Genomic DNA, 57,671 nt, shown 5'->3' with positions numbered 1-57,671 from the left:
CTGCGCGACCTGGTCGGCGATGCGTGGAAATCTGCGCGCGCGCCACAGGGCGGCGCGGTAGCGGTGTTGTCGCGCGTGGGCGACGGCACTGGGCAGCTGTCCCGGCCGGACGTGGCGCTGTCGGTAGTGCCGGGTGCTGGCGCACGCAAGGCAGTGCAGTGCGTGGCGGCAGCCTGCGTGGGCAAGGCGATCAGTGGCGTCCAGTGGCGCCCCGGGAGCACGGAGGTGCTCTTCACCATCACCGATCCCGCCTTGGGGCTGGCGCAATCCATCCACCGCTGGGACCCCGCCAGCGGGCAGGTGCAACTGGTGGTGCAGGGCGGCGGGTTGATCAATGGCGGGCGCGATCCATCCGCGCCCTGCGGCGCATCGGCTACGGCACTGGTCTGTGTGACGGCCGAAGCCGATCGCCCGCCACGTCTGGAACGCATCGCGCTGGACGGCGGCACGCGCGGCCTCCTGTTCGACCCCAATGCGGCGTTGGCGGTGGACATGGCAAACGTGACGCCCGCGCGTCTGTTGCAGTGGACCGATACTCGCGGTCGGCACTACAGCGGGCAGTTCTTTGCGGCACGCAGCCAAGGCGACGGCCAGGTGCCCTTATTCGTTACCTACTACAGTTGCCCAGGCTTCGTCCGCGGTGGCGTGGGCGATGAGTGGCCGCTGGCCGCGTTGGCGCAGGTAGGCATCGCAGCGCTGTGCATCAATCAGTTGCCCGGCTACACCATGGATGCGGTGGAACGGCACGGCGAAGGGCTGGCGGGGGTGGAAAGCGCGGTGGCCTTGCTGTCGTCGCAGGCCGGCATCGATCGCACGCGGGTGGGCATGGGCGGCCTGAGCTTCGGCGGTGCGGTGACCTTGTGGACGGCGACCGAATCGAACCTGCTGGCCGCCGCTTCGGTGGCCAACCCGGTGGTGTCGCCGTCGTACTACTTGTTCGGCAGCATGAAGGGCGAGCCTTTCCTCAAGGGGCTGCGCGAGATGTGGGGGTTGGGTGCACCGGAGCAGACACCCGAGCGGTGGAAGGCACTGTCGCCGGCGTTCAAGCTGGAGCGGATTCGCGCGCCCATCCTGTTCCAGCATTCCGAGCAGGAGTATCTGTATGCGCTGGATTACCTGATTCCCCTGCTGCGTGCGCAACGCGCCGAGTTGTACGTGTTTGCAAACGAGCCGCACCAGAAGTTCCAGCCCCGGCACAAGTTGGCCGTGTATGCGCGCAACGTCGACTGGTTCCGCTTCTGGCTGCAGGATTACCAGGACGCTGCACCGGAAAAGGCTGCGCAGTACGCGCGCTGGCGCGCAATCAAGGCGGCACTGCCGGCGCGTGGCAACTAGCGTGCGTGGTGCGGCTGACGCGTGGCACGTTGGCATGCCGGCGGCACGCACCTACGCAGCGCAGGCAATGTCAGCCCTGATGACGGACCCAGTTCTCGACCGCACACAGGTCGAAGATGCGCATGACGCTGTGGTCGCTGTCGGCCGATGTGCGGTCGAAATGGTGGCGCAGGGCATCGGCGTCCAGCAGCCCCTGGTCTGCAAGCCGGCCCTGCAGCAGATAATCGCGGATCTGCTGCCTGCCCCGACGATAGACCGCGCCGGAGTAGTTCATGAAGGTGCCTTTGCTGCGGCGATGCAGGATCTGCGCAGGCAGCACATCCGCAAACGCATCGCGTGCGACAGCGCGATTGCGGCCGCCAGCGATCCACATCCAGCTCGGCACTGTCAGGCAGGCCTCCACCACCGGTTGCGACAGCAGCGGCATGCGCAGGTGCCACGACGCACTGCGTGCCAGCCCATCGCGGAACACCTGGGTGCCGGCCAGATCAAAGATACGTTCGCGGTCACCGGGCAGGCTGTCGGGTGGGGCATCGAACCAGGGATGTGATTGCAGTGGAACCGCAGCCTGCGTGCCTGGCAGGAACGATCGCTCCGGCGTGCGTGGCGGTCCGGCCTTGGCGAGGAGTTTCTTGATCGTTAGCCTGCCTGCTTTCCAGAGCGTGCACTGGTGCAGTTCGGCAAGCGCATGGACTGCGCTGACGCCGGCGCGCAGGCCGCCTGCACGGAAGGCATCTGCGGCGGGCGCGGCGGTTCTGGTGTTGCAGAACACGGTGTCGCCACCGCCGCCGGAAAAGAAACTGGTGATGGCCAGCTGCGTGCCGATCGCTTCCTTCAGCGCATTGGAGGCATGCTGCAGAAACCAGGTGCTGGGCGCGACCGCGTGTGCCGGCGGTGCGAAATCGACCGGTGCAGCGTCGAGTCCCAGGGTGCGCACGATCAGCTCGGTGCCCAACAGGTCGCTCATCTGCCGGGCATAGTGCCGCTCGTCGGCGCCAGGCACCGGCGTGACCAAGTTGCAACATGCCACGCGCGCGGTGGTGTCTTTCAGGCATGCGGCGAGGATGGAGGAGTCCAGCCCGCCAGAGAGTTCCAGCAGCACGGATGCATCGGTCCGCGCCCAACAGGTGACGCTGGAGGCCACCGCCTGACGCACCTGCGCCTGTGCGCCGAGTGGATCGCGGCGGCGCCGGGATGCTGCGACGAAATCCCAGGGGTTCCAGACGTGTTCGACACCGCTGCGGTTGGGCTGCAGACACAGCTGGCTGCCCGGCAGCAATTCGCGTACGCCAACAAGCCCGGTGCGCTCGGTCTTGAGGTGCGGGTAGTGCAGATGGTGGGCAATGGCGTCCCAGTCGATCTCACGCGTGTACACACCGGCATGCGTGGCGATCGAGATGTCTGAGGTGATGAAGCCATGCTGTAGCGCATAAACGCATGCCACCCCGCCGGAAGGCTCGCGCATGACGGTGATGGCGCTCGGATCCTCGTGCGGCGCATGCAACAGCAGGTACTCGCCCCAGTGCGTCTCGATCAGGTGCCGCGTCCGCTGTGCTGCGGACAACGCATGCAGCGATGTGCCGTCGACCAAGGGGGCGTTGTCGCGCTGTGAAAAGACATGGCCGATCAGTGCGCCACCACCAGTCAGGTCGAGCACGGGCGTGTCGTCTGATGCATACAGGTCGATGTGCCCAGCGCGTTGGCGTAGCTGTAACCCGATCTGTCGCAACGACGCATCGACAGCGGTGCGGTCGCCATCGCGGTGTGCCTGCGCATGGTTGAACAAGGCGATGTAGCGGTACATCACACCACCCGGATGGGGGTATGTGCGTGGACGTTGCCGACCGTGTCGTTCAGGACCAGATCGCCTGTCTGGACCCAGCAATGGGCCGAAAACGGATCGAGTGCGACGCCGAAGACAACCCGGGCGTCGAGCTGGCGCCGACGCAGGAATCTTGCCAGTGCGACTGAATCGAGCAGGCAGCGCATCTCGACCGGCACCCACACGCGTGCGCGCCGGAAGACGGATGCCGCATCGGTGAGCCGTTGCTCGAGTTCGGCGAGCGAGCGTTGCTGCATCCCTCGACCCTGTGCTGCAGCGGAGAGGCTGCCAAGGACCCTGCCAAGCGGGTTGCGCTTCAATGCCAGGCGTGTGGACAGCACAAGTGCCAGCACCTCGAGTTTTTCAAGCAGCTGTGGTCGTCGTGCCGGCATCGGCATTTCCATCGCGCTACGCGCAACAGGTATGACGGAAGGCTGCGGGCCGGCGGTCACTTGCGACCGTTCCACCAGCAGTCCCCGTTCGACAAGGTCGTTGATCTCCAGGTCCGACACCGGGTCTTGCGCCAGGTAGGTGAGCAGGGAGTGCTCCAGTGCCTCGGGAAGACGGAAGTAGCGGTCGTTACCGACATCCATGAACACCAGGCGCTCGCCAATGCGGCAGAACGCTAGGTCGTCGCGCAATGTGTAGCGTTGCATGGCGCTGTCCTTGAGAGAGAAGGGGCGCACCGTTGCAGTGCGCCCCGTGGCCTGAGAAGTTGCTCACCGGCATGTACGGCCGAGTGGCGACTGCCGCGCGTTGGCCGTGCCTAGTCCTGGCTGATGCCCAGCGTGGTGATGCCGCCCATTTCTTCGCCTGCCAATGGCCCGCCCTCTGTGTCCAGGCTTGCGATGCCAAGCACGATGAGATCCTGGCCAGACGTCGTGGTATAAGCGTCGTTGTTGCTGGTATCCATGGTCGCTACTCCTGGTGGGAGAGGCGTGCGCTCAGGCACGCCTCGGGTTCACTCTTCGGAAATGCCCGGCACATTGAAGCCGCCGATTTCTTCGCCAGCGAGCGGGCCGCCCTTGGTGTCGGTGCTGGCAACGCCAAGCACCGTGATCTCGCTGGATGCATCGGTGTGGGTGGTGTCATTGATGTTCATCGCTGTCTCCTGGTTGTGTCATGGGATCCATGACACCAACACGTTAGGAAACGGGACTGTTGATTTTCAAATGATTAAGTCGTAACACCGCAATAATTAAATTCACTGTGTGACCGCCATCGAAGATGGCCGTGGAAACTTTGCCGGTGGCGTCGCATCGCGCCGCTCATGCCACATCAGGTGCACGTTGCCGGCAGTGCGCAGGCGCAGCATGCAGATCTTGCGAGGCCGTGCTCTGGCGACGGTCAGCCGCCAAGCCGTCAAGCCTGACGGCTGCGCTCATGCATGGCGGCCACGATGCGCGGCACGGCCTGGATGCGGCGCACGTGATAGGCATGCATCGCCGTTTGCAGCGCCGCAAGGTCGTGCCGCTGCCAGTGCAACGTGAGCTCTGCCAGTTCTTCTTCGAGAGCGTCGAGCAGGCCATGTTTGGCACGTCGCAACGGGGCCAATCGGTCATTGGTCTGCCTGACGGCTTGATGCAGCGACCAATGCGCAGTGGCGTGGGCAATGGCGTCGAAGAGCTTCCAGGTCTCCTTAATCACATCTGCAGGGGCTGTGGTGGGCTCCTGCTCGCCGGGGGCATGCGGCATCGATGCAACGCCGATTTCGCAGGCCATCTGCAACAGGCGATCCATCCAGTCATAGAGATCCCGCAGCGCGACCTCAGTGAGCAGCGGTACCTGCAAGCCATAGCGTGCGTGATCGATGAGCAGGCCTTCGCCGACCAGGCGATACAGCGCAAAGCGCACCGGCGTGGGGCTGACCTTGAACTCTTTCGCCAGTGTTCCCGGGTCGATGCGTTGACCGGGCGGATACCGGCCGGATTGTAGTGCGCGCCTGACCTGTGTGTAGGCGACAGCACGTTTGGAGTGGGACCCGGGCATGGCGAACTCCTTGTCTGACCTCGACTCTTCCCCTGGATGGATCGTACATGCAATGACTGTGGCGGGTGGCTGCTGCAGTAGCCTTTTCAGTCCCAGGCTGGGCACAGCGCGACGCGTGTTAGGCAGTTCCGAGCCAATCGCCTGTCCCGACAGTAATAGTTTTAATAACGTAGAAAAGAGAGAAAGCCGAGGGCCACCTGGTATGCCCGGGCGGCCCTCGTGCGTTGTACGTTATCTGTCCCTGCTATTGCGGGGCACCACCGCTGTGCCAAGCGCGGTGGCTTGTCTAGCGAAACGACTCACGCAGCCGCTTGCCCGCATACTCCTGCGCGGCCTTCGCCTTGGCAACGACTGCCGCACAACCGAAGAACTCGTGCGTCACGCCGGTGTAGACCTCGCGCTCGACCGGTACGTTGGCCTCCTTGAGGGCGTCCTCCAGCTTGGCGCCGTCGCTGCGCAGCGGGTCGATGGTGGCGTTGATGAGCGTCACCGGTGCCAGGCCGCGCAGGTTGGCGTTGACCAGGTCCAGGCGCGTGTCCTGCTTGTCGGCATCGCTGCGGATCAGGTGGCCGACAAACCATTCGATCATGGCTTTGTTCAAGGGTTTGGCGATGGCGTTTTCGATGTAGGACTCTGTGTGCAGGCTGCCGGTTTGCCCGACCGGGTAGACCGCCAGGATGTGCGTGGGTGCCTGCAGGCCCTTGTCACGCGCGGCCACGGCGGTGGCGATGGCCAGGTTGCCGCCTGCGCTTTCGCCTGCAAGGGCAACGCGCTGCGGATTGCCGCCGATGCTTGCCGCGTTGGCCAGCACCCATTCGTACGCGGCGAGTGCGTCGTCCCAGGCGGCGGGGAATGTGTGTTCGGGCGCTTGGCGATAGTCGACCGAGACGACGATGGCGCCGGTTTCCTTGGCCAGCCCGCGTGCGCCGCCGTCGTAAACCTGTGCGTCGGCAATCACCCAGCCGCCGCCATGGAAGTAGACGATCACCGGCAGTTGCGTGCCGCCGCTAGGGGTATAGATCAGTGCCGGAAGATTGCCTGCTGGCGTCTCCAGTGTGTGAGCCGTGCGTTTGACGCCGGGCACCAGGACTTCCGGGTCGGTGGTCTTGCCCTGGTCCTGCAATACCTTGTTGACCGCATCGGCAATGGTGGGCTGCTGCCGTGCTTCCTGTGGCGTCAATTTTTCGATGGCCTTGGGTTCCAGCGCATCGTGCGCCAGTGCTACCTGGTGCATGTCGTCATCGGCGCGAAGGGTGCCGATGATGTTTGCGAGGGTGTCGATGATGGGATTGGGTTTGCCGTTGTCGGTCATCTGCGCGTCTTCTGAGGAGTGGTGCCACGCTAGCGCCGATCTGATCAATGGTGTGGCAAGGGAACACGACCGTTGTGCACGTGATTGCAACAATTGAGCTCGCCTGGCCGCACGGCGACGCCGGAGCAGCTGGAGCAGGGGCAACGGGCCGCCCTCCACCAAGCGGGTGCGTTGGCCGGGACATTGATTGACCAGGGTGGATCGTCGCTGCTGGCGCTGTGCGATTGCGCCGCGAACCGTCTGCTGCGAGCGCAGCGCGGCAACGCCAGCCGCGTACGTTGACGGATGAGTGACCGTTTCATGCAGCCCAGGGCACGGGAAGCCTTGCAGGCGTGCGCTGGCGCAGTCGCCCTATCGCCGGATAGGCAACCAGCCGACGGCGTCTGGAATCAGCTGCCCGGACGCCGGGCGCCGGACGGCATCGCAGCGTGGCAATGTGCCGAGACGCGCCGACCTAGTGCAGGTGCGTGAAAACCCAGCAGGCGCCACTCAGCAGCGTGACGTAGCCAGTGACAAGTGCCGCATGGATGGCACGTTGATGCGTTCTGATCAGCTGCATGCTTCCCCTCGCACACAAACAGTTGCTGTTGGAATGTCGGCTCTGGATGTGCTCCGCATCCCACGAGATGAGCGGCCCATGGCCTCGTGTCCGACAGCGTGATGTTGGTGTGAAGGTGGGCGCCAATCCAATAGAAAATTTCTATGCCTCGATTCCGGGACGAACCCGCCGGCTCACGGCGTCTCGACTCGCCATTTCCGATCATTGCGCGCATGAATAGTGGTAACCAGATCACAGCGCGAACGGTGACTGTCGCGCCCGACGAAACAGGGCGCGCCGGCAGCAAGATCACCGTCGAGTTGTCTGCCCATCCCGACCCGCGGTGGCAGGCGTGCTTCCAGTTCGTGGTGCAAGGCCGCGACGGGTTCTTCATGGAAGCCAGGCCGGTGTTCGACCGCGGCAGCTTCGAGGGGATGGTGCCGCCCGCGCACGTGGATGGGTTTCGTCAGGAACTCAATGACGTCATCGCAGCGGCCAATGTGCTTGCACGTGCGCAGGCCAACAAGGACGCGCCGCCTCGACGCCGCTGAGCCTGGCGGGTGCAGGGGGATGTGCGAGGGCAAGCGGTCAGCTGCGATGATGCGCCCCCCACTGCGTCACCGCTGGCCTAGCGCCGCGGAGACCCGATCCAACCGCTCACTCAGTGCCTCACGACCGGCATCGAGCGCGGCGTTGCCGACCCGCTGCTGCCACGCGGCGGTCGCCGATGCCATCTCGGCAGGCAAGCCCAGGGCGGACACGGTGGCGGCAACCTCATGCATCTCTGCCGCGCGGCGGACGCCGTGCACCATCATGCGCTCAAGGTTGTAGCTGGCCTGCTCGCCCCAGGTGCGTTGTGGTGAAGACGCATTGAGCGATGCGATGACCTGGTCTTCGACACCTGCACGCCGGGCGGCGATGAAGCATTCGGCGCACAGCGCCTCGATACCCTTGACCATCACCGAGCGCAGCATCTTGATGGACGAGGCCTGGCCCACGAGCTCGCCAGCGATCTCGGGCCGCATGCCCAGCGCCTGCAGCACGGTCAGCGCGGCAGGCGCATGCGGGCCGCTCACCAGCAGCGGCACGTGGTGCCGTTGCGGCAGCACCGGGGCCATGACCGCAACGTCGACATAGCGGCCGCCAGCCGCTTCGATCACGGCGGCTGCCGCCTGTTTGGTGCCGGGTGCACACGAGTTGCAGTCCAGCCAGAGCGCTGCCTTGCGCAGGGCAGGCGCTGCTGCGTGTGCTGCCGCTTGCGCACGGTCGGCAGTGACCAGGCTGAAGACGATATCGGCCTGTTCCACTGCGGCTGCGGCGCTTTCGCAGCCCACCACGGCATGGTCGAGGTAGCGCGCATGCATGGCAGGTAGCGTCTCGGGGTGGTCGCTCTTGATGTCGTAGGCCGTGATCCGGCGCTGGCCATCGAGTGCCCAACCCTCATGGAATGCGCATGCGGCTTCGCCGAAGCCGATGAAGGCGAGTGCGCCGTGCGGTGCTGACATGCAGGAGCTCCTGTGCCGCGGGTGGTCGATCAGGCGGGTGTGGGGTGTCTGATGCAACGCTAAGAGGTGCCGTCAAGCCGGACTGTCTTGGGTTGGATGGAGTGGCCCGCTCATGCGTTGCCTCGTTGATGCAACTTCAAACGCACCCAGGGCTCGGCGACGCGTTGCAGGTCTCCACCCTGACCTCATGCGTCTTGTCCGTTCGGGCCGGCGATGCGAGGGAAGACAGTTCAGCATGCATGCCGAACCGGCACGGGGCCGGAGCGCGAACCGACGCGTGCTTCCGCGAATCAATTGACCGCCACGTGAGGCCTGCGCACGCACTGACCGGTGCGCGTGTGCGGAGCCGGCATCGCATCGCGATGCGGTGTGCCGGTGCGGCCTGATCCATCACCAATCCGTCGGCGCGTAATCCTTGAGGAACTGGCCCCACACGTGCTCGCCGGTATTGAAGCCGTGGATGATCGGGTCGACGATGCGGGCGGCGCCGTCGACGATGTCCAGCGGTGGGTGGAAGCGCTCCTGCTGGACCTTGAGCGCGGCAATGTCGGCCGGATCTTCGTCGGTGACCCAGCCGGTGTCGACGCTGTTCATGTGGATGCCGTCGTTTTGATAATCGGCCGCCGAGGTGCGCGTCATCATGTTCAACGCGGCCTTGGCCATGTTGGTGTGCGGGTGGCGCGTGGTCTTGAAGTTGCGATAGAACTGGCCTTCCATCGCCGAGACGTTGACGATGTGCTTGTCGCGTTCGGGCGTGCGCAGCATCAGTGGCTTCAGGCGCGCGTTGATGATGAACGGCGCGATGGCGTTGACCAGTTGCGTTTCCAGCAGCTCCACCGAGGGCACTTCGGCCATCAGCAGGCGCCAGGAGTTGCGCCCGCGCAGGTCCACCTGCTGCAGGTCCTGGTCCAGCCGGCCTTCGGGGAACAGGTGTTCCTGACCCACCAGCTCGTCGTCCAGCAGCGCGATCTGCGAAAGCTCTGCAGCGCGAGTGAGGCCGTCTGCATCGTCGAGGCCGCGCCCATGCACGGCCGGCAGCGCGGTGGCCGATGCGTCGCGCAGCAATTCGGGCGTGCGCAGGCCTTCGTAATGGCCAACGAGTTGTTGCACCGTCTCCGGCAGGTCATGCAGGGCGGCGGTTTCATTGGCCATCATGTGCGCATAGAACTGCGGTGGGCGGCGCACGGTCTGGCAGGCGTTGTTGATGATGAAATCCAGCCGCTCGCGGGTGGCCAGCAACTGGCTGCAGAAGGCCTCCACGCTGGGCGTGTGGCGCAGGTCCAGGCCGAAGACCTGCAGGCGGTGACCCCACTGCGCAAAATCCGGTTCTTCCGCATAACGCGCGGCCGAATCGCGCGGAAAACGCGTGGTGACGATCAATTCCGCACCGGCACGCAGCAGCTTCAATCCGGCCTGATAACCGATCTTCACCCGCCCACCGGTGAGCAGCGCCACGCGCCCGCGCAGGTCGGCGGTTTCGGTGCGCTTGAAGAAATTGAGCTCGGCGCAGGCCGGGCACATCTGGTCGTAGAAGTGATGCAGCTGGGTGAACTTCTGCTTGCACACATAGCAGTGCCGCAGCTCCGGCGAGTGCAGCTGCTCCGGTGCCTCGGCGGCGTTCTCGCCGTTGTGCGCGTCGTGCAGGCCGGCGGCATGCGGCGGAAAGTAGTTCGGCGTGCTGAACACCGGCTTGCGCCGCAGTGCGCGGATGCCGCGTTGTTCCAGCAGCGCTTCGGCCTTGCGCACCTTTTCCTGATGCCGCTCGCGTTCGCGCTGCTTGAGCAGCTGCCGCCGCGCCTTGGGCTCGGGGTGATAGACCTTGGCGACCACCTGATGCAGGCGCACGCGATCGGCCTCGGGCAAGGTGTCGAGCACGCTGCGGTCGGCCTCGATGGCCTCCAGCAGATCCAGAGCCGCGCGCAGGCGGTCGGTCAGGGGCAGGTCGTCGTTGGCGGGCAGAGGCGGGGTGGTGGTGTTCAAGGCAGATCCGGAAAAGACGTTGGGCATCGGTCGCGTGCCAGGCACGCGTGAAGGAGGCCGCGGCAGGGTGCGGCGAGTGTGCACGCCGGGCGGCCCCAAGGCGCGATGACGCGTTATTTTCACCGATCCGGGCAGGTTGGCGCCAATGCCGCCGGCCGGGTGGCCAGCCACCTAGCTACGACGATGCGTGACCGGCAACCGAGCGGCTGCCCAGGCGCTGCTCGCGCCCGCTGCGGATGTGTGCAGGCCCGTCACCGCTGCCTTTGCCTAGCGGCAAGCGGTGCGGTGTGGATGGCTTAGCGCTCACGCACCCTCCAGTGCTGCCGGGCTAGGGTGGCCGCTCATGCTGTGGCGGGAGAACACGATGGGCCTGTTGGTCGATGGCAAGTGGCAAGACCAGTGGTACGACACCGACAAGAGCGATGGGCGATTCGAGCGTTCTCAATCGCAGTTTCGCAACTGGGTGACACGCGACGGGTCGGCCGGGCCGCATGGCGAAGGCGGGTTCAAGGCGGCCGCGGGCCGCTACCACCTGTATGTGTCGCTGGCCTGCCCCTGGGCGCATCGCACGCTGATCTTTCGTCGGCTGAAGGGGCTGGAACCACTGATCGATGTGTCAGTGGTGCACTGGCTGATGGGTGAGCAGGGCTGGACCTTCGATCCTGGTCCGGGTGTGGTGGCCGATCCGGTCAACCATGCCACGCGCTTGTACGAGGTGTATCTGAAGGCCGACCCGCGCTACTCCGGCCGCGTGACGGTGCCGGTGCTCTGGGACCGTGAGCGCGGCACGGTGGTGAGCAATGAATCGGCCGACATCATCCGCATGTTCAATAGCGCCTTCGACGACGTGGGTGCCCGCGCGGGAGATTACTTCCCTGCGCACCTGCGTGAGCAGATCGACGCGGTCAACGCACGCGTGTACGACACCGTCAACAACGGCGTTTACAAGGCGGGCTTCGCGACCACCCAACACGCCTACGAAGAGGCCGTGACGCCACTGTTCGCCTCACTGGACTGGCTTGAGGCGCGCCTTGGGCAGCAGCGCTATCTATGCGGCGACACCCTGACCGAAGCGGACTGGCGCCTGTTCACCACCTTGGTGCGGTTCGATGCGGTGTATGTGGGGCACTTCAAATGCAATCTGAAAAGGATTGCCGATTACCCGCAGTTGTCCGGCTTCCTGCGCGAGCTGTACCAGATGCCGGGAATCGCCGAGACGGTGAACTTCCAGCATATCAAGGGCCACTATTACCAAAGCCACGGCATGATCAATCCGACCGGAATCGTGCCGATGGGGCCGCTGCTGGATCTGGATGCACCCCACGGGCGTGGCGGTTGAAGTGCAGGGCGTTTCAAGCAGCGCATGTCCCCGATTGCAGCTTGGCGATGGAATGGGCAGCAATGGTGGAACGCAGTGGCCGAGGCGCCTGAAGCACCCGCCTAACGCCAGGCGGGGTACTGCAGCACGGCCGTGCTGCGGCCACGATGCAGATGTTGAACCATGGTGCAGCACTGCATGCAGGCACGTCAGCGGGAATTAGCGCTTTGCGGCGTCCCGGATGATCAAGGTGGCCGCGCCCACCGAGATGGCGTCTTCGACAATGCCGGTGCTGGTCTGGCCGTAGCGTTCGATGGCACGCATGCGGGCGTTGAAGGTGAGATAGGCGGCGGCTACCGCGGTGGTTGCACCGAGCAGGGCGGCAATGCCACGTTGCTCGCGCGGCGCCAACGCAGTGCCGACGATGACGCCGGTGGCGATGCGGGCAATCATTCCAGGGAGCACGATGCGGTCGGGGGCGGTCTTCATCTTGTCGCCCGCCAGCTCACCGCCGGCCAGCGCCAGCATGCCGGCCGAGGCGACAGGGTTGGCAAGCAACGACGGGGCGCCATTGTCGGCAGGAAGCTTGCCGGTGCGGGCGGCGTTGGCCACTGCTGCCAGCGGCGTCATCGAGCGCATGCCGGCGACGGCGCTCATCAGGATGGAATGAATCAAAGCCATGTGCACCTCTGCCTGTGGTCGACGAGCGCAAACCAATGGCACTGCGATCGTCACGCTGTTGTGGATCGCCACACACTAGGGCCGGGCATGTGTGGGCGTTGGCAAGACGTTGTGCACGCCGCGCATCGGTTGCGCCCGTATGCCGCCGCTTGCTCTTTGCCACGCGCCGCCGGGTGGCGGCGTGGGCAACAGGGTGGTGCGTAGGTCATGCGGCGCGCAGCCTCTACAGCTGTCGGGGCACGGCGAACGGATCAATAACGCGTGCGAGATGCGGGCGCCACCTCATTGCCTGGCGAACTGACCGCAGCGTCATGCCAGCCACACGACCGTGTCGTAGTTCTTGTGGTAACGCGCCTGGTCGTACTCGCCGACATCCAGGTAAACCTGCGCGGGGAGATCAGTGTGGATGGTGGCGTAGGCAGCTTTACGCTGCGCCATGACATGCGCGCCGTACCAGTACGACGGGCTGCCAGGATGTAGCCGGAAAACATCTGCGGTGTGCTCAGCAGGATTTCGATTCCGAGCAGGCCGCCATACGAATGGCCCAGATACAGGCGCCGCTCTTCATCAGTGGGGTAGTGCTGCGCGGTGAAGGGCAACACCTGGTCACGCAGATACGCGACATACGCCGCGCTCTTGCCGTGCCCGGCGTCTGAGACCAGCGCGCCGCGCCGCTCACTGGCTGCGTCTCGAACGCCTGATCGCGCATCTCAGTTCAATTGCCCGACCACGGCGAGCGCTGGTGCGCGCGCCATATCGTTCGGGTTGCTGCCGGGTACGTCCTGCGGTACCTGCATGCCGCGGCTGCGGTAGAAATCGGTCCAGTACGGCGAGATCCTGCCGGTCTGCAGGTTCTTGAAGTTCATCGGCTGCAGCGCAAACACATGGTGTGCCCGGAACGCGCGCTCGATGAAGTCCGAGCAGTAATAGCTGTCTTCGTTCGGCACATAGGTGTCGTTGTAGGGTTTGCCGAGCATGCGACGCGCCTGGGCGACGGCGTCTGCAATGGCGGGGCGATGCTCCGGCGTGAGGCGATACACGATGATCTGCCGGTGCTTGGCGGTCGCCTCGTCGATGAACGTGCGCAGCGACTGCTGGCGCGAGCCTTGTTCGTCGGCGTGCAGGACGATCTGCGTGTTCCCTTCGTGCGCGACCAGTGCCACATGGTCGAAGCTGGGCGCGCCCGGTCTTGCGGTTGCATCGTCGATCGCACCACTCAGGCCGGTACGTGCGGCGGTAACGAACAGCAGGTCGCCCTCGTGGACGCGTAGGGCTGATGCCGTGACGGGCAGCAAGGCGAACAGGAGTGAGAGCAGCAGGGCGAAACGCATGGTGCGGGCCTGAGGACAACAAGACCTGCATTATTGCCTGGACGGGCAACTAGTGCGTTGCTGCAGCCAGACGCACTGCAGGAGTGGGCTCGGACGCTCGGTAGCGGTGCATTGGCACCCGCTGCGGTTACCACCTGTAAACTCGGTGGGCCAGCGGGCGTCGCCGCCGCCATCGCGTCGCGGCAATCCCTGTGTCCACTGGAGTGTTGCATGCGTTCTGCTGCTGCGTTGTCGCCGATGGGTCGGCTATTTGCGGTTGCCGCGTTCATTGAGGGCGTGACCTGGGCCGGCTTGTTGCTGGGCATGTGGCTCAAGTACGGCACACAGACCACCGAGGTGGTGGTGTGGCTGTTCGGTCGCCTGCACGGCGTGGCCTTCCTGTTCTACCTGGCGGTGAGCGTGCTGGCCGCGCTGCGGCTGCGCTGGCCGTGGTGGGCCTGGGTGCTGAGCCTGCTGGCCGCAGTGCCGCCGCTGGTGACGGTGCCAGTGGAGATGTGGTTCCGGCGTATCGGATTGCTGGGGCAACGACGGGTTGCCGCGCGCTGACGCGTCTGTCGCGCGCCCTTGGCGCCTCTGCGGGGCTTCGGGTGAGATACGGCTGCGATTGCTGGGTTTGTCGGCAGTGCGTCGCGGCCTGGGCCGCTTCTACGAAGGGCGGGGTGCAGCGTGCTTTCGGTAATGCTTGAAGACGCGCCACGCGGCACCGATGGCGGTGCCGCGTAGCGGGGTGGTCATTCCTTCGGCATCGGCTTCATCTGGTACTGCGCCGGTGGTGTGGCGCCGAGCAGGTACTGCACGAAGTAGTCCCAGCGACGGCGGGCGACGTACGGGGTCAGGTCGCCGTAGCCGTGCTTGGCGTTGGGCAGCATCAGCATGTCGAAGTCCTTGTTGGCCTTGATCAGCGCATCGGCCACCAGCAGGGTGAGGTAGGGCGGCACGTTGTCGTCCAGGGTGCCGTGTACCAGCATCAGCCGGCCCTTGAGTTTGCCGGCGTGGTTGGCGTTGGCCTGGTCGTCGTAGTTGGATGTGCCGTCGGCGTTGACGATGTGCTCGCCGTGATACTTCTCGGCCCAGTCGTCTTCGTAGCCGCGGTTGTCGTGGTTGCCGCTTTCCGACCAGGCCACCTTGAAGAAGTCCGGATAGCGCAGCATCGCCGCGGTGGACGCATTGCCGCCGCCGGAATGGCCCCAGATGCCGACGCGGTCCAGATCGATCCACGGGTAACGCTTGCCCAGTTCCTTCAAGCCGGCGACCTGGTCGGGCAGGGTGTTGTCGCCCATGTTGGCGTACCAGGTGTCGTGGAAGGTCTTGGAGCGCCACGGCGTGCCCATGCCGTCGATGGCGACCACGATGAAGCCGAGTTCGGCCAGCGATTGATTGTCGCCGTGGCCGGCCAGGAAGCTGCGGCCGCGCACCGAGCCGGTCTGCGGGCCGGGGTAGACGTAATCGATTACCGGGTATTTGCGCGTCGGGTCGAAGTGGCTGGGCTTGAACATCAGTCCGTACAGCGTGGTCTTGCCGTCGCGTGCCGTGACCGTGATCGGTTCCGGCGGCACCCAGCCGGCCGCCTTGAGGCGGGTGATGTCGGCAGTGGCCATCGTACTGACGGTGCGGCCGTCGCCGGCATCGCGCAGCAGGGTGACCGGTGGGGTGACGGAGGTGGAATAGGTGTCGACAAAACGTGCGCCATCCGGTGACAGCGCAATGCTGTGATCGGCTGCTTCGGGGGTGAGCAGTACCGGCTCGCCACCGTCCAGGCTCACTTTCCACAGCTGCTGGTAGTAGGGGTCCACGCCCGGGCTGCGGCCGACGCCGACAAACCAGGCAGTACGGCTCGCCGGGTCCACGCGCAACAGCTTGGTGACGTTGCCCTCGCCGCTGGTGATGGCGCGCTTGGGTTTGCCGGTGGCCAGATCGTAGAGATACAACTGGCCCCAATCGCTGCGCTCGGAAAACCATATCGCTTCATTGCTGGCTGGCAGATAGGCCCAATTGGCGGCAACCTGGCCGCTTTCGTAATAGGTCTTGGCGGTTTCCTCAAACGCGGTGCGCACGGCGCCGGTGCCGGCATCGGCGATACGCAGCCAGGTCTGCTTGTGAAAGCGCGAGGTGGAGGCGAACGCTAGCGTCTTGCTGTCCTGCGCCCACTTCACGTCATCCCACAGGCCCGGCGAGCAACTGACGTCGTCGCACAAGGTGGAGCGGTGCTGATCCGGCGGCAGCTTCAGACGCACCACGCTGCGCGTGGGCACGTCGATGATGACGCGCTCGATCATGGTCACGTCCTTGTCGCCGGCCAGCGGGTATTTCCAGGATTGCAGTTCCGGATGCCCGAGTTTGGTGCTGACCAGATACATGTCGCCGGTCTTGCGTTGGTCCTGCTGGAACGTGGCGATCTTTTGCGAATCCGGCGACCACGCCACGATGGCGTTGTCGCTGTGCTGCCAGCCGGCGTTGTCGGTGGCATAGCCGAAATTTTCCACGCCATCGCGGGTGAGCTGGGTTTCCTGGCCGCTGGCCAGGTCGCGCACCCACAGGTTCCAGTTGCGGATGAAGGCTTCGCTGCGTTTATCCGGCGACAGCACACCCGGTTCGGGTTTGTCCTTTGTGTAGAGCTTGCTGCAGCGCGCCCGCGCATCGCAGACCACGGCGGTATTGCGCACATTGAGGCGGTAACGACCATCGGCGGTGCGCTTGACCACCGGTGCGAAGGTATTGGCCTTGAGCGGCTTGTCGCCGGTCTTCAGCAGCGTGTTGAGCGTAGCGACCAGCGTGGCCTGTTTGAACAGCGGCGCGCTCTTGCCGGTGGCGGTGTCCAGTTGCAGCAGGCGGTTGCCCTTGGCGTCGTGATCGACATACACCACGTGCGTGGCGTCCAGCCAATCGATGCGCGTGAGGGCATGGTCGACCAGCGGCTGCGCGGCGTAGTAGATCAACTGCTCGGCACGCGCATAGTCGGCCTCGGTGACGGCAGGCGCCTGCGCGTTGGCGAGGACTGGCAGGGCGGCCAGGGCCACGGCGGCGAACAGGTGCCGCATCGGCAACGGGGTGGGCATGTAGGACTCTCCGGGACGAAAGGAGCGCGCAACGCGGTTGGCGCGACCGCACGATGCTACCCGCTGCCTGCCAGGCGTGCCTCTGCCGGAAGTCTTGCTTCTCATTGAGCGACATCGCATCGCCTGCGCGACGGATCAATGGGCGAAGTACCGAACAGGCAGTGCCGTGATTGCCTCCAGAAACTGCTGACGAGCGACTGCCGGAGCGCGCTGCCGGCATCTGCTGCGGTTCGCCGCAGATGTGCCTGCAGGCAATGCGGGTGTCTGTACAAGGCGCTGCGTCCGGCGGGTGGGTTGCGCTGCGCACCGGCGCAAGGGTGTGCAGGTGCTGCGGCTGATGCACCTGCGCGCTTACTTGCCCATGCAGCGCTTCCAGCGCTCATTCACCCGCTGCGCAAACCAGGCGGTGGTGAGTGTGCGGGTGATCTTGGGGCTGTCCAGGGTGATGCCGGGCAGCACGGCGCGCGGCAAGGGCGCGCCGGCGGTGCGGTCGGCAAGGGCGAACACCTCGCGGTACAGCGAGGTGTCTTCGAACTCCAGCGTGTTGCCGGCCTCCAGGGCGCGACGGATCTGGCGGTCGTTCATTGCCAGCTGGCTGGCGAGCGCGCGTGTGGCACGTTCGGTGCCGCCAGGCGCATCCAGGCTGGCGCCGGGTGTGAGCAGGTCGCCATCCAGTGTCAGCGAGATGCCGCTGGCCTTGCTCAGCGCGGCCTGGAAGGCGGCATTGCGGCTGGCGTACCACCCGGCGTTGAAATCGGCGAAACGGTACAACAGCCTGTCGTAGGTGGCCGGGTACCCAAGCAAATGCTGGGTGCCGAACCACAGCCCGCCACGGCGGCTGAAGACCTCGTGGCGGATCGAGTCGCCGGGCGGGTAGGGGTAGCGCTGCGCGTGTTGTTCGGCGAAGGCGATGCTCACCTGCATCGGCCCGGCGGTGTGCACGGGGTTGAGACCGTCGAACAGGCGCGCGCCCAGCGGCACGCTGCCGGTGAAGTCTTCGAAGACGCGGCTCAGCTCCTGCTCGGTGCGGGCGGCGGCGATACGCGTGGCGTAGCTGCGGCCGTCCGGCGAGGTGATGCGCAGCGCCGCATCGACCATGAAGGCGGGAATGTGGTGCGCGCCGGCGCGGCGATCGATTTCCGCGCGCGAGATCTTGCCCAGGTTGGACACGACGGGATTGGCCTGATAGGTGGACTCCTGCTCGGTGACCGCCAGCACCGCGCAGATGTGCTCGGCGCTGGCGTCCAGCGCCTGCGACGACAGCGCCACGTAGACATCGTTGGCCCAGCCGGCACGGTCGGGCAGGTTGGCTGGCAGGCGCCGTGCGATGTCGGCCTTGACCGCCTCCGGCGAGCGTTGCGGTGCGCGCGGCGCCTGGGTGGCGCAGGCCGACAGCAGGGCGATGGCCAGCAGCGTGAGCAGGCGGGGCAGGGGGCAGGTCACGGTGTCTCCAGGATCGATGGCGGAAATCGCCGTGGCGCAGTTTACGTGGCCTGGGTGTGGCGGTTTTCATGGCGCGCGAGGTGGCGCGTGGCGGCCGGCGGCATCGCCGATGTCGATCGTGTCAGCTGGCCGGCAGGACGCACCGCGTGAGCGTACGGCCTGCCGCACCGCACGGCAGCCAACGACAACGGCGATACACCCCCTCGGCTGCGTGCGGACGAGCCGGTGAGTGACCTCGATCTGCGCAGTGAACCTCGGGCACCGTGTCCAGCAGGCCACCCGGTGTGCCACGGCCGGCATGTGCACGCGGGCCGCGCCCAACCGATTCATGCAGCCCGATTCAAGACGTGCGCAACGCGGCCGATAACGGGCTCGACCCGCTGCGCGCTCACGTGACCTGCCGTGTCTGCCAGTCATCATTGCAGCCGCAAGACATCGAGCGCGCCGTGCAGGCGGCTCACCGGATTCCACCGCTGTCAGACCAAGGGAGTGCCCGAGATGCCGCAGCAAACAGCCAGCCCGGGCCGGGCCACGGGTCTTGCCACGTGTAGTGCCATGGGCGCGCTGCGCATGCGGTCTGGTCTGCAGCGACCGTGAGCACCGGTTGAGCAGGACCGCGACCGCCTGGCGAGGTGTGCTCACCGCGTGCATGGTGCTGTTGTTCAGTGCACCGGGCTGGGCGCAGCCGCAGCCGTGGAAGACCATCGAATCGGCCACGCTCGACGACCCGATGCAGGCCCTGCAGATCGCCCGGCAGGCGCTGCAGCGGGCGCGCGTCGATGGCGACAGCGATGCGCAGTTCTGGGCGCAGCTGGCGCAGGCCCGGGTGCTGATCTCCCTGGAAGACACCGACGCGCGACAGGCGGCGCTGGCGCAGGCGCGTGGCCTGCTGGACCAACTGCACGGCAACGCCGCGCAGGCGCGGCTGTGGCTGGAGATCGTGCAGGCGCTCAGCGACGTACGCGAAAATCCCAATCGCGGCATGGTGGCGCGGTTGAATGCATTGCGGCAGCAGGCGCGCGCGCTGGGGCGCAGCGATCTGGTGTGCGAAGTCGAAGCCGTGGACATGTGGAGCATGCTGGCTTCCGGCAGCAGCGACGAGGCCTGGAGCGCCGCGCAGACCAGCTACCAGTGCGCCGTGCGCGAACATCAGCTGGGTCTGGAAATGGACGGGCTGACCCAGCTCGGGTCGTTGGCCAGCCGCGTGGCCGGCCGGGTTGCCGACGACACCGACGCGCAGGATTACCTGCAGCGTGCCCTGGCGCGCCTGCAGGGCCAGCCGGCGCGCTTCCAGCGCAGCCTGATCGAATACGAATACGGTACCTCGCTGGCGCAACAGCAGCCGGCAGCGGCGTTGCTGCATTTCCGGCGCGCGCTGGCGCTCAGCCGCGAGCTGGGCGATCAGGCCGGCGTGGCGGCGGCGCTGACCAGCGCCAGCGAGGCATTGATCGACACCGGCGATGCCGCGGCGGCGCTGAGCATGGCGCGCGAGGCGCTGCCCGTGATGCAGTCCCAGGGCAATGTCGGCCGGGTCGCCGCGTGCCACACGGTGCTGCTGCGGGCATTGATCGCGCTGAAGTCCGCCAGCCTGGGCAGCGCAATCATCGCGGCCAGGGACGCGGACGACCCGAACCTGACCCTGAGCCGGCGTGCAGAGCTGGTCGAGGCCATCGCCCAGGCACTGGCGGCCGAAGGCCGGCATGCCGAGGCATACCAGGAGCTGCAGCGTGCCAACGCACTGCGCGCGCAGAGCCTGGAGCGCCAGCGCGACACGGTGATGCTGCGCCTGCAGGCGCGTTACGAAGATGCGCGCCGCGAGGCGGAAAACGCCGAGTTGCGCCGCCGCAGCGAAACCGCGCAGCTGGCATTGCAGGCGCGCGAAGCCGGCCAGCGCGCGCTGTGGATAGCGTTGTGCGCGGCCTGCCTGCTGTTGCTTGGGGCGCTGGTGGTGCTGGCCTTCGGGGCGCGGCATCGCCGGCAGCTGTCGCGCCTGGCCATGCGCGACGAACTCACCGGCCTGCCCAATCGCCGCGCCATCCGCGCCGAAGCGCAACAGCAGATCGAGCAGGCGTTGCGTGCGCACACCCCGTGCATGCTGGCCTTGATCGACCTGGACCACTTCAAGCTGATCAACGATGTGCATGGGCATGCCATCGGCGATGCGGTGCTCAAGGCGCTGGCCAGCGCGTCGACCCTGGCACTGCGTGCGCAGGACCGCCTGGGCAGGCTGGGTGGCGAAGAATTCCTGCTGGTGCTGCCGGGCTGCAGGCCGGATGAAATTCCGGCCGTGTTTGCGCGCTTGCGCAATGCGGTGGCCGCGATCGAGATCCCCGGCCTGCCGGCAGAGCAGCCGGTGCGCTTCTGCATGGGGGCGGTGAGCGTGGCCCCGGCCACCGGGCTGGATGTGCTGCTCGGTCAGGCCGATCTGGCGCTGTATGCCGCCAAGACGGCCGGGCGCGATCAATGGGCGGTGTGCTGAACCAGCAGCGCTCAGCCGGCAGCACGCTGCGACAACCGCAGGGCGCTGCGGCACAATCGCGAGCTGACGAGGGCATGTCGTTCCTCTGAATCAACCAGACCAAGCCTGAGACCGCGTGCGAACCGATAGCCGCCTTTCCCGCATGTTGCATGTGCTGCTGCACATGGCCAGACGCGAGCAACCGATGACCTCCGAGCAGATCGCCAGCATGCTGGCGACCAACGCGGTGGTGGTGCGCCGGACCATGGCCGGGCTGCGCAGTGCCGGCTACGTGCAATCGAGCAAGGGGCACCACGGAGGGTGGCAGATCGCCTGCGATCTGACGCAGGTGACGTTGCTGGACGTGCATCGCGCGGTCGGCGGGCCGCATTTGTTTGCAATCGGCGCCGATCATCCCAACCCGCAGTGCGGCGTGGAGCGTGTCGTCAATGCGGCGATTGCCGATGCGCTGGCCGACGCAGAAGCAGTGCTGCTTCGCCGTCTGGGAACGGTGACCCTGGCCGCGTTGGCCAGCGAGTTCGATGCGCTGTGCAGCGCCGGCACACCGCCTGCCGGCACGGGTGCAGGCAAGCGCCGGCAGGCGTCGCCGCAGTGAGCAAGGAGCGCCAAGCACATTGATCGCTCGGCCGGCAGGCGGGCGCAACCGGTGCTCGAGCCGGCGTGACACGCGTGTACCGCACTGCTGCTGCGCCGTCCCTACCCCGTGACGGCGGCGTGCTGAAGGGTCTTGCAGCTCCAAGGCGTTTTCCGGTTGCGTGACCGCAGTTTGTCTTGACATCTTTTCATGTAACATCGAAAAGTACATCAATTCATGCGGCGACCCGGAGCGACCATGCACCACGACGTACTCATCATTGGCGGCAGCTATGCGGGGCTGTCGGCCGCACTGCAGCTGGCACGCGCGCGGCGCACCGTTTTGCTGGTGGACAGCGGCCAGCGGCGCAATCGGTTCGCCACAACCTCTCACGGCTTTCTGGGCCGCGATGGCGCATCGCCTGCGCAGATTGCCGATGAAGCCCGCACGCAGGTGCTGGCCTATCCCAGCGTGCAGTGGGCCGGTGGCGAGGTGGTGCAGCTGCGCGGCGAGGCCGATGCATTCGAGGCCACGCTTGCCGACGGCAGCGTCCACGTCGCGCGTCGGCTGATTCTGGCAATGGGCATGGTCGACCGCCTGCCTGCGCTTGCGGGCCTGGCCGAGCGTTGGGGCAGGCAGGTGTTTGTCTGCCCGTACTGCCATGGTTACGAGCTGCAGCAAGGCCGCATCGGTGTGGTGGCCACATCGGCGTTTGCCGTGCACCAGGCCAGCATGCTGCCGGATTGGGGCGCCACCCGCTTGTTCTTGAACGACACCTTGGTGCTGGACGAGGCGCAACACGCGCAACTTCAGGCACGCGGCGTTGCGCTGGTGACGGGTGCGGTTGCAGGGCTGCAAGGCGAGGGCGACGCGCTGGCCGTGGTGCTGCACGACGGCCAGGCATTTGCGCTGGACGGTGTGTTCATCACCCCACAGACTCAGATCAGCCCGTTGGTGGCAGCGCTAGGATGCGGCACAAGCGAGGGACCATTGGGCCACTACCTCGCAGTCGACGCATTACAGGCCACCACGGTGCCGGGCGTGTTTGCCTGTGGCGATATCGCAAGCCCCGCCGCATCGGTGGCGTTTGCGGTTGCCAGCGGCGCCATGGCCGGTGCCGCAACCCATCGCACCTTGATGTTCGGCCTGGGACACTGATGGCAGCGTTGTGCATCGGTCGCCTACGCAGGCGACCGATTGCTGCACTGCTTACTGCCGGGCTTCCCGCACTGGAATCTTGTGCGCGGTGGAATAGGCGCGCTGGGCGGTATTCAAGGCTTGCATGTCGGTGTTGAGTCGGGTGGAGACGGTCTCCAGGTCCTGCGCCACCGGCGCCAGCTCGGTGTTTGTGTAGCCATTGGGCAGCGCGGCAACGCGTTCCAGTGCCGCCATCATGGCGTCGGCGCTGCGGAGATAGGTCGTCAGCTTGCTGTCCAGGTCCTTGGCGTCGTCCGGCACGCCCGAGGCCATGGCGGTGTTGGCCTGCGCGTTGGCGGCCAGGGCCTTGCGCCGGCTACCCAGTTCGGTCTTGTAGCCTTGCAGCGGCTTGAGCGCCACGGCATCGGAGATCAGGCTCTGCCCGCGGTCACCGGCAACCCACGGATCGATGATGCTCACCGCGCCATTCCACACCGAGATGTTGTGCAGCAGGTAGTCGCTCGACGAAAGTCTGGAAGCGCCGCCGGTGGCGCTGCCACTGCAGGACGCCAGCAGCAGGCTGAGAGAGACAAGCAGAAAGGTAGCGAACGTTTTCAACGAGAGATCCTTGGTGCGACGCTGTTGCCATGACATGGCACAACAGCAGGAACTCAAGGAAGCGTCCGGGCAATCGCCGTTGCGCGGTTGCAGGCCATCTTCCTTGAGGCGAAAGCAGCGTGGAGCGTTCCATGCACCCGACCAGGTGTGCTGCCCGGCCAGTATAGCGGCGGCAACCTGCGCACACCTTGCAGCGACAGGCCTGTGGCGGTGTGTTGCATCGTGGCCTGCGCGTCTGCCGTCTGGGCGCCGGCAGACGTGCAGAGCGTTGCCGCCAACCTCGCCAGGCATCAAATGAAGCGGGATGCGCGCATGCAACGTCCGTGTCGAGGACGGTGCAGTATCGCAAATCCTCCTGCGCCGCCGCGGGCGAGGGTGCGGCTAGCGCCGGGCCGGCAACGTCGCGAGTACGCCATCCAGCGCCAACTGCGCACTGAACCCGGCCTTGGTCAGGCGCTTGCTCACTTCATTGGGCACATCGCGCCCGCTGGTGAGCTTGTTGGGCGCGCCGGTGTAGTGGAACAGCCGCCCGCCACGGCGCAGCACGCGCGCCAGCTGGTCGTAGAACACCTGCGAATACAGCTCGCCGGCGATGCCGAAGCGCGGCGGGTCGTGCAGGATGGCATCGACCGAATCGTCGGCCAGCGTGGCGATCTGCTGTGCGACATCGGCATGCACCAGCTGCAGCCGCCCGCCGGCAGCGGCAGCCTCAGGGTCCGGCGACCATGGGTTGAGCGTGCGCAGCCACAGCACGTCGGCGTTCTTTTCGAACGAGCGCACCTGCGCAACGCCGTCTTCCAGCGCGCAGGCTGCGAAGTAGCCCAGGCCGCCACAGGTGTCCAGCACGCTCTTGCCGCGCGGGTTCACCAACGCCACCTTGCGGCGCGCATCCTCGAACGGCGAGAGTTGTGCCGACGGCAGCATCTTGATGCCGTCGATCTCGAAGGTGGGCGCGCCCCATTGGGTAGGCACCAGCTTGATCAGCGCGCTGCCGAAGCGCGAGATCGGCGCGAAATCGTCGCCGTCCCAGAAATAGAGCGTGCGGTCCTTGAGCTTGCCCGGATACGGGTAGCCCCGGCCGCGCCATTGCCAGGTCTGCGCATCCAGCTGCGCGGTCCCGGTGCTGCGGCCCAGATCCAGCGACCCCGTCCACGCGACGCGGCCGGCGCTACGCGCGGCCAGCAAGGCCTGGGCATCGGAAAGGGCGAGCAAGGGTCCGGAATAGTGGGGCACGGCTGGCAGGAACATGGAGGGCGGGCGCTGCGCGAGGCGGCGCAGAGGGCTGGCATCGTAACCGACCTGATGCTTCCGGGCATCGGCCCGGCAAATTGGCGAGGACGGCCAGCGTGCGAGAGACCACCACCTGCATCCTGCCGGATCGCTGCGGTGCTGGCACGTGCCGGCCCGGGAGTGCACCGCTGCCGCGCAGTGCGCTGCACGACTGCTGCCAATGCGTGTCCGGCCGCGCCCGGCCGAACGCAGCGAGCGCTGCGTGGTGCTTGCCCGCGGTTCCGCTGACACATCCCGCACCGCATACTGCGGGCCGTCCGTATCGATACCCGCATCGATCGGCGTCAACCGTGGAGTATGGGCAATGCTGAAGGGTGTGTTGTTGGGGTTCGCCTGTTACGCGGCCTATTCGATCAGCGATGCGTTCGTGAAGCTGCTCGAAGGCACCTTGCCGGTCTACGAGGTGTTGTTTCTCGGTGCCCTGCTGATGCTGCTGGCAGTGCCGTTCCTGAAGAAGCCCGACGACCAGCTGCGCGAGCTGGTGATGGCAAAACAGCCTGCACTGTGGCTGCTGCGCGCCTTCACCGGGGCCATCGGCAACCTCACCTCGGTGATCGCCTTCACCACCTTGCCGATGGCCGAAGCCTTTGCGTTGATCTTCCTGATGCCGATCTTCGTCACCGTGCTGTCGGTGATCTTCCTCAAGGAAGAGGTGCATTGGCGGCGGTGGTCGGCGGTGATCGTCGGCTTCATCGGCGTGCTGATCGTGCTGCGCCCGGGCTTTCGCCATCTCACCCATGGGCATGTGGCAGCGATCGTGTGCGGCCTGGTCGGCGCCATCTCGGTGATCACCTTGCGCATGGCCGGACATAGCGAAAAGCGCCTGACCTTGTATGGCGCCGGCGTGATCGGCCCATTGGTGATGGGCGGGATCATGATGTTGCCGAGCTTTGTGTGGCCCACGCTGTACCAGTGGGGGTTGCTGGCCGGTTACGGCCTGCTGGCCGGGCTGGCCGCCATCTGCATGATGTACGCCACGCGGCTGGCACCGGTCAGCGTGGTTGCGCCTACGCAATACAGCCAGATGCTATGGGCGATCGCCTTCGGCTACCTGCTGTTTCACGATCATCTGGACTGGCCGATGGGCGTGGGTATCGCGTTGATCCTGAGCGCCGGCCTGTTCACCCTGGTGCGCGAGGAGCAGGTGTCCAGGTGGTGGCGGCGGACCAAGATCGTTTGAGGGCGGGGATTGGGGATTCGGCATTGGGGATTCGTAAGAGCACCGCCAAAGGCGTCGGATCCACTGCTGTTCCGATTCCCTATTCCCTATTCCTGCCAGGCGGCAACGATGCGCCCATACTCGCCGCTGGCCTTGCTCAGATGCAGCCACTGATCGACATAGGCCTTCCAGGTTTGGTCGTCGCGCGGTAGCAGGAAGGCTTTTTCGCTGTATTGCAGGGGCTGCTCGGGGGCGATGGCGCACAGGCCCGGCAGCCGGGCCTGCTGGTACAGCGCTTCGGAGGCATCGGTGATCATCACGTCGGCGCGCTGATGCAGCAGCTCGTGGAAGATGGTGGTGTTGTCGGCAAACAGGCGCAGTTGCGCGCGTGGCAGGTCGCGCCGCGCAAAGGCTTCATTGGTGCCACCGGCCGGCTCGATCACGCGGACCTCGGGACGATTGAGTTGCTCGATGGTGCGGTAGCGCTTGCGGTCTGCACACCGCACGAGCGGGATCTTGCCGTCCACGTCCAGCACCGCGCTGAAGCTTGCCTGGCGCTGCCGTTGCAAGGTCACCGAAATCCCGCCCACCGCGATATCGCAGCGATCGGCCAGCAGGTCGGGCAGGAGCGTCGGCCAGCTGGTCTGCACGAATTGCACGCGCACCTGCAGGCTGTCGCCCAGCGACTGCACCAGCGCAACATCGCTACCTTCGAAGCGGCCATCGGCGCGCAGCAGCGAGTACGGCCGATAGTCGCCGGTGGTGCAGACGCGCAGCACACCGGCCTGCAATACCGCATCCAGGCGGGACGTGGGCGTGGCCGCCTGCATGCTGCCGATGGTCATCAGCAGGGCGAGAAGGACGCAGTAGCGCATGGCGTTGCCTCGGAGGTGAGTGCGCATGATAGCGGTGGCACGACCGGTGAGGCTGGCGTGCTGCGGAGCTCTGTCGCCGGGCCACTGTGCAGCGCTGACCTGAAGCACCGGCAGTCATCGTCGTTGAAGCGAAGTACGCTGCGGCTTGCGCGCTGCAGGAACACTGCGCCGGGCAGGACGCGTCAACAAGGCGTCACGAACGCCACCATCCGGCTCACAGCCCGGTAGCACCGTGCGGCCTAGCGTTGTCGCTACCGTCAACCGCAAGGAGTCAGACATGCATCTCAATCCACGCACCGCGCGGCCGATGACCTCGTTCGCGGCAGGTCTGTCGGTCCACGGCACACCGGATCCGGATACCAATGAGGAACAGACTCCTCTGGAAGAACAGCCACCGCAGAAAGGCGGCTTACGCGATGAAGTTGGCGACCTTGAACAGGATGACGACCAGGCGCTGCCGGGACGTGCCGGGGGTGGGTTGGCTGGTGGTTGATGGATTGGTGGTGCGTGAGTAGTGCGCACGGTGTGGATGTATGGCATGCGTTGAATGTGCGGTTTCAGCTCTAGTGCATTGCATTGCATTGCATTGCTTTGGAGCGCGCATGCTTTGAATGAATGCGATGGGATGTGCCAGCGTGATTGAGGCTGCGTAATGTGCGTGACCAACGTGGCCGCCGTACCCTCACCCCCAACCCCTCTCCCGGTGGGAGAGGGGCTTTTGCATCGCGGTTTGGAGCGCGTTGCACCTGCTTTGAATGAATGCGATGGGATGTGCCAGCGTAATTGAGGCTGCGTAATGTGCGTGACCGGTGCGGCCGCCGTACCCTCACCCCGACCCTTCTCCCGGTGGAAGAGGGGCGTTTTCATTGCGGTCCGCACAGTGGTGGCGATGGTTGGCCGGAGTGCCATTCGCTAGATACGCTGAGGCTGGATTGCGCTAGCTAACGCTGGCTTGCACTCACTGCATCAGTGGCTTGCACTCTCTGCGTCGCGCCCGCCTGCATCACGCGCGGCCATGCAGACGTTGCTTGACCGTGCGGATCACCGCTGTGCCGATGCTTCTGCACGAACAACGAGACACATCGATCGGTACGCAAGTTGCTACGGAAACTGCACCTGGCCCGGCTGGAAATACGCCGGATGGCTGCCGTCTTCATACAGCGCGGGAATGGTATCGAGGATGGCCTTGCCGCGGATGTCGGTGATGCGGATGGAGAGGGGTTGATTGCCGAGCTGTTCGCCGAGGAAATGGTTGTAGTCCGTCTTCTGCAGGCTCTTCCATGTGCTGCCTTGTTTGACCTCGAACTTGACCACCGGATAGGCGTGATTGCGCACCTGGATTGCGGCCCACCAGCGTGAGCTGCCTTCCTTGATGCGGTACTGCACGTTGCCGCTCACCGGTGCGCGCACCACCTTCCAGCTGATCGGGATGCGCCCGTCCACCATGTTGCCGATCGCAGCGAACGCGTTGTGCGACAGATCCAGCCCGCCGGAGGCGCCTTCCGGATAGAGATCGGTCACATAGACGGTGGTCTTGCCCTTGGGGCCGGTCACTTCCAGATAGGCGCCGGCCAGCGCAGCCTTGACGCCGCCGAAGTTCAGCTGCGTCGGGTTGAGCGCGGTGATGAAGGCGGTGCTCGGGATCGGGTCCAGCAGCAGCGCGCCGCCGGAGTAGCCGGAGCCGGTGTACGTGGCCGTGCCGGTGAAGGTGCCGTTCCAGGCGGTTGCCTTGCTGGTATCCTTCGTGCCGGCCGCCTTTGCCGAGGCAGCCGACCCCGCTCCATGGCCGATGCCCCACGCCTGATGCAGCACCTGCAGTTTGTCCGCACGCGGGCTGCCGTCCGGCCCGAGCAGGCCACCGTTGTTGGCATTGCCCACCTCCCAGCGACCGAGAAATGCGCTGCGCATGCCACTGCTGGAGAGATAGCTGCTCAGGGCGGTCTGCCATGCGGCATCGCGCGGATCGCCATCGCCCAGGCCGCCGCCGATGCTGACCGGGATCACCGCATGGTCCACTGCAAACGTGCCGAAATCGCGTTGCCAGGTGGCGGGCAGCAGCTGCGCAAAGTTGGGTGCCGCAAACGCCTCGGCCGCATCACGATCGGGCCCGGCCAGCTTCGGCATCAGTACCAGCTGCCGCGCCGGAATACGCAAGGGCACGCAGGCCAGCGGTTGCAGATTGCTGCCTGCGGCCTTGCGTGCGGTGTCGCTGCACACGGTGTTGCTGCCGACGCCTTCCACACCCACCACCCAGCGCGGCGCCCGCGCAAGCACCGCTGTGGCGGCGCGCGAGGCTACGCGGTTCCAGTCCGACGCTGCGGCGCTTCCCGCCCAGGTCGCGTTGCGATAACCGCTGCTGCCAAGGTCCACGCCCATCACGCCGGCGTGGTTGCCGTAGCGGCGTGCGAGGGTGACCAGATCGCGTGTCCACGCCTGTGGATCGCTGCCCAGTTGCGGCGCCTCCTCGTCGCAGCCGCCATCGGCAAAGGCAAACAGCACCTGCATCCCGCGTTCGCTGCTGGCACGCACCACTGCATCGAGCAGTTGCAGGGAATTGAGCGCGTGCAATGCCGGGTCGCCGGCCACTGCCGCAGCGGGCACCGGCCTGCCGTTCAGCGCCGCGGCGCAAACGGGCAGGCGCACGGCGTTGATGTCCGACGCCTGCATCTGGTCCAGCAGCTGCGCCAGTGTGCGGCTGTGCAAGCCGGTCGCCACCAGCGTGCTGCGATCGAATCCCGGCCACGTCACGCCGCGGAGCTGCAACACCCGCCCCTGCACATCGACAAGCTGCCCGCGCGAGTCGACCTGCATGGCCAGCGGTGTGACCGGGGCGAGCAGCGCGAGGGCGAGCAGTAAGTGGGCGCGTGATTGCATGTAAGTCTCCTGGGTGGTGGCTGCGCAGGAAACCAGCTAGTGCCCGCGCGGTCCGTGCGCCCAGTCAAGGAAGCGGGCGCGAGTGCGCCTGCCACACGAAGCGGACCGCCGCACTGGAATGGGGATCGCTGTTTGTGCGAGATGCCGCACCGTCATTGTCGTGACGGGCGCAGTGGGCGCCGCCTGGAGTGATGCTGCAGTGTGTCGGTCGCCGCGCAGGGCATCACGGGGATCTGTCGACGGGACCGACACGGCGATGCGCTGGTCGCTTCGACGTGTGAGTCGCCGAGGTGGATGCCGGCCTTGGCACACAGCCCCTGACAGCGCTGGACGTGGAGCGGTGTCGATCGGCTGAGCCGCTGCATGCAGTCCATGCCAGCATGCGAGCGGGTCGCGCTGCGCACCATCATGGGGCGCGACGCCAGGCGTGAGTAGGGCCGGTTCGTTTTCGATGCAGGCAACTCCAGTCAAACCGCTGGTGCCAGCCGGCGCGATCTCGTATTTTTGACGGCTTGTTCACTTGCCGGTGCCGTGCCCATGTCCGATCCGTCCGCGCCCGATCATCTGCAACGCAGCCTGTCCAATCGCCACCTGCAGTTGATCGCGATCGGTGGGGCGATCGGCACCGGGCTGTTCATGGGCTCGGGCAAGACGATCAGTCTGGCCGGGCCGTCGATCCTGTTCGTCTATCTCATCATCGGCGCGATGCTGTTCTTCGTGATGCGCGCGATGGGCGAGTTGCTGTTGTCCAACCTGGAGTACAAGTCGTTCATCGACTTCTCCACCGATCTGCTCGGGCCATGGGCCGGGTTCTTCTGCGGGTGGACCTACTGGTTCTGCTGGATCATCACCGCCATCGCCGATGTCATCGCGATTGCTGCGTATGCGCAGTTCTGGTTTCCCGGATTGGCGCCATGGATACCGGCCATTGCCTGCGTGCTGTTGCTGCTTGCATTGAATCTGGTGACGGTGAAGCTGTTCGGCGAGATGGAATTCTGGTTTGCGCTGATCAAGATCATCGCCATCGCCGCATTGATCATCACCGGCGCCGGCCTGGTGGCCTGGGGCTTCCGCTCGCCGTCGGGCAACGTGGCCTCGCTGTCGAATCTGTGGAACGATGGCGGCATGTTCCCGATGGGGATTGGTGGTTTCTTTGCCGGCTTTCAGATCGCGGTGTTCGCCTTTGTCGGCATCGAGCTGGTCGGCACCACCGCTGCAGAAACCGCCGACCCGCGGCGCAATCTGCCCAAGGCGATCAACTCGATTCCGGTGCGGATCCTGATCTTCTATGTGCTTGCCCTGGTCGCGATCATGGCGGTGACGCCGTGGCGGCAGGTGGTGGCCGACAAGAGCCCGTTCGTGGAGCTGTTCGTGCTGGCCGGTGTGCCGGCCGCGGCCAGCCTGATCAACTTCGTGGTGCTGACCTCGGCCACCTCGTCGGCCAATAGCGGCATCTTCTCCACCAGCCGCATGCTCTACGGCCTAGCCGAAGAGCAGCATGCACCGAAGGGCTTTGCCAAGCTCTCGCGCGCTGCGGTGCCGGCACGTGGGCTGCTGTTTTCCTGCGTCTGCCTGCTGCTCGGCGCGATGCTGGTGTACCTGATCCCGAACCTGGTCACTGCATTTACGCTGGTCACCACGTTGTCGGCAGTGCTCTTCATGTTCGTGTGGTCGCTGATCCTGTGCGCCTACATCGCCTATCGCCGCAAGCGGCCGGAGCAGCACGCCGCCTCGCAGTTCAAGATGCCGGGCGGTGTGTTGATGTGTTACGTGTGTCTGGCGTTCTTCGCCTTCGTCATCGTGCTGCTGACCTTGCAGACCGATACGCGCCAGGCGCTGCTGGCCAGCCCGGTGTGGTTCCTGATCCTGGCGATCGGGTATGCGGTGAAGCGGCAGCAGGCGCGCAGCGGCTGAGCGCTCGCACGGGCCGAACACATCCACCGAAGACATCCTCAAGGCCCCGCACTGCGGGGCCTTGGCGTGTGTGGCTGCAGGGCGCCGAGATAAAGGCCACTGGCAGCTAAGCGCGTTGTGCGCGTGACGTTGACGCGGATCGGATGGAACGGGATGCTCGCCGCCATCCATTGCCACGGCCCACCGCATGATCACCACGCACCCGATCGCCACAACGCAGCAGACACAAGGGTGCTGGGTCGACCTGTGCCAGGCCAGCGCGCAGGAACTGGCGCAGGCCGCAGACACGGTGGGGTTTGCGCTGCCGGATCGCGCAGCCATCGGCGAGATCGAATTCTCCAGCCGGGTGCGGCGCCAGGGCGAGGTGCTGTTTCTCAACGTGCCGCGCTTTCAGGACGACGACGGCCCGACCGCGCCGCTGGGCTTTGCGCTGTCGCCGACCATGCTAGTGACCCTGCGCGAGCAGCACATGGGTTCGCTGGATGCAGTGGCGGCGCAGCTGCAACATGACCCCTGCCATAGCGCCGACGATCTGCTGCTGCGCATCTTCGACCAGCTAGTGGGGCGGCTGGCAGACCGGCTGGAATCGCTGGAAGCCGAGGTTACCGACACCACCCGCCAGGTGTTCGACAACCCGCACAAGACCAAGGACCTGGAGCGCATGCTGCATCAGGTCGGTGGCATGGGGCGGCGTCTGGGCGGGCTGCACAATGCCGGGCAGGGACTGCTGCGCCTGGTCACCTATCTGGACGGCACCGCGCCGGACTGGTTCGGCAACGATGCGGCCAAACGCATCGGCTTGCTGCACAAGGACCTGACCACCTTGAGCGAATTCCAGCAGCACATGGACGACCGCATCGAGTTCCTGCTCGACAGCGTGCTGGGCATGATCAACATGGACCAGAACAACGTGATGAAGGTGATGGCGGTGGCGTCGGTGGTCGGCATTCCGCCGACGGTGCTGGTCGGCATCTGGGGCATGAACTTCGCCTACATGCCCGAGCTCAAATGGCACGATGCCTACTACTGGGCGCTGGGCGTGATCGTGCTGAGCATGGTGGTTCCGCTGGCGTGGTTTCGCAAACGCGGCTGGGTGTAACGCATCAGAGCCATAAGCCCGTAGGAGCGCACCCGGGCGCGACGTGGCATTACCGGTAAGTCCCTCGCGCCCAGGTGCGCTCCTACGACGTGCCGCCAGCGCATCATCTGGTGTGCACGACTCGCGACCACGCACTGCCAAGCCAGTGCAATTCGGTAGCTGCGCAGCGCGCGCCAAACTACCGGAAACCCGTAGGAGCGCACCCGGGCGCGACGTGGCGTTACCGGTAAGCCCCTGCTGCTTAGCGTGCGACCAGGCGATGCGCCTTGCTGATTGCTACGGGGCGCGCTGTATCAGCCCTTGGCCTGAAAACTGGCTTCTTCGTACGGCTGTACTACCACCCAGCCTTCGCCGGCGAAGCGCATCTGCAGGCTTTCGCCCGAGCCGCGGCCGAACAGCGTGCCGATCGACACGTCGGTGACCAGCTCCGGGGTCAGCGTGCCCGACCACGCCACGGTGGCATTGGGGTCGGTGAACACCGGGCCGCTGGCGGCGGTGACCGGCAGGGTCAGCGGCTCGTAGTGCGAGGTGATCGCCACGATGCCGTGGCCGCTCAGGCGCACGTTGAACAGCCCGCCCGACAACATGCCGGCCACTTTGCGCATCATGGTGATCTTGTGCTCGACGCCCGACTCGAACGCCAGCACATCGTTGCCGTTGACGAAGATCGCCTCGCCATTCAAGCGCAGCAGCGTCACCAGCTTGCCGACGTCGGCCAGATACACCCGGCCCTGGCCTTCGGCCTTCATCAGCTGCATTCCTTCGCCGCTGACGGCTTTTTTCAGCAGATTGCCCAGGCCCTGTTCCAGCAGTCCCTCGCGGGTGAACTTGACGGTGCCGGTGCGCGCCACCATGGCGCCGGCCTTGGACCACACCATGCCGTTGAGGCGCACTTCCAGCAGGTGCGGGTTTTCCAGTTCGAACGGATCGGGGCTGACGTCCTTTTCCTTGGAATGGGCGAGAAATTCGTTGAGCGTGCGTACGGCCATGGGTCCGTCCTGGAGTGAAAGAGTGCGCATGATACGCGGCAGGCAGGTGTCTTCGAAGCGCCGTGGGCCAGCTGCCGGTTCCCTGAGTGTGGCGCTGCGGTGCCGGCGCATCTGTTGGTGGCCGTGGCTGGATTGTCGTGCTCAAGCTCAGGTTCTGCCAGGCGACTGGTCTGAAGTTGCATGTCGTGCTGGAGTAATGCCACGGTAGCTGCGGGACCACTACGTTCGCGATGTCCTCAGTGCCGTGCAACGGACAACGATCATGGCAATGCATCACCGATGCAGCAGCCGGGCATGTGCGATCCATGCGCGATGGCATTGCGGTTGCGTTAGACAGCCCGCGACGAAGGCGCGTCGCAAAAACACGGCGCCAAACCGCCTGTGCTTTGCTTCTGAGATCAGCGTCGGATTCGTGGCAGTGCTGCCGAGCTAGATTGCTCCTACAGAAAACATCTTGATGGTGTTCAAGGAGCAAGGCGATGCGCGTTAATGGTGGCAGTCGAGTGAAAGAGGGCTGGTCCGGCATGTCGCTGCGTGGCGGCGCGTTCGCATCACTAGTGGCCCTGGCCGCCGCTGCAACCGGCTCGCACAGCGCACCCGCGCAAGCGGCCGTGGGGCCGGGCGTGGTGAGCGGCGACACCATCGTGCACGATCCGTCGATGCTCAAGCTGAGCGATGGGCGTTACTACATCTATGCCACTACCGGCGTGGTCACCAGTACCGACCGGACCAAGTTCAGCAATGCGGGCGCGATCTTCAGCAGCATGCCGAGCTGGGTACGCAGCTACAACCCCGAGAACCAGCTGTGGGCGCCGGATGTGTCCTTCCATGGCGGCAAGTATCTGATGTATTACACCGCCTCCAAATTCGCCACCAACACCTCGGCGATTGCACTTGCCAGCAGCAGCACCGGCAAGCCCGGCTCGTGGAAGGACCAAGGCATCGTCTACACCTCCAAAAGTAGCGACGACTACAACGCCATCGACGGCAATCTGGTAGTGGACGGCAATGGCAAGTGGTGGTTGGCGTTCGGCTCGTTCTGGTCCGGGATCAAGCTAATCCAGCTCGATCCGGGCACTGGCAAGCAGTTGTCCAGCAACACGGCACGCTACAGCCTGGCGAGCCGGCCGTACCCGGGCGCGGTGGAGGCGCCTTTCATCCAGCAGGCCAATGGCTGGTACTACTTGTTCGTGTCGTTCGATGCGTGCTGCAAGGGCGCCAGCAGCACCTACAAGATTGCGGTGGGGCGTGCGCGTTCGGTGACCGGGCCGTATCTGGATCGCGCCGGTGTGGACATGCGCAACGGCGGCGGCACGGTGATCCAGTCCGGCTTGGGCAGCATGCATGGGCCGGGCGGGCAATCGGTGTTTCGCGATGGCGACGGCGACATCCTGGTCTACCACTACTACGACGACCGCGGCGACGCGCGCCTGGGCATCAACCGGCTGGGATACGACAGCAGTGCATGGCCGGTGGTGCAGTAGCAGTAGTCAATCGAACGCGCTGCTGCGCCCTGCAATGGCGCAGCAATCAGGCAATGCATGGTGTAGCGATCCGCCGGTGTTGCCGATTGCCAGAACCCCGATGCCGCCAGCGCTGACGGGCAGTACCCGGCAGCGCTGGTGCACACTCAGCGCGTGGCCGCTTCGGGCTTGCGCACGCGTTTGACAGGCGCCGGCTTGGTCGCGGTGTCCGGATACAGATTCAACAGCATCAAGGTGACGCCGTTGGTCCAGCCGAAGCCATCCTGCAGGGCGTATTCGCCACCGCCGCCGCCGGCTGCGTTGGCTTCCAGGCCGTATTTTTCGACCAGTTTGTGTTCGCGTGCGAACAGCGCCTGTACCTGGGCGAGGAAGCGTTCGCCGATGGTGCGGGCCAGCGCGTCTTCGCCATAGCGACGCAGGCCGTCCACGGCCACCCATTGCAGCGGCGCCCAGCCGTTGGGTTCGTCCCATTGCTGGCCGGTCTTCACTGCGGTGGTGGCCAGGCCGCCCGGGCGCAGCAGCGTTTTGCGCACGGTGCTGGCAGTGCGCTTGGCGTGATCGTCCGAGGCCAGGCCGGCGAACAGCGGATACAGCGCCGCGGCGGTGACCTGGTCGCTCAGCGTGCGCGCCTGCCAGTCGTAGTCGGCGTAATAGCCGGCCTTGTTCCACAGATGCGCGTCGATGGCCTGCTTGCGCTGCTGTGCGAGTGCGGCGTAGTCGCGCATGCAGTCTGCGCCCGGTTGCGCACAGGCCTGGGCCAGGGTGCGTTCCAGGTGGTAGAGCAGACTGTTGAGGTCGATCGGGATGATGGCGGTGGTGCGGATGGTGCGCAGGTTCTGGCCATCGGCCAGCCAGCGGCTGGTGTAGTCCCAGCCACTTTCCGCACCGGCGCGCAGGTCGCGGTAGACCTCGGCAGCGGGGCGGTCGGTCACTTCGGCGGCGGTGCGGGTGTCGTGCAGCCAGGCTTCCGGGCGCGGGGTGTCGCGCTCGTCCCAGTAGCGGTTGAGCATGCTGCCGTCGGCCAGGCGCACCACATGGCGCGCGGCCTTGCCCGGCTTCAGGCCATCGCTGCCCTGCATCCAGTACGCGTACTCCTTCTGCAGCTGCGGCAGGTAGCGTTGATACACCGCCTCGCCTTCCACGCCGGCCTGCAGCTCCACCATGTAGGAGAAGAACGGCGGCTGCGAGCGGCTCAGGTAGTAGGTGCGGTTGCCGTTGGGAATATGCCCGTAGGTGTCGATCAGGTAGGCAAAGTTGTCCAGCATCTGACGGCTGAGCGTGGTCTCGCCACTCTTCACCAGGCCCAGCATGGTGAAGTAGGAATCCCAGTAGTACACCTCGCGGAAGCGCCCGCCCGGCACCACGTACGGGTGCGGCAGCGCCAGCAGGCTGCTGTGCGGCGGGACATGGGTCTGGCTGCGCACCAGCTTGGGCCACAGCAGGTCGATGTGCTCGCGCAGCGCGGTGTCCTGGCGGATCGCGTCGGTCTGCACCGGCGGCGACTCTTCGAAATTGGCATCCACGAACTTGCGCAGGTCGAAACCGGGGTGGTCGTGCTGCGCCAGATAATCGGCGTTGATCAGTGCCGGGTCGCGCAGCGGCAGGAAGTCGACGAAATGCTTCTGGTCGTCGAACAGTTCGCCGCTCTGCACGGCCTGAAACAGTTCCGGGTAGGCCAGGTCGGGCGTGGGCGGCGTGGAGGCCGGCGCATTGACGACCGGAGTGTCCAGTGGAGCGGCGGTCAGCGTGCACGGCGCGACGAACATGCTCAGCGACAGGCCAAGCAGCGACGTGCAACACGGGGGCGCGGCAGAACTCATGGCATCTCCAGAACGGGCAGTGACGTGGGGCATGGTAAACGACCGAAGTGGCGGGCGGGACCGCGTGGGTTGCCGGAGTGCCGGCAGACTTCGCGCGGTGACAACAGGGTTCAGCAAGGTGATCCGGCGCGCCGCCGCAACGTGCGCCGATCCTGGCGTATCGGCGCGGATCGAGGCAGCTTGAGCGTAGCGCCGGTGCGCAGGATTGCCGGTGTCGTTGCAAGAAGTGCGCCAGGGTGCGGAATGCAAGGGTGTCGCGGACAGCGCGCGTGCCGGCCTGCGGCGCGTTGGGCGGGCAGCAGCGGATGCAGGCAAGCGGGACGGGGCGCGCACACCCGTGGCCGCCATGGCTGGAAGTTTATGCAGGTGCAGGCAGTGGCCGCGCTACATCCCGGCAGGCCCGACACCGCCGATGCGCATCACACCGCGCGGTCGATGCCCAGCAGTGCCTGCAGGCGTAGCGCATTGGGCACCGCCAGGCCGGCGGCGGTGTTGTCGAAGATGATCCAGCAGTCGGTCTGTGGCTGGCCGGCCGCACGCACCGATTTGGCCAGTGCCTGCAGCGCCCCCTCGTCGTAGGCGCTGTAATAGATGCGCGGGCTGCCATGCCACCGCCAGTATTGCGGCCCGGCGCTCGCGCTCGGTGTTGCCGCTGCAGCCACCGGGGCCGGGTCGGCCGCGCAGCGTGCGATGCGGTGGCGCGCCAGTAGCACCTGTGCCTGCGGCAGGAACCAACTGGCGTGGCGCGGCTCGCACACCACCGCACCGTCCCAGCGCCGCCGCAGCACCGCAAAAAACCTCGCTGCCACGCGGGCGTCGAACGCCGCGCTGGGTGGCAGCTGCAACAGCAGACAACCCAGGCGCGTGCCCAACGCGCCGGCCTGTGCCAGAAATGTGTCCAGCAATGGCCCGGCAGCGTGCAGGCGTGCATCGTGACTGATGCTGCGCGGCAGCTTGACCGAAAAACGGAAATCCTCCGGCACGCTGTCTGCCCAGCGTGCGTAGGTACTGGCGCGGTGTGGGCGATAGAACGAGGAGTTGATTTCCACCGCATCAAAGCGCGTGGCGTAGCGCTGCAGCACGCTGGCACCCTCACCAAACGCGGCGCGGTCGGCAGCAGGAATCGACCAGCCCGCGCAGCCACAGCGCACACGAGCATCGGCAGTGGGGAGACGAGCAGGCATGGCGGACGAGGCAAGGGGCGGCAGCACTCTATGCAGGGGCATCCGTCAACAACGCGTGTGCGCAGCGATCACAGCCGACTCACGAGCGGCTTCGATACTGGGCGTATGCCAGAAGGTCCCTCACTCGTCATCCTGCGCGAAGAATCGGCTCACTTTGTCGGCCGGAAAATCCTTCACGTTTCCGGAAACAGCAAGCAGGACATCGCACGCCTGGAACATCAGAAAGTGCTGGCGCTACGCACCTGGGGCAAGCACTTTCTGATCGAATGCGCGCAGTTCAGCGTGCGTATCCATTTTCTGTTGTTCGGCAGCTACCGCATCAACGAAGAAAAACCCAATGCGGTGCCGCGTCTGTGCCTGGAATTCTCCAAGGGCGAGCGCCTGAACTTCTATGCCTGCTCGGTGCAATTCATCGACCGCCCGCTCGATGAGGTCTACGACTGGACCGCCGATGTGATGAATCCGCTGTGGGACCCTGCGCAGGCGCGTCGCAAGCTGCGCGCCGCGCCCGGCATGCTGGCGGCCGATGCCTTGCTGGATCAGACGGTATTTGCCGGCGTGGGCAACATCATCAAGAACGAGGTGCTGCACCGCATCCGCGTGCATCCGGAGAGCGAAGTGGGCGCACTGCCGGCGCGCAAGCTCGGCGAGCTGGTGACCCAGGCACGCGACTACAGTTTTGATTTCTACACCTGGAAAAAAGCCTTCGTGCTGAAAAAGCATTACCAGGTGCATACCAAGGCCAGCTGCCCGCGCGACGGTGCGCCGCTGCAGTACCGCAAGCACCTGGGCAAGGCCGGGCGACGTGCGTTTTTCTGCGAGGTGTGCCAGCGGCTGTATCGGGCCGACCAGACGTAGCAACCGGCGCGGGAAGCGTTGCGATCGGCGCTGGGCCCGGACGCCCGTTCTGCGTTCGATCGGGTGTGTACGGTAGAGCCAGGCAGTGTTCCTCGATGACCGAGTGCGCAGCGCTGGCCAATCCTGCCGCGCAGGGCGCCAGGGCGCAGGACGGGTCAGACCGTGGGGCGCCCAATGTGAATGGCGGCTGGGGAGGCCTGGCCGGACAACGAATTCCAAACGCGCGCAAACGCTGCGCCCGCTAGATTTGCCCGCTGTGCACCAGGGTCAGCGGTGCCGCTCCCGTCTTTCACTCACCGGTCTCCCGCATTGTGACTACCCGCAGGAAGGAAGCGCTTGTCCCGCATGTTGCTGCCGCCGCATGCACGGGCGCCATCCTGTTTTTTCTGGCCTGCCTGTTGCTGTACATGCCGGCGCCGCGCCAGACCCTGCAACACGGCGACAGGTTGCAGGTGTATTTCGTGCCACGGCCGCAAGAGGCGCCCCCCACACCGCAGGAACCGCCGCAGGAACCCGAGCGCACACCGCGCGCTGCGGCAGTGTCGGCTGCGCGCACGGCGCCGCCACCCACGCGCACCCCGCCACCGCAGCGGCAGGTGGCCGCCGCCGATGCGCCCGCCAGCGACGCCATGGCGGCTCAGCTGTATACCCGCGAAGGGCGTCTGCGCATGGCGCAGGTGGACCCGATGGCACAGACCGGCGGCGCGGCGCCGCCGGGCATGACCGACGAGCGCGCGCAGGCCAAGGCGCGCAACGTGATGGAGCGGGTCAACCCGGTGCAGTACCAGGACACCCGCTTTGCCAAGGACTGGAAGAGCGATGGCACGCTGGGCGATGTGGCGATGCAGGAAATGAATCGCGGTATGAAGAAGTTCAACGACATGCTCAACGGGCCGCAGACGCAGGTGGCCAAGGCCCGTCCGCCGCCGGAGGTGCGCTTCAATCCGGCGCTGGCCGGCAACCAGGCCGAGATGGGCAGCGAGGCGACCGGCGATGCGTACAAGGCCGCGCCGATCGCGCATGAGACACCGCCGGATCTCAAGGGCGAAGCCAGCCGCCGCATCCGCGAGGCCCTGGCGGCGCTGGAACAACGCAGCGCACGTTGCGATGCCTCCAAGCGCAAGTCGCTGTTATCGCCGGTGCGTACGCACCTGGGCGATCTGGAGCGTGCCGAGCATGCTTTGAACAACGGCGCCGATCCGGTGATGGCCGCGCAGCTGCTGCCGCGCCAGGCCGACAGCGCCTACGACCTGGCACGTCGCGCGCTGTGGTACGCGGACCGGCAATTGAAGCAGTGCGCGGTGGGGTGAGTGGCGCGGTGGTGGCGCGTTGACGCGTCGGCGGCTGGTGACCGTGGCGATTGGAGAGCCAGTCAGTCGGCGCGAGGTTGGGGTGCACGGGGTGGCCGTACCCTCACCCCAACCCCTCTCCCGGCGGGAGAGGGGCTTTGGTCTGTCGGTGACAGTGGCAATGCCAGCTGCCGGTGCACGCTAGTCGGTGCCTGCTACGCTAGCCGCCGCAACGCTGGGCGCCACGTCGTTGCGCGCCACGACGGCTGCCATAACGTTGCAGTTTGCCGGCGCGTGCCACGACAGCTGCCGCCACGCTGCAGTCTGCGCCGGTACCTGCCACGCCAGATGCGCAGCGCTGCCGCTCTACGTTGGTGCCCCATGCCAACGGCCGCAACGCTGCCCCGGGCATGCCTGCCGCCTCAGCGACCGCACGCGCCTCAGCGGCGTTCGTCACGCATAAGCCCCTCTCCCGCCGGGAGAGGGGTTGGGGTGAGGGTACGGGTGCGACGCAGTGCCTACGCCAGGCGCTGCCGGTAACGATCCTTCTCTGCGCTCAACTCAATTTCCGCGCGCAGGAAGACGTGCCCGATGGGTTCGTCGGCGCGGCTGGCCAGGGCTTCGCCGAGCAGTACCGTCAGGCCCAGGGCATGCTGCTGGTGGGCCACGTCGCGCAGGTGTTGCAAGGTGCGTTCGGCATCGGGGCCGCGTAGCACGGCGATGAATTCCGCGCTGTCGGTGACCCGGTCGATGCTGTTGCCCGGCCCCTGCACCAGCGCGGCAAATGCCTGGTCGAGCTGCTGCAGCGTGCGGCCAAGCAGCCGCTCGCTCTGGCGTTCGGCCAGGGCGGCCAGCTCCTGTACTTCCAGGATCACCAGCCGGTACGGGCCTTCGGTATCCACGGCGGGTGCGGCCGTCGCTGCTGCAGCCGCCGGCTGCAGGATGGCGGCACGTTCCTGCTGCAGCGCCTCCTGGCGTGCGTCGAGCAGATTCATGGTGACGCGCGCCAATGCCTGCAGCCCGGTGCGTTGCAATTCATTGAGCGTGCGTGGCTCGGTATCGAGCACACACACGGTGCCCAGCGCCACGCCCTCGGGCGTCACCAACGGCATGCCCGCGTAGAAGCGCGCGCCCGTCTCGCCGGTGACCACGGAAATATCGCGAAAGCGCGGGTCCTGGGTCAGGTCCGGCACTTCCATCAGGTGGCTGGGGTCGCGGATGGCGTGGTCGCACACCGCCTGGCTGCGGTCGGTCTGTTGCAGCCCCAGGCCGAGCTGGGCCTTGAACCACTGGCGGTCGCGGTCCACCAACGACATTAGCGCAATCGGCGTTTCGCACAGCGCGGCGGCCACCTGCACGATGTCCTGGTAGGCAGCTTCGGGCAGGCTGTCGACGATGCGGTAACCGTCGAGGACCTGCTGGCGGGAGGCGTCATCTGCCGTCGGCATTTCGTTCATCGGATCAGCCAAGCACCTGTCGAAGAGAGCGGCCAACCTTACCGGTCTAGCCGATAACATGGCGTCGACGTGAGCGTCGCCGCCGCTGGAAATAAAGCGATGGACACGCGCGCGCCCGATGCCTGATCAGTCCGGCCTGGCGGCGAGCCCACCCATCGATTGCGCCTGCGAACACGTATGCAAGCAGGCCGCTGATGATCAGTCGATCGATCGACGGTCTTGGTCTTCGTCGCCGATCGGCCGGCGCTGAGCACCGGCGGCACTCAGCCCATCATCCCACCGCGCCCACACGCCGCGCAGCGCGCCAACGCCGTGCGCCTGCCCGCCTGCGTGGCGCAAGCGGGCAGGGCAGGGCAGGCAGGCCGTCAGCGCTTGACCGGCTTGCCGTCCACGTCCAGCACCTGCACCTCGCCCAGCTTGAGCGCACGGACGGGGGCTTCGATCTTCTTCAGGTCGCCCACGATCACCCAGGTCATGGCCTCCGGCTTGATGATCTGCTTGATGGCCTTTTGCGCGGCCGGCTGATCGATCGCTTCCAGGCGCGGCTTGAGCGTCTGCACGTAGTCATCGGGGCGATCGAACTGCACGATGCCTTCGATCGCGCCCAGCACCGCGCCGGTGGTTTCGAAGCTGCCGGGCAGGGCGCGGATGCGCTGGTTCTTGATCTTCTCGATCTCGTCGTTGGACAGCGGCTTGTCGCCGATGATGGCGGTGGCTTCCTTGAAGATCTCGTTGGCCGATTCGGCGGTCTTGTCGGTCTGCACCGGTGCCGAGAACAGGTACGGCCGCTGGCCCTGCGCATCCACCATCTGGGTGCGCGCACCGTAGGCCCAGCGCTTGTTCTCGCGCAGGTTCATGTTCAGGCGCGAGGTGAAGGTGCCGCCGAAGGCGCCGTTGGCAACACCGATCGCCAGGTTGTCCGGTGCCTTGGTGGACGGGGCCAGCAAGCCGGCCAGGATCACCGACTGCGGTGCGTCAGGGCGGTTGATCAGGTACACGCGCGGCTTGGGCTGTGCGGCGACGTTGGCCAGGTTTTTCTTCGGCAACGCCGTCGCCGGGGCCTTCCAGTCGCCGAACGCGGCATCGAGCTGGGGGATGATCTGCGCCAGCGTGGTGTCGCCGGCCACCAGGATGCGCAGGTTGTCCGGACGCAGCCATTGGCTGTGGAACCGCTGCAGGTCCTGCGCGTTGAGGCTCTTGATCGCCGCCTCGGTGCCGCTACCGGTGAGCGGGATGCCGTACGGATGCTGGTTGCCGAACAGCAGCGGCGGCAGCGCGCGCAGGCCCAGGCTGTTGGGCTGGGTCTTTTCCTGGGCGATGCCGGCCAGCCACTGGCCGCGCACGCGCTCGATGTCGGCGGCCTTGAACGCGGGATTGCGCACGATGTCGGAAAACAGCTGCAGCGAGGGCTGCAACTGGTCGTTGAGCGCATCCAGCGAGGCGCTGCAGCTGTCCAGATCGCAGCCCACCGACGTGATGGCGCCCAGCCGCTGGCGGCGCTGCGCCACTTCCACCGAATCCAGCGCAGCGGTGCTCTCGTTCATCAGCGCGGCGCTGAAGCTGGCGGTGCCGAGCTTATTGCCCTGGTCTGCGGCGTAGCCGGCGTCGAACAGCAGCTCCACCTGGGTCACCGGAATGGTGTGGCGCTCGGCCAGGATCACCTCGATGCCGTTCTTCAACTTGCCGCGCTGCAACTGCGGGAAGCTCAGGTCCGGGAATTGATCGGTCTGCGGCACGCCCTTGCTGCGATCGAGCGTGCTGGCGACGGTCTTGTACTTGCCCGCAGCCGGCAGCTTCGGCGCCGGCTTGCCGGCTTCTTCGCCGCGTGCAACCACCGCCTTGTCCTCGGCGGCCGGGTCGAAGTCCTTGCCGGCCGGCAGCACGGTGAGCAGGTAGTCGCCCTTGCCGAACCAGGTGGCAGCGGCCTGCTTGACGCTGTCCACGGTGGCGGCCTGGCCGCGTTGCAGGTCTTTCTTGTAGGCGCCCGGGTCGCCGCGGTAGACCTGGCCTTCGGCCAGGATCACCGCCTTGCCACTGAAGCCGCCGACCTTTTCCAGCCCGCGCACGAAGCCGGCGCGGTAGGCCACCTGCGCGCGCTGCAGTTCGTCGGTGGTCGGGCCTTGCGCGATGAACTTCTTGAGTTCCTCGTCGATGATCGCCTCGACCTTGGCCGGGTCCACACCGTCCTTGACGTCGGCCTGGATCTGCACCTGGCTGGACAGCGCGAACGGCTGCACCGAGGCGGAGACGTCGTCCACCAGGTTGTCCTGGTAGACCAGGCGCTGGTACAGCCGCGAGGTCTTGCCGCCGCCGAGCACGGTGGTGGCCAGGTCCAGCTGGATCACATCGTCGGTGCCCAGCTGCGGCGCGGCCCAGGTGCGGTAGATGCGCGGCTGCGAGACATGGTCGTGCTGCACGCCGCGCTTCTGCGCGGGCAGCGGGGTCACCCAGGGCTGCTGACGCGCCACCGGCTTGCCGGACGGGATATCGCCAAAATACTGCGCGGCCTTGGCGCGCGCCTGCGCCACGGTGATGTCGCCGGCCAGCACCAGGGTGGTGTTGGCAGCGCCGTAGTTGTCGTTGAACCACTGCTTGACGTCGCCCAGCGACGCTGCGTCCAGATCCTCCATCGAGCCGATGGTGTCGTGCTGGTAGGGATGGTTGGCCGGGAACAGGTTGGACAGGATGTTCTGGTCCACGCGGCCGTAGGGGCGGTTTTCGCCCTGGCGCTTTTCGTTCTGCACCACGCCGCGCTGGGTATCGAGTTCTTCCTGGCCGATCGCCCCGAGCAGGTGGCCCATGCGGTCCGATTCCAGCCACAGCGCGGTGTCCAGCGCGGTGGTCGGCACGGTTTCGAAATAGTTGGTGCGGTCGAACCAGGTGGTGCCGTTCATGTCGGTGGTGCCGACCTTTTCCAGCGGCGCAAAGAAGCTGCCCTTGTTGTTTTCCGAGCCGGAGAACATCAGGTGCTCGAACAGGTGCGCAAAGCCGGTCTTGCCGGCCGGCTCGTCGCCGGAGCCGATGTGGTACCAGATGCTCACCGCCACCACCGGCGCCTTGTGGTCTTCATGCACCACCACGGTCAGGCCGTTGGGCAGGGTGAAGCGGGTATAGGCGATGTCGGGAATGGCGCTGCTGGCCGCGCTCTTGGACAGGCTGGCCGGGGCGGCCGCGACGGCGGGGGCAACGGTACCGGTAGCGACACCGAGCACACCGGCGATCAACAGGGACAGCGGACGCAGCATGTGACACTCCAGAACAGGGCAATCGGCCGAGGGTAGTGGCTGCTTGGCGGCGCCGCAAATGCACTTGGGCATGGGTGCGGTGGCGGTTGCCGGGAGGGCGGCCGGACCCTGGGCCGCTGCGCCCGGCGGGCGTGATGCGGCGATGGGGCCGCGCCGCTGATCTGACCCGGTGCACGGGGGCGAGTCCTCTCCCGCGTGTCCCAGCGCTGCGGGACGGCCTGGAGCGCGCCGCAAGGCGCCAGCACCGTCGGGGCAGGCAAGCGATGCCGGCCTGCGCGGCCCCGGTGGACGGCTGCATGCCTGCCAAATCGAGCGGCGGCAGCGCCTGCGGATGCGCAAACGCAGGCGGCATGCAGCCAGGATCGGCGCCCGGCGCAGGCAGAGCTGGCTGCCGGTGTGCGGGGCCGTGGACCACGCGTTTTGGCTGCCGGTTAAGCGGGCGCCGCCGCACGTGCTCAAGTTGACCATCGCTTCGCCGTTACTTCGGGCGACCTACCCTCGCCAGACGCTACCCGCCAAGCACGCCATGACCGTCCTGTTGCCGCCCGTGCCGATTCCCGCCGACGACGCCCTGCGCGTGGACGCGGTGCGTCGACTGGGCGTGCTGGATACCGAGGCCGAGGCCGAATTCGACGACATCGCCTGGCTGGCGGCGCATGTCACCGGGGCGCCGATGGCGCTGGTGTCGCTGCTGGACGCCGACCGCCAGTGGTTCAAGGCGCGCTGCGGCACCGACTTGGAAGGCACCCCGCGCAGTGTGTCGTTCTGTTCGCACACGGTGATGGGCACCGAACTGATGGAGGTGCCCGACGCCGAGGCCGACCCGCGCTTTGCGCAGAACCCGTTGGTGACGGCGGCCCCCGGCGTGCGCTCATACGTGGGCGTACCGTTGATCGGCCGCGAGGGCTACGCCTACGGCACCTTGTGCACGCTCAGTACCAAATCGCGCGTGCTCGATGAGCAGCAGAAGCAGGCCTTGATCCGGCTGGCGCGCCAGGCCGCCAACCAGCTGGAGGCGCGCCGCGACCGGCTGGCCGCGCAGGCGCAGCGGCAGACCCTGAGCATGTTGCTGGAAGCCATGCCCGACGGCGTGGTGGCCTGCGGCACCGACGGCTTGCTGCGCGAGTTCAACCATGCCGCGCGGCAATGGCATGGCACCGACCCGCGGGTGCTGCCGCCGGCGCAATGGGCGCAGCACTTCGACCTGTATACCGCCGACGGCAGCGGCTTGCTGCCCACCGAGGCCATTCCGCTGGTGCGCGCCTGGCGCGGCGAACACGTGCGCAACGCCGAGCTGGTGATCCGGGCCAACGGGCAGACGGCGCGCACCGTGCTGTGCAACGCGGACCCGGTGGTCGGCGACCAGGGCACCGCGCTGGGCGCGGTGTGCGTGATGCACGACATCACCCAGCTCAGGGATGCGTCGGCAGCCCTGTCTGCCGAGCGCGCGCGGCTGCAGGCGCTGGTGGATGCCTCGCAGGACGTGGCGATCATCGCCTTCGATCCGCATGGCCGGATCGAGTTGTTCAACCCCGGTGCCGAGCAACTGCTGGGCTACAGCGCCGAGGAGGTACTGGGTCGCTGCCCGGCGCAGTTCCACCTGCAGGCCGAGCTGGACCGCCACATGGCCACGCTGGCGCTGTCGCCTGCGTCGTACGTGAAGCTGGCCGCGGCCGCTGCCGGCGATGTGCTGGCAGAGGAACTCTGGACGCTGGTGCGCAAGGACGGCGAATTGCGCCGCGTGCGGCTGTGCTTCAACGTCATCCACGACGCACAGCAGGGGCTGGCCGGATACCTGGCCATGGCCATCGACGTCACCGCCGAGCTGCAGGCACAGGCGGCCGCACAGCTGGCCGCCGAGCGTTTCACCGGTGCCTTCGAAACCGCGCCGCAGGGCATGGCGATCGTCTCGCTGGATGGCGCGTGGCGCGACGTCAATCCTTCCCTGTGCAGCATTCTTGGCTATTCGCGCGAGCAGCTGTTGCGCACCACCTTCCAGCAAATCACCCATCCTGACGACCTGCAGCTGGATCTGCAGCTGGTGCAGGAATTGATCGATGGCAAGCGCGACAGCTACAGCCTGGCCAAGCGATACATCAGCCAGCACGGGGCGGTGATCTGGGCACAGCTGTCGGTGTCACTGGTGCGCGACGGCAGCGGTGCGCCGGTGCATTTCGTCTCGCAGATCCAGGACGTCACCGAGCGCCATGTCGCAGCCGAGCGGCTGGCCGAAAGCGAAACCCGGCTACGCGCGATCAGCGATGCCACCCCGGCGTTGGTCAGCCAGTTCGATGCCGAGCAATGCTGCCTGTTCGCCAACCAGGCACACCGCGACTGGCTGGGCGTGGAGCCGTCCAGCCTGGTCGGGTCACCCATCACCCGTCTGCTCGGTACTCCGCTCAGCGGCCCGGCACGGACGGCACTGGCACAGGTGGCCGACGGCCAACGTGCCAGTTTCGAGCATGTGCTGCAGGTGCGCGGCAGCGCCCGCGATGTGGAGATCACCCTGGTACCGGAAACGGTGGGCACGTCGGCGGGCACGCAGGGATTCTTCCTGATGGCCCAGGACGTCACCGCGCACAAGACGCTGCACCGGCTGATGCACGAACGCGCCACCCGCGATGCGTTGACCGGCCTGCCCAACCGCCACGCCTGGACCGAGGCGCTGCAGGCGGCGGTGCTGCAGGCGCATCAGCTGCAGCGCGCGGTGGCGGTGATGTTCCTGGATCTGGATGGCTTCAAGCGCATCAACGATACCTATGGCCACCGCGCCGGCGACGCGGTGCTGGTGGGGTTCGGCCAGTGTCTGCAGCGCGCGGTGGAAGGCCGCTACCTGGTGGCGCGTCTGGCCGGCGATGAATTCGTGGTGCTGCTGGACAATCTACAGACACCGCAGATGGACTGCGCGACCGTGGCCGAGCGCATCCGCCAGACCGCGGCGGCAGGGGCGATGTTTGGCGAGCAGTGGTTGCCGATCCAGCCCAGCATCGGCGTGGCGTGGCAGCACGGCGATCAGGCCGAGGCCGCAAGCCTGATGCACGCCGCGGACGAAGCGATGTATGCGGCAAAAAATGCGCGCTGCAAAGGCACCGCGACGAACGGCCGCGACGCTACGCGTTGAAGACGCCATGCGTTGAAGAAGCGGGTCATTGGCGGTGCATCGCTGTTCCTTCTCCCCTCGGGAGAAGGTGCCCGAAGGGCGGATGAGGGTACGTCATGCGATGTGGCGATTGCAGTCGCCCGTGTTTTTGACGAGCGATAAATACTCGTCGATTCCCGATTCCCGATTCCCGATTCCCGATTCCCGTCGACCGTCGGTACGCATGCCTGTTCGTCGATGCATCTCGTTCGTTTAGTAATGCATTTGGTGCGTGCATTGATGCCTCCCGGCTACCGGGCACCCTCACCCCAACCCCTCTCCCGGCGGGAGAGGGGCTTTGGCACGCGTTGGACGCTGTTCCTTCTCCCTTCGGGAGAAGGTGCCCGAAGGGCGGATGAGGGTACGTCAGCCGATGCGGCGATCGCGGTCACCCATTTCTGACGAGCGATCACCACGTTTCGATTGTCGACTGTCGATGAGCGCCGCTCTCTGATCGGTGCGCAGGTCGTTCGTCGGCGCATGCCGCTTGCTTGGCAACGCATCTCGTTTGTGTGTCTAAGCACCTCGGCTACCGGGCACCCTCACCCCAACCCCTCTCCCGGCGGGAGAGGGGCTTTGGTACGCGCTGGACGCTGTTCCTTCTCCCCTCGGGAGAAGGTGCCCGAAGGGCGGATGAGGGTACGTCTGCCGATGTGGTGATGGCAGTCGCCCGTTTTATGCTGCCTGAGCGGCGCCGTGGCGCTGCGTCGAGGCAGGCTGTGCCGATGCCAACCGGAACACCGCCACTGCACGGGTCAGATCCGCCGCCTGGTCTTCCATGCTGCGCGCTGCCGCGGTGGCTTCTTCCACCAGCGCGGCGTTTTGCTGGGTCATTTCGTCCAGCTGCATCACCGTGGTGCTGACCTGTTCGATGCCGGCGCTTTGTTCGGTACTGGCGGCGGTGATCTCGGCCATGATGTCGGTCACGCGCTTCACCGAGCTGACCACCTCGGTCATGGTGCTGCCGGCTTGTTGCACCAAGTGCGAACCTTGCGCCACTTTGTCCACCGAATCGGAAATCAGCTGCTTGATCTCCTTGGCGGCACCGGCCGAGCGCTGCGCCAGGGCGCGCACTTCGGTGGCCACCACGGCAAAGCCGCGGCCTTGTTCGCCCGCACGCGCCGCTTCCACCGCCGCATTCAACGCCAGGATATTGGTCTGGAAGGCGATGCCATCGATCACTCCGATGATGTCGGAAATGCGCGCCGACGATTGCGTGATCGCCTGCATGGTGCTCACCACTTCCTGCACCACGCGGCCACCGCTTTCGGCCACCTCGCCGGTGCCCTTGACCAGCTGATTGGCCTGGCGTGCGTTGTCGGCGTTCTGGCGCACGGTGGAAGTGAGTTCTTCCATCGAGGCGGCGGTTTCTTCCAGGTTTGCGGCCTGATGTTCGGTGCGCGTGGAGAGGTCGGCATTGCCGCTGGCGATCTCGCCGGCGGCGGTGTTGATCATCTCGGCCGAATGCTGGATGCCCTGCACGATGCCGGTCAATTGAATGGCAGTGCGGTTGGCCGCACCGGCCAGACGCCCAAACGCGCCCTCGTAATGCGACTCCACGCGCTGCGACAGATCGCCATCGGCAATCGCGGCCATGATGCGGCCCACATCGTCCAGCCCCGCGTCGGCCTGCTGCATCAGCCGGTTCAACGCCTGCACCATTTCCGCAAACGCAAACTGGTAGCGCGATTGATCGCCACGTGCAGAGAAATCGCCGCGCGCGGCCGCATCGGCCAGGCGTGCGATATCGCTATTGATGGCGGACAGATTGTCTTTGACGGTATCCAGCGCTTGATGCAGGGCGGCGCGCTGGCCGGGCAGGCGACGCATGTCGCGGCGCAGGTCGCCGCGGCCGTACTCGCCCATCACGTCCATCGCTTCGTTGATGGCATCCAGGTGTTCGAACACCACCGTGTTCACGCCGTGCGCCAGCGTGCCGTAATCGCCGGGGAAATCCTCCGGAATGCGGTGCGCGATGTTCTCGCCCTGCTGCAGCCGGATCATGGTCTGCATCTCGCCGTTGAAGCGCTGCAGCTGGTTCTGCATCTGTTGCATGCTGTGCATCAGCTGGCCGGTTTCATCGCGCGATTCAACGCGGATGTCGTTGTCGAAGCGGCCCGAGGCAATCGCTTCCGCCGTGCGCGAGGCGGCACGCAGCGGCGCGGCCATGGCCGAGGCGATCAACCAGCACAGGCCGATCACCAGCGCCACCAATGCGCCACCGATCAAGGTCAAGGTGCGCGTGAATCCCCAGGCCTGCACTTGAATGTCTTCGGCATAGACGCCCATCACCAGGACCCAGTTCCAGGCCGGGAAGGTCTTGGCGTAACTGATCTTCGGCAGCTGTTCTTGTTTGCCCGGCTTGGGGGCGTCGTAATAGCTGAAGCCGTCGCCGCTATCGATGGCGGTCTTGATGTCGCGATACACGTATTGCCCGGCATCGCTCTTGTAGTCACTCATGTCGGTGCCGACCGGGCGCTTGGGATGCATCAGGATGCGCATCTGCGGGTCGACGATGAAGAAATAATCCACGCCATCGTTGGTGCGCATGTCCGCCAAGGTGGTGCGCGCCGCTTCCTTGGCCTGGTCCAGGCTCAGTTCGCCGGCTTTGACCTTGTCGGCGTAGTGCTGCATCACGGTCAGGCCCATCTCCACCTCGGTCCTGACGCTGAGCTTGCGCGCCTCGATCAGGTCCAGGTACTGCAGGCGCGCGGCGGCCATCGCCAGCAGGATCACGCCCACCGTCAACAGCGTGCACAACAGCACGAACTTGCGCGTGAGCGGGAGATTGGCAACGTGACGACGCAACAGGGAGACAACGGGCATGGCAACGACATCCAGAACGCGCGCACGGCGCTATGTCCTGGATAACGGCTGATGCACGCAGGTGTTGAACACTATCTGCGGCAGCGCCTGCTTGGACGAGACATTTGATAGGTGATGCGCGATGCGGAATCTGGGGAGGCAGTCTGCGTCACTGCCTTGCAGGAGCGCCCAAGGGCGCTCCTGCTTTGTTTCTACAGATCTCTGCTGTAGTCAGCCCGGTTGCAACAACGACATGCGTCGATCAAATGCGCTGCATGTCGTCATCGCGCGCAGCGCAGACTGTTGCAGTCTGCGCTGCGCCGTTGGGCGCGAGCTGCACGCCCAACGCGTGTCGATCAACCTGCCGCGCAGAAACCGAATTCTGCCGTCGCCCCTGCCGCCAGGGTGCGGTTGAAATCCACCCCGCTGGCCTTGAGCGTGGTGCCGCTCTGCAACCAGGTGACGTTCCAGGCGTTATTGACGGTGCCGGTGACCGGCAGCGAGATCGCCCAGGTGCCGCTGGCGGTACCGGTGTTGGTGACCTGCACGCGATTGCAGTAGCCACCGTTCCACTGGTTGTCCACGGTCACCTTGGTGCTGAAGCCAGCGCTGGGTGTCGGTGTCGGCGTCGGAGTAGGCGTGGGGGTCGGCGTTGGAGTCGGAGTCGGAGTCGGCGTGGTGGTGCTGACCGTTCCCCACAGCGTCCGCAACAGCGTCATCTTGTCCTGGCGCACGGTGGTCCAGTCATCGCGCAGGATGCCGCCGGTGTCGCCGCTGTTGGGGTTCCACGACCAGTAGAAGCCTTCGTTGATGCCCTTGCTGCGCAGGTACTTCACCAGCGCGTCCTGCCACACCTTGTCGCGCGCATCGCCTTCGCCGTACTTGCCGCCGAACTCGCCCAGCAGCAAGGCGTACTTGCCGGCGAACTGACCGAAGTGGCGGTCCCAGATGGCCGGCATGTTGTTGGGGAAGTTGCTGTCGTTGAAGTACGACTGCACATACACGTCCGGGCCGTACACGTGCGGCGCCAGTAGCAGGCGGTTGGCCGGAATGTTCAGCGGGGTGCAGGCCAGCGGTTGCAGGTTGCCGCCCCAGAAGATGCCGCCGTTGGTCGAGCACACCGGGTTATCGGTGATGCCTTCCACCGCGATGATCCACTTCGGCGCCACGGCCAGCACCGCCGCCGAACCGCGCTCGGCGGCCTTGTTCCAGTCGGTGGCGGCGTTGCCGGTGCCCCATGTGGCGGCGCCGTGGGGTTCGTTCTTCAGATCCAGGCCGAGCACGTACGGCACGTTCTTGTAGCGGTTGGCCACAAAGCGCAGGTCGGCCAGCCACTGGGCTTCGGTGTAGGAGTCGGTGTACCAGAGCTCGGAGATGCCCGCGCAGTCGGGGGTGTGGTGGTCCAGCAGCACGTACATGCCGCGTGCGTTGAACTCGTTGATCACCTTGTCCAGGATCTGCAGCGAGGTCAGGCCCTGCAGGTCGGCATTGCGGCTGTAGTCGATGCTGCTGGGCATCTGGCCGCTGCGCAGCGTGGCCGGGCAGAACGGCAGACGCACCGCATTGAAGCCCAGGCCCTGCATCTGGACGATCATGTCCTTCCAGTTGCGCGCCCACAGGCCGTGCATGACATGGTTACCGGTCTCGAAGCCGAAGACGTTGACGCCCTTGAGCTGAACCACCTTGCCGCTGTCGTCGACAATCTTGTTGTTGCTGATGGAATAGCTGAATGCCGGTGCGGCGGCCACGGCCAGCGCGGTGGCGAGTGCAAGCGTACTTGCAGTCCTGAAGATGGACATGGTGGTCTCCCTAGATGACCGGACTCGACACCCGAGCCCGGTGAGGGGGGCATCTTGGTCTGCGGCAGCGTCGCGTGGCGTGATCCCAGCCACAGAAAGGCGCATTGGCGCACGGGTCACAGGCAGGCTGCGGGCGCGGTCGCTTTCCCGCACACTATTGCCGCTGCGGCGTGTCCGCAGGCTGTCCTTTCTGTCCCCGGAGTGTCCCCGATGTCCCTTTTGCGTGCCGAACTGGCGCAATGGCGCGCCTCACCTGCGCGCGAACTCATGGCCGGTGCGGTCGCCACCTTTGCGCTGATTCCCGAAGTGATCGCGTTCGCGTTCGTGGCGGGGGTGGACCCGCAGGTCGGCTTGTTTGCCTCCTTCGTGATCGGCATCGTGATCGCGTTCTGTGGCGGACGCCCGGCGATGATTTCTGCTGCCGCCGGCTCGGTGGCGCTGGTTGCGGCGCCGCTGGTGGCCGCGCATGGGCTGCCGTATCTGCTGGCCGCCGGCTTGCTGGCCGGCGCGGTGCAGGTCCTGTTCGGCGTGCTGCGGCTGGGCGTGCTGATGCGCTTTGTCAGCAGTTCGGTGCGTACCGGTTTCGTCAACGCGCTGGCGGTGCTGATCTTTGCCGCGCAGCTGCCGCATCTGCTCGGCGCCAACATGACCACGTGGGTGATGCTGGGCGTGGGCCTTGCGATCATCTACGGCCTGCCGCGGCTCCGCGTGCCCGGGCTGTCGGCGATTCCCTCGCCGCTGCTGTGCATCCTGCTGCTCACCATTGCCGGCAGCGCGCTGCAGTTGCCGCTCAAGACCGTGGCCGATCTGGGCAAGTTGCCCAACGCCCTGCCGTTGCTGCAATGGCCGGCGGTGCCGATGACGCTGGAGACCTTGCGCATCATCGCGCTGCCGGCGTTGGCCATTGCCATGGTGGGCCTGCTCGAATCGCTGATGACTGCGCGCGTGGTCGATGAACTCACCGATACGCCCAGCAACAAGAACCGCGAATGCACCGGGCTGGGCATCGCCAACGCGGCGGCCAGCCTGTTCGGCGGCATTGCCGGCTGCGGCATGATCGGCCAGACCGTGGGCAACGTGAAGTACGGCGGCCGTGGCCGGCTCTCCACCTTGTTTGCCGGCGTGTTCCTGCTGATCCTGATGGTGCTGCTCAAGCCGTGGGTGTCGCAGGTGCCGGTGGTGGCCTTGGTGGCGATCATGGTGATGGTGTCGGCGGAGACCTTCGACTGGCGCTCGCTGCGCACCGTGATCACCCATCCGCGCACCTCCAGCGTGGTGATGCTGGCCACGGTGGCGGTGACCTTGATCACCCACAACCTGGCCGCCGGGGTGGCGGTGGGCGTGGTACTGAGCGGGGTGTTCTTCACCTTCAAGGTGGCTGGCCTGCTGCAGATCGCCCACAGCGACGGCGCGGACGGCGTGCGTACCTACACCGTGCGCGGGCAGGTGTTCTTCGCCTCGGCCGATGTGTTCATCGACGCCTTCGACGCACGCGAGGTGCCCGGCCGTGCGGTGGTGATCGATGTGGGCCGTGCGCATTTCTGGGACATCACGGCGGTGGCGGCGCTGGACAAGGTGGTGCAGCGGCTGCGCCATCACGGCCTGGAGGTGCAGGTGAAAGGCCTGAATGCCGGCAGCCGGCGGCTGATGCAGCGCCACGCGCTGGGTGAAGACGCGCTGGAATCCGCACTGCCCTGAGCCACCGGGCCGGCTCCCCGCTTGGGCACCGTGCGACGCACTGGCTGGTGTGCCGTGCGGTGCTGGCTGGCCCGGTGCTGAGCAGGGCCGGCGAGCGGTCTCAAGTTTGCCTGGCGGGCGCCGATGAACCGGCATCCAGATTGCCGGTCGCTGTCGTGAAGCCTGTGCATTGCCATTCCCGTTGTCCGTCGGCCTGCTGCGTGCGGCACGGCCGGCCTGCGTCCGCGCATCGGCGGGGGCTGCAATGAGCGACTCGCCATTGCTGGAGCGGATGGTGGACATGACGGCCATCCGCGATGCCGATCTGCTGGACCTGAGCCTGCTGCGCACCATGCGCGAGGTCTGTGCGGCCGAGGAGCTGTCGTTGCTGCGCATCGCGCCGGACGGCCGCACCATGGCCGAAACCCGGCTGCGCGACGACGGCCGCCTGTCGTTGACGGTGGCCGAGCTGAAGGACGCGCAGATGCGCTCACAGCTGGCCGATGCGCATGGTCCGGGCGAGGCCGTGCAGCTGCATCAGGACGGCCGTGCGCTGCTGGTGTACCCGATGATGGAAGCACGCGGCATCCGCACCTGCCTGCGGGTGGGCGGTGCCCGCCCGCCTGGCGCCGCCGAGCAGGCCATGCTGCAGGGCTTTGCACGCTTCTTCCAGAACTACCGCAGCCTGCTCGACGACGCACAGCGCGATGCCCTGACCGGCCTGCGCAACCGCAAGACCTTCGACGACGTGATCCTGCGCCTGTTCTCCGGGGCGCAGTCCACGACGGAGCAGGGCGTGTGGCTGGGTATCGTGGACATCGATCACTTCAAGCGCGTCAACGACACCTTTGGGCATCTGTACGGCGACGAGGTGCTGCTGCTGGTCGCGCAGCTGATGCAACGCACATTCCGCCAGGACGACCTGCTGTTCCGCTTTGGCGGCGAGGAGTTCGTGATCGTGCTGCGCGGCGTGGACCGCGAATGCGCGGTCAGCCTGTTCGAGCGCTTTCGTCTGGCCGTGGCCGAGCATGTGTTTCCGCAGGTCGGCCAGGTCACGCTCAGCACCGGCATCGTGGAATTGACCCAGGGCCGCCTGATCAGCCAGTCGCTGGACGAAGCGGACAAGGCGCTGTACTGGGCCAAGCAGCATGGCCGCAACCGCGCGGCCGTGTACGCCGACCTGGTGGGCAATGGCCACCTTCAGCACGTCACCCAACCCACCGGCAGCGTCGATCTGTTCTAGCGGCGCCCCGCCCGGGCCTGCGCCACGGGGCATCGCGTTGGGCAGTCCTGCTGCCCCGACAGTACGCGGCGGCACGACAGCGTGCAGTGCACCGCACGCATCCACATGCATCCGCTTGCACCCGCGGCTGGCTACACTCCAGGGCTGTCTGATGATCTGGGGTATGCAATGAAGCGAGTTGCGGTAGGACTCTTGGCAATGGCGGTCTCGACCGCACTGATGGCGGCGACGCCGACCTTCGATGGCGCGCGCATCTCGCGCGACGTCAAGGAGTTGGCCTCCGATGCCTATGAAGGCCGCGGCCCGGCCACGGCCGGCGAAGACAAGACCATCGCCTATCTGAGCAAGCAATTTGCCGACGCGGGCCTGCAGCCCGGCGGCGATCTCACCGGCGGCAAGCGCCTATGGACCCAGGCGGTGCCGCTGCGACGCGCCGATATCGTCGGTGCGCCGACCATTGCGCTGGCCAATGCCGGCAAGCCGCAGACCCTGACCCAGGGCCAGCAGATCGCCATCCGTGCCGCGCTCGATGGTTCGTCCAAGGTCGACATCGCCAACGCACCGCTGGTGTTCGTCGGCTACGGCGTCAAGGCGCCGGAGCGCGACTGGGACGACTTCAAGGGCGTGGACCTGAAGGGCAAGATCGCGGTGGTGCTGATCAACGACCCGGATTTCGAAACCGGCAAGGGCGCCTTCGATGGCGCCGGCATGACCTACTACGGCCGCTGGACCTACAAGTACGAAGAAGGCGCCCGCCAGGGCGCGCTCGGCGTGCTGGTGGTGCACGAAACCGCGCCGGCCTCCTATGGCTGGGACACGGTGGCCAGTTCCAACACCAACACCATGTTCGATGTAGTGCGCGACAACCCGCGCAGCGCGCATCCCACCCTGGAAGGCTGGATCCAGCGCGATCTGGCTGCCGACCTGTTCAAGCACGCCGGGCTGGACTTCGACACCTTGAAGAAACAGGCGCAGACGCGCGATTTCAAGCCAGTCGAGCTGAAGGGCCAGCGCCTGAGCGCCAGCTACCAGGTCAAGTCCGACGTGATCACCTCGCACAATGTGGTGGCGCGCCTGGAAGGCAGCAAGCGCCCGAACGAAACCCTGATCTACAGCGCGCACTGGGACCACATCGGCGTGGGCAAGCCGGACGCACGCGGCGACACCATCTTCAACGGTGCCTTGGACAACGCCAGCGGCACTGCCGCGCTGCTGGAACTGGCACGCGGCTTCGCCACCGGACCAAAGCCCGAGCGCTCGGTCGTGTTCCTGGCCGTCACCGCCGAAGAAAAGGGGCTGCTGGGTTCGGAGTTCTACGCCTCCAAGCCGCTGTACCCGCTGGACACCACCGTGGCGGTGATCAACATGGACGGCATGAACCCGTTCGTGCCCTCGCGCGATTTCGGCATCTATGGCACCGCTAAGCTCGAGCTGCTGGACCAGCTCAAGAACGTGGCCGCGCAATCCAAGCTGCGTTATACCCCCGATCCCAAGCCGCAGGCCGGGTATTTCTTCCGGTCCGACCACTTCTCGTTTGCCAAGCGCGGCGTGCCGGCGCTGTCGTATGCGGCCGGGCAGGATTGGGAAGTAGGCGGCGTGGCGGCAGGCAAGGCCGCATCGGACGACTACACCGCCAAGCGCTATCACCAGCAGGGCGACGAGTGGAAGCCGGACTGGACCTTCGCCGGTGCCGCGCGCGATCTGGGCGTGCTGTACACGCTGGGCCAGCAGCTGGCCGATTCACGTCAATGGCCGAACTGGAGCAGCGATTCGGAGTTCCGCGCTACCCGCGACGCCAGCGAGGCGGCGCGCAAGTAGCAGCCGCTCACCAATCTGCGGGCGGCAAGGGCACCGCCCGCTACCAGACGTGAAAACAGCCAGGTGTTCGCGAGACGCACAGTGCAGGCGTCTCGATCTGATGGCTTGGTACGGAGAGGTCAGGCGCAGAGCGGATGATCTGCGCCTTTGCTGCAGGGGCCCTTGACCAGACTTGAAGATCGCCAAGCGCTCGCGATACGCACATTCCGTTGTCTCAACCTGATTGCTCGCTACGGACAGGTCAGGCGCAGAGCGGATCATCTGGGCCTTTGCTGCAGGGCCCTTGCCCGCCCACCATCGCAGGACACGCTGCAAGTACATCCATGTAGCTCCTTGGCGGCATCCATGCCGCCAAGGGTCCCGCGACGGTAGGCGGGCAAGGACCAGTGGAGATGGTCGGTCCGCATGGATCTCAACAGCGACTCGCAAGCTGGCTGCGCGGTGACCTTTGCTCTTCGACAAAACCACCAACCAACTGTCTGGCGTGGTGTCCTCGCCGATTGCGGGACCGTGTGGCGGCATGGATGCCGCCACC

At 66.1% G+C, this 57,671-nt stretch carries 41 protein-coding genes and 1 pseudogene (1 of these 42 running past the window's edge); 18 read left to right on the top strand and 24 right to left on the bottom strand.

All coding sequences use genetic code 11. From position 1 onward, the window contains the following. A protein-coding gene (locus tag ABQZ09_RS07845; RefSeq protein ID WP_349776579.1) for an Atxe2 family lasso peptide isopeptidase crosses the window boundary here: on the top strand, positions 1–1,335 show its 3' portion. 747 nt of this gene lie to the left of the window's left edge; only the last 1,335 of its 2,082 coding nucleotides appear in the window; its start codon lies beyond the left edge, outside the window; the stop codon is at positions 1,333–1,335. A 70-nt stretch (positions 1,336–1,405) separates the two neighbouring features. Here ABQZ09_RS07845 and ABQZ09_RS07840 read toward each other — a convergent pair whose 3' ends face one another. The 6 genes from ABQZ09_RS07840 to ABQZ09_RS07815 all read right to left on the bottom strand — a co-directional run bounded on the left by ABQZ09_RS07840 (position 1,406) and on the right by ABQZ09_RS07815 (position 6,458). Next, the gene (locus tag ABQZ09_RS07840; RefSeq protein ID WP_349776578.1) at positions 1,406–3,139 is read right to left on the bottom strand and encodes a lasso peptide isopeptide bond-forming cyclase; all 1,734 of its coding nucleotides are present in this window, start codon (positions 3,137–3,139) and stop codon (positions 1,406–1,408) included. After that, the gene (locus tag ABQZ09_RS07835) at positions 3,139–3,813 is read right to left on the bottom strand and encodes a lasso peptide biosynthesis B2 protein (RefSeq protein ID WP_349776577.1); all 675 of its coding nucleotides are present in this window, start codon (positions 3,811–3,813) and stop codon (positions 3,139–3,141) included. The genes ABQZ09_RS07840 and ABQZ09_RS07835 overlap by 1 nt, the downstream gene beginning before the upstream one ends. 110 nt (positions 3,814–3,923) lie before the next feature. Continuing rightward, positions 3,924–4,070, bottom strand: coding sequence for a benenodin family lasso peptide (locus tag ABQZ09_RS07830; RefSeq protein ID WP_349776576.1), 147 nt, complete (start codon positions 4,068–4,070; stop codon positions 3,924–3,926). Positions 4,071–4,118: 48 nt separating this feature from the next. Continuing rightward, positions 4,119–4,259, bottom strand: a complete 141-nt coding sequence (locus ABQZ09_RS07825) for a lasso peptide xanthomonin 1 (RefSeq protein WP_139051336.1) — start codon at positions 4,257–4,259, stop codon at positions 4,119–4,121. A gap of 260 nt (positions 4,260–4,519) precedes the next feature. Continuing rightward, positions 4,520–5,251, bottom strand: coding sequence for a GntR family transcriptional regulator (locus ABQZ09_RS07820; RefSeq protein WP_349776575.1), 732 nt, complete (start codon positions 5,249–5,251; stop codon positions 4,520–4,522). A 181-nt stretch (positions 5,252–5,432) separates the two neighbouring features. Next, positions 5,433–6,458, bottom strand: coding sequence for an alpha/beta hydrolase (locus ABQZ09_RS07815; protein ID WP_349776574.1), 1,026 nt, complete (start codon positions 6,456–6,458; stop codon positions 5,433–5,435). 771 nt (positions 6,459–7,229) lie between these two features. On the opposite strand from ABQZ09_RS07815, the gene ABQZ09_RS07810 reads away from it, so the two are divergent. Beyond that, positions 7,230–7,547, top strand: coding sequence for a hypothetical protein (locus tag ABQZ09_RS07810; RefSeq protein ID WP_349776573.1), 318 nt, complete (start codon positions 7,230–7,232; stop codon positions 7,545–7,547). Between the two features lie 66 nt (positions 7,548–7,613). Here the strand turns inward: ABQZ09_RS07810 and ABQZ09_RS07805 are convergent, their stop codons facing one another. Next, positions 7,614–8,501, bottom strand: coding sequence for a DUF1932 domain-containing protein (locus ABQZ09_RS07805; RefSeq protein ID WP_349776572.1), 888 nt, complete (start codon positions 8,499–8,501; stop codon positions 7,614–7,616). Positions 8,502–8,891: 390 nt separating this feature from the next. Further along, entirely contained in the window at positions 8,892–10,481 is a 1,590-nt protein-coding gene (locus ABQZ09_RS07800; RefSeq protein WP_179453591.1) for an SDR family NAD(P)-dependent oxidoreductase, read from the bottom strand. Between the two features lie 364 nt (positions 10,482–10,845). Here ABQZ09_RS07800 and ABQZ09_RS07795 point away from each other — a divergent pair, with 364 nt between their 5' ends. Next, positions 10,846–11,820, top strand: a complete 975-nt coding sequence (locus ABQZ09_RS07795) for a glutathione S-transferase family protein (protein WP_349776571.1) — start codon at positions 10,846–10,848, stop codon at positions 11,818–11,820. A gap of 198 nt (positions 11,821–12,018) precedes the next feature. Here ABQZ09_RS07795 and ABQZ09_RS07790 read toward each other — a convergent pair whose 3' ends face one another. The 3 genes and pseudogenes from ABQZ09_RS07790 to ABQZ09_RS07780 form a co-directional block, all read right to left on the bottom strand. Then, positions 12,019–12,480 carry a DUF4126 family protein gene (locus ABQZ09_RS07790; RefSeq protein WP_047693299.1) on the bottom strand — a complete coding sequence of 154 codons (462 nt, stop codon included), beginning with the start codon at positions 12,478–12,480 and terminating at the stop codon, positions 12,019–12,021. Between the two features lie 321 nt (positions 12,481–12,801). Beyond that, a pseudogene (locus ABQZ09_RS07785) lies at positions 12,802–13,130 on the bottom strand (alpha/beta hydrolase-fold protein); the annotation flags it as partial. A 60-nt stretch (positions 13,131–13,190) separates the two neighbouring features. Then, on the bottom strand, positions 13,191–13,811 hold the full coding sequence (locus ABQZ09_RS07780) for a YiiX/YebB-like N1pC/P60 family cysteine hydrolase (protein ID WP_039411177.1): 621 nt from the start codon (positions 13,809–13,811) through the stop codon (positions 13,191–13,193). Between the two features lie 210 nt (positions 13,812–14,021). Here ABQZ09_RS07780 and ABQZ09_RS07775 point away from each other — a divergent pair, with 210 nt between their 5' ends. Beyond that, positions 14,022–14,357: a DUF3817 domain-containing protein gene (locus ABQZ09_RS07775; RefSeq protein WP_349776570.1), complete on the top strand. Its 336-nt coding sequence runs from the start codon at positions 14,022–14,024 to the stop codon at positions 14,355–14,357. A gap of 185 nt (positions 14,358–14,542) precedes the next feature. On the opposite strand, the gene ABQZ09_RS07770 is transcribed toward ABQZ09_RS07775, so the two are convergent. Next, the gene (locus ABQZ09_RS07770) at positions 14,543–16,867 is read right to left on the bottom strand and encodes a S9 family peptidase (RefSeq protein WP_349776569.1); all 2,325 of its coding nucleotides are present in this window, start codon (positions 16,865–16,867) and stop codon (positions 14,543–14,545) included. A gap of 351 nt (positions 16,868–17,218) precedes the next feature. After that, a complete protein-coding gene (locus ABQZ09_RS07765; RefSeq protein WP_349776568.1) occupies positions 17,219–18,310 on the bottom strand; it encodes a DUF1615 domain-containing protein in 1,092 nt (363 codons plus the stop codon). Positions 18,311–18,959: 649 nt separating this feature from the next. On the opposite strand from ABQZ09_RS07765, the gene ABQZ09_RS07760 reads away from it, so the two are divergent. The 3 genes from ABQZ09_RS07760 (at position 18,960) to ABQZ09_RS07750 (ending at position 22,521) form a co-directional block, all read left to right on the top strand. Further along, positions 18,960–20,789, top strand: coding sequence for a GGDEF domain-containing protein (locus tag ABQZ09_RS07760; protein ID WP_349776711.1), 1,830 nt, complete (start codon positions 18,960–18,962; stop codon positions 20,787–20,789). A 115-nt stretch (positions 20,790–20,904) separates the two neighbouring features. After that, positions 20,905–21,384: an Rrf2 family transcriptional regulator gene (locus ABQZ09_RS07755; RefSeq protein WP_184553107.1), complete on the top strand. Its 480-nt coding sequence runs from the start codon at positions 20,905–20,907 to the stop codon at positions 21,382–21,384. A gap of 237 nt (positions 21,385–21,621) precedes the next feature. After that, positions 21,622–22,521: an NAD(P)/FAD-dependent oxidoreductase gene (locus ABQZ09_RS07750; protein ID WP_349776567.1), complete on the top strand. Its 900-nt coding sequence runs from the start codon at positions 21,622–21,624 to the stop codon at positions 22,519–22,521. A gap of 51 nt (positions 22,522–22,572) precedes the next feature. Here ABQZ09_RS07750 and ABQZ09_RS07745 read toward each other — a convergent pair whose 3' ends face one another. Continuing rightward, positions 22,573–23,118, bottom strand: coding sequence for a hypothetical protein (locus ABQZ09_RS07745; RefSeq protein ID WP_349776566.1), 546 nt, complete (start codon positions 23,116–23,118; stop codon positions 22,573–22,575). 381 nt (positions 23,119–23,499) lie between these two features. Beyond that, positions 23,500–24,366 (bottom strand): class I SAM-dependent methyltransferase, encoded by an 867-nt coding sequence (locus ABQZ09_RS07740; RefSeq protein ID WP_349776565.1) that lies wholly within the window; start codon positions 24,364–24,366, stop codon positions 23,500–23,502. A gap of 346 nt (positions 24,367–24,712) precedes the next feature. Between ABQZ09_RS07740 and ABQZ09_RS07735 the strand changes: the two genes are divergently transcribed. Beyond that, positions 24,713–25,588 (top strand): DMT family transporter, encoded by an 876-nt coding sequence (locus tag ABQZ09_RS07735; RefSeq protein ID WP_184389741.1) that lies wholly within the window; start codon positions 24,713–24,715, stop codon positions 25,586–25,588. A gap of 86 nt (positions 25,589–25,674) precedes the next feature. Here ABQZ09_RS07735 and ABQZ09_RS07730 read toward each other — a convergent pair whose 3' ends face one another. Then, positions 25,675–26,442 (bottom strand): transporter substrate-binding domain-containing protein, encoded by a 768-nt coding sequence (locus tag ABQZ09_RS07730; protein ID WP_349776564.1) that lies wholly within the window; start codon positions 26,440–26,442, stop codon positions 25,675–25,677. Between the two features lie 277 nt (positions 26,443–26,719). Here ABQZ09_RS07730 and ABQZ09_RS07725 point away from each other — a divergent pair, with 277 nt between their 5' ends. Further along, the gene (locus ABQZ09_RS07725; RefSeq protein WP_349776563.1) at positions 26,720–26,935 is read left to right on the top strand and encodes a hypothetical protein; all 216 of its coding nucleotides are present in this window, start codon (positions 26,720–26,722) and stop codon (positions 26,933–26,935) included. Between the two features lie 608 nt (positions 26,936–27,543). Here the strand turns inward: ABQZ09_RS07725 and ABQZ09_RS07720 are convergent. After that, positions 27,544–29,316, bottom strand: coding sequence for an expansin EXLX1 family cellulose-binding protein (locus tag ABQZ09_RS07720; protein WP_349776562.1), 1,773 nt, complete (start codon positions 29,314–29,316; stop codon positions 27,544–27,546). Positions 29,317–29,853: 537 nt separating this feature from the next. Here ABQZ09_RS07720 and cycA point away from each other — a divergent pair. Both cycA and ABQZ09_RS07710 read left to right on the top strand, forming a co-directional pair. Beyond that, positions 29,854–31,230, top strand: coding sequence for a D-serine/D-alanine/glycine transporter (cycA, locus tag ABQZ09_RS07715; protein ID WP_349776561.1), 1,377 nt, complete (start codon positions 29,854–29,856; stop codon positions 31,228–31,230). A gap of 187 nt (positions 31,231–31,417) precedes the next feature. After that, on the top strand, positions 31,418–32,329 hold the full coding sequence (locus ABQZ09_RS07710; RefSeq protein ID WP_184359748.1) for a CorA family divalent cation transporter: 912 nt from the start codon (positions 31,418–31,420) through the stop codon (positions 32,327–32,329). 293 nt (positions 32,330–32,622) lie between these two features. Here ABQZ09_RS07710 and ABQZ09_RS07705 read toward each other — a convergent pair whose 3' ends face one another. Further along, the gene (locus ABQZ09_RS07705) at positions 32,623–33,318 is read right to left on the bottom strand and encodes an AIM24 family protein (protein ID WP_039410723.1); all 696 of its coding nucleotides are present in this window, start codon (positions 33,316–33,318) and stop codon (positions 32,623–32,625) included. Between the two features lie 479 nt (positions 33,319–33,797). Here ABQZ09_RS07705 and ABQZ09_RS07700 point away from each other — a divergent pair, with 479 nt between their 5' ends. Next, positions 33,798–34,802, top strand: coding sequence for an arabinan endo-1,5-alpha-L-arabinosidase (locus ABQZ09_RS07700; RefSeq protein ID WP_349776560.1), 1,005 nt, complete (start codon positions 33,798–33,800; stop codon positions 34,800–34,802). Positions 34,803–34,948: 146 nt separating this feature from the next. On the opposite strand, the gene treA is transcribed toward ABQZ09_RS07700, so the two are convergent. Then, positions 34,949–36,622: an alpha,alpha-trehalase TreA gene (treA, locus tag ABQZ09_RS07695; protein WP_349776559.1), complete on the bottom strand. Its 1,674-nt coding sequence runs from the start codon at positions 36,620–36,622 to the stop codon at positions 34,949–34,951. 419 nt (positions 36,623–37,041) lie between these two features. Beyond that, positions 37,042–37,806 carry a DUF72 domain-containing protein gene (locus ABQZ09_RS07690; RefSeq protein WP_349776558.1) on the bottom strand — a complete coding sequence of 255 codons (765 nt, stop codon included), beginning with the start codon at positions 37,804–37,806 and terminating at the stop codon, positions 37,042–37,044. Positions 37,807–37,911: 105 nt separating this feature from the next. Here ABQZ09_RS07690 and ABQZ09_RS07685 point away from each other — a divergent pair, with 105 nt between their 5' ends. Together ABQZ09_RS07685 and ABQZ09_RS07680 are read left to right on the top strand one after the other, a co-directional pair. Further along, complete coding sequence (locus ABQZ09_RS07685) at positions 37,912–38,664, top strand: DNA-formamidopyrimidine glycosylase family protein (protein WP_039565725.1); 753 nt, start codon at positions 37,912–37,914, stop codon at positions 38,662–38,664. Positions 38,665–38,975: 311 nt separating this feature from the next. Beyond that, on the top strand, positions 38,976–39,974 hold the full coding sequence (locus ABQZ09_RS07680) for a hypothetical protein (protein ID WP_349776557.1): 999 nt from the start codon (positions 38,976–38,978) through the stop codon (positions 39,972–39,974). Positions 39,975–40,471: 497 nt separating this feature from the next. Here the strand turns inward: ABQZ09_RS07680 and ABQZ09_RS07675 are convergent, their stop codons facing one another. Both ABQZ09_RS07675 and ABQZ09_RS07670 read right to left on the bottom strand, forming a co-directional pair. Then, the gene (locus tag ABQZ09_RS07675; RefSeq protein ID WP_503018672.1) at positions 40,472–41,410 is read right to left on the bottom strand and encodes a GAF domain-containing protein; all 939 of its coding nucleotides are present in this window, start codon (positions 41,408–41,410) and stop codon (positions 40,472–40,474) included. 365 nt (positions 41,411–41,775) lie between these two features. Then, the gene (locus tag ABQZ09_RS07670; protein WP_228313481.1) at positions 41,776–44,655 is read right to left on the bottom strand and encodes a M16 family metallopeptidase; all 2,880 of its coding nucleotides are present in this window, start codon (positions 44,653–44,655) and stop codon (positions 41,776–41,778) included. 394 nt (positions 44,656–45,049) lie between these two features. On the opposite strand from ABQZ09_RS07670, the gene ABQZ09_RS07665 reads away from it, so the two are divergent. Next, positions 45,050–47,776, top strand: coding sequence for a PAS domain S-box protein (locus tag ABQZ09_RS07665; RefSeq protein WP_503018783.1), 2,727 nt, complete (start codon positions 45,050–45,052; stop codon positions 47,774–47,776). 693 nt (positions 47,777–48,469) lie between these two features. Here the strand turns inward: ABQZ09_RS07665 and ABQZ09_RS07660 are convergent. After that, positions 48,470–50,602: a methyl-accepting chemotaxis protein gene (locus tag ABQZ09_RS07660; protein ID WP_349776710.1), complete on the bottom strand. Its 2,133-nt coding sequence runs from the start codon at positions 50,600–50,602 to the stop codon at positions 48,470–48,472. Between the two features lie 353 nt (positions 50,603–50,955). Continuing rightward, entirely contained in the window at positions 50,956–52,398 is a 1,443-nt protein-coding gene (locus tag ABQZ09_RS07655) for a cellulase family glycosylhydrolase (protein WP_349776554.1), read from the bottom strand. Between the two features lie 210 nt (positions 52,399–52,608). Between ABQZ09_RS07655 and ABQZ09_RS07650 the strand changes: the two genes are divergently transcribed. From ABQZ09_RS07650 to ABQZ09_RS07640, 3 genes are all read left to right on the top strand, one after another. Further along, positions 52,609–54,096 carry a SulP family inorganic anion transporter gene (locus ABQZ09_RS07650; protein WP_039414528.1) on the top strand — a complete coding sequence of 496 codons (1,488 nt, stop codon included), beginning with the start codon at positions 52,609–52,611 and terminating at the stop codon, positions 54,094–54,096. Positions 54,097–54,340: 244 nt separating this feature from the next. Further along, a complete protein-coding gene (locus ABQZ09_RS07645; protein WP_228313485.1) occupies positions 54,341–55,318 on the top strand; it encodes a GGDEF domain-containing protein in 978 nt (325 codons plus the stop codon). Between the two features lie 168 nt (positions 55,319–55,486). Beyond that, positions 55,487–57,136, top strand: a complete 1,650-nt coding sequence (locus tag ABQZ09_RS07640) for a M28 family metallopeptidase (protein ID WP_349776553.1) — start codon at positions 55,487–55,489, stop codon at positions 57,134–57,136. The last annotated feature ends 535 nt before the right edge of the window (positions 57,137–57,671 follow it).

Source organism: Xanthomonas sp. WHRI 6106, assembly GCF_040202405.1.
Taxonomy (GTDB): domain Bacteria; phylum Pseudomonadota; class Gammaproteobacteria; order Xanthomonadales; family Xanthomonadaceae; genus Xanthomonas; species Xanthomonas cannabis.
Note: the sequence above shows the minus strand (reverse complement) of the source record. Positions and strands in the feature narration are given on the sequence as shown.

Coding starts and splice junctions, on each gene's coding strand:
- ABQZ09_RS07815 (WP_349776574.1), bottom strand. CDS start 6,458: ATGACCGACAACGGCAAACCCAATCCCATCATCGACACCCTCGCAAAC.
- ABQZ09_RS07690 (WP_349776558.1), bottom strand. CDS start 37,806: ATGCCTGCTCGTCTCCCCACTGCCGATGCTCGTGTGCGCTGTGGCTGC.
- ABQZ09_RS07805 (WP_349776572.1), bottom strand. CDS start 8,501: ATGTCAGCACCGCACGGCGCACTCGCCTTCATCGGCTTCGGCGAAGCC.
- ABQZ09_RS07725 (WP_349776563.1), top strand. CDS start 26,720: ATGCATCTCAATCCACGCACCGCGCGGCCGATGACCTCGTTCGCGGCA.
- ABQZ09_RS07790 (WP_047693299.1), bottom strand. CDS start 12,480: ATGGCTTTGATTCATTCCATCCTGATGAGCGCCGTCGCCGGCATGCGC.
- ABQZ09_RS07640 (WP_349776553.1), top strand. CDS start 55,487: ATGAAGCGAGTTGCGGTAGGACTCTTGGCAATGGCGGTCTCGACCGCA.
- ABQZ09_RS07835 (WP_349776577.1), bottom strand. CDS start 3,813: ATGCAACGCTACACATTGCGCGACGACCTAGCGTTCTGCCGCATTGGC.
- ABQZ09_RS07840 (WP_349776578.1), bottom strand. CDS start 3,139: ATGTACCGCTACATCGCCTTGTTCAACCATGCGCAGGCACACCGCGAT.
- ABQZ09_RS07655 (WP_349776554.1), bottom strand. CDS start 52,398: ATGTCCATCTTCAGGACTGCAAGTACGCTTGCACTCGCCACCGCGCTG.
- ABQZ09_RS07730 (WP_349776564.1), bottom strand. CDS start 26,442: ATGCGCTACTGCGTCCTTCTCGCCCTGCTGATGACCATCGGCAGCATG.
- ABQZ09_RS07650 (WP_039414528.1), top strand. CDS start 52,609: ATGTCCCTTTTGCGTGCCGAACTGGCGCAATGGCGCGCCTCACCTGCG.
- ABQZ09_RS07750 (WP_349776567.1), top strand. CDS start 21,622: ATGCACCACGACGTACTCATCATTGGCGGCAGCTATGCGGGGCTGTCG.
- ABQZ09_RS07830 (WP_349776576.1), bottom strand. CDS start 4,070: ATGGATACCAGCAACAACGACGCTTATACCACGACGTCTGGCCAGGAT.
- ABQZ09_RS07760 (WP_349776711.1), top strand. CDS start 18,960: ATGGTGCTGTTGTTCAGTGCACCGGGCTGGGCGCAGCCGCAGCCGTGG.
- ABQZ09_RS07710 (WP_184359748.1), top strand. CDS start 31,418: ATGATCACCACGCACCCGATCGCCACAACGCAGCAGACACAAGGGTGC.
- ABQZ09_RS07740 (WP_349776565.1), bottom strand. CDS start 24,366: ATGTTCCTGCCAGCCGTGCCCCACTATTCCGGACCCTTGCTCGCCCTT.
- ABQZ09_RS07645 (WP_228313485.1), top strand. CDS start 54,341: ATGAGCGACTCGCCATTGCTGGAGCGGATGGTGGACATGACGGCCATC.
- ABQZ09_RS07780 (WP_039411177.1), bottom strand. CDS start 13,811: ATGCGTTTCGCCCTGCTGCTCTCACTCCTGTTCGCCTTGCTGCCCGTC.
- ABQZ09_RS07775 (WP_349776570.1), top strand. CDS start 14,022: ATGCGTTCTGCTGCTGCGTTGTCGCCGATGGGTCGGCTATTTGCGGTT.
- ABQZ09_RS07770 (WP_349776569.1), bottom strand. CDS start 16,867: ATGCCCACCCCGTTGCCGATGCGGCACCTGTTCGCCGCCGTGGCCCTG.
- ABQZ09_RS07700 (WP_349776560.1), top strand. CDS start 33,798: ATGCGCGTTAATGGTGGCAGTCGAGTGAAAGAGGGCTGGTCCGGCATG.
- ABQZ09_RS07720 (WP_349776562.1), bottom strand. CDS start 29,316: ATGCAATCACGCGCCCACTTACTGCTCGCCCTCGCGCTGCTCGCCCCG.
- ABQZ09_RS07735 (WP_184389741.1), top strand. CDS start 24,713: ATGCTGAAGGGTGTGTTGTTGGGGTTCGCCTGTTACGCGGCCTATTCG.
- ABQZ09_RS07670 (WP_228313481.1), bottom strand. CDS start 44,655: ATGCTGCGTCCGCTGTCCCTGTTGATCGCCGGTGTGCTCGGTGTCGCT.
- ABQZ09_RS07825 (WP_139051336.1), bottom strand. CDS start 4,259: ATGAACATCAATGACACCACCCACACCGATGCATCCAGCGAGATCACG.
- ABQZ09_RS07810 (WP_349776573.1), top strand. CDS start 7,230: ATGAATAGTGGTAACCAGATCACAGCGCGAACGGTGACTGTCGCGCCC.
- ABQZ09_RS07675 (WP_503018672.1), bottom strand. CDS start 41,410: ATGAACGAAATGCCGACGGCAGATGACGCCTCCCGCCAGCAGGTCCTC.
- ABQZ09_RS07685 (WP_039565725.1), top strand. CDS start 37,912: ATGCCAGAAGGTCCCTCACTCGTCATCCTGCGCGAAGAATCGGCTCAC.
- cycA (WP_349776561.1), top strand. CDS start 29,854: ATGTCCGATCCGTCCGCGCCCGATCATCTGCAACGCAGCCTGTCCAAT.
- treA (WP_349776559.1), bottom strand. CDS start 36,622: ATGAGTTCTGCCGCGCCCCCGTGTTGCACGTCGCTGCTTGGCCTGTCG.
- ABQZ09_RS07705 (WP_039410723.1), bottom strand. CDS start 33,318: ATGGCCGTACGCACGCTCAACGAATTTCTCGCCCATTCCAAGGAAAAG.
- ABQZ09_RS07795 (WP_349776571.1), top strand. CDS start 10,846: ATGGGCCTGTTGGTCGATGGCAAGTGGCAAGACCAGTGGTACGACACC.